General features: G+C 70.6%; 49 protein-coding genes (1 of these 49 cut by a window edge). 23 read left to right on the top strand and 26 right to left on the bottom strand.

The genetic code is table 11. The annotated features are described in order from the left end of the window. Window positions 1-233: 233 nt before the first annotated feature. The 13 genes from IH44_RS0118135 (at window position 234) to mobF (ending at window position 12717) form a co-directional block, all read left to right on the top strand. Window positions 234-866, top strand: coding sequence for a hypothetical protein (locus tag IH44_RS0118135; protein WP_030460639.1), 633 nt, complete (start codon window positions 234-236; stop codon window positions 864-866). A gap of 66 nt (window positions 867-932) precedes the next feature. Next, entirely contained in the window at window positions 933-1292 is a 360-nt protein-coding gene (locus IH44_RS0118130) for a hypothetical protein (RefSeq protein WP_030460638.1), read from the top strand. A gap of 126 nt (window positions 1293-1418) precedes the next feature. Beyond that, complete coding sequence (locus IH44_RS0118125) at window positions 1419-2282, top strand: hypothetical protein (RefSeq protein ID WP_030460637.1); 864 nt, start codon at window positions 1419-1421, stop codon at window positions 2280-2282. A 120-nt stretch (window positions 2283-2402) separates the two neighbouring features. Then, the gene (locus tag IH44_RS0118120) at window positions 2403-2804 is read left to right on the top strand and encodes a DUF6409 family protein (protein ID WP_030460636.1); all 402 of its coding nucleotides are present in this window, start codon (window positions 2403-2405) and stop codon (window positions 2802-2804) included. Window positions 2805-3133: 329 nt separating this feature from the next. Further along, a complete protein-coding gene (locus IH44_RS0118115) occupies window positions 3134-4147 on the top strand; it encodes a DUF3560 domain-containing protein (RefSeq protein ID WP_081966948.1) in 1014 nt (337 codons plus the stop codon). Between the two features lie 73 nt (window positions 4148-4220). Continuing rightward, entirely contained in the window at window positions 4221-4919 is a 699-nt protein-coding gene (locus IH44_RS0118110; RefSeq protein ID WP_081966947.1) for a hypothetical protein, read from the top strand. A gap of 59 nt (window positions 4920-4978) precedes the next feature. Then, on the top strand, window positions 4979-5407 hold the full coding sequence (locus tag IH44_RS0118105; protein ID WP_030460633.1) for a DUF6197 family protein: 429 nt from the start codon (window positions 4979-4981) through the stop codon (window positions 5405-5407). A gap of 41 nt (window positions 5408-5448) precedes the next feature. Next, complete coding sequence (locus IH44_RS0118100) at window positions 5449-5850, top strand: DUF6181 family protein (protein ID WP_030460632.1); 402 nt, start codon at window positions 5449-5451, stop codon at window positions 5848-5850. Continuing rightward, entirely contained in the window at window positions 5847-6452 is a 606-nt protein-coding gene (locus IH44_RS0118095; RefSeq protein WP_030460631.1) for a DUF6349 family protein, read from the top strand. Before IH44_RS0118100 ends, IH44_RS0118095 begins: the two co-directional genes overlap by 4 nt. Window positions 6453-6654: 202 nt before the next feature. Then, window positions 6655-6933: a DUF6211 family protein gene (locus IH44_RS0118090; RefSeq protein WP_030460630.1), complete on the top strand. Its 279-nt coding sequence runs from the start codon at window positions 6655-6657 to the stop codon at window positions 6931-6933. After that, a complete protein-coding gene (locus IH44_RS0118085) occupies window positions 6930-7628 on the top strand; it encodes a hypothetical protein (RefSeq protein WP_030460629.1) in 699 nt (232 codons plus the stop codon). Before IH44_RS0118090 ends, IH44_RS0118085 begins: the two co-directional genes overlap by 4 nt. Before the next feature lie 3 nt (window positions 7629-7631). Beyond that, window positions 7632-7805 (top strand): hypothetical protein, encoded by a 174-nt coding sequence (locus IH44_RS47305; protein ID WP_198545006.1) that lies wholly within the window; start codon window positions 7632-7634, stop codon window positions 7803-7805. Between the two features lie 457 nt (window positions 7806-8262). Continuing rightward, window positions 8263-12717: a MobF family relaxase gene (gene mobF / locus IH44_RS0118075; protein ID WP_232794994.1), complete on the top strand. Its 4455-nt coding sequence runs from the start codon at window positions 8263-8265 to the stop codon at window positions 12715-12717. Window positions 12718-12733: 16 nt separating this feature from the next. On the opposite strand, the gene IH44_RS0118070 is transcribed toward mobF, so the two are convergent. The 14 genes from IH44_RS0118070 to IH44_RS46565 form a co-directional block, all read right to left on the bottom strand. After that, window positions 12734-13111, bottom strand: a complete 378-nt coding sequence (locus IH44_RS0118070; RefSeq protein WP_030460627.1) for a hypothetical protein — start codon at window positions 13109-13111, stop codon at window positions 12734-12736. A 29-nt stretch (window positions 13112-13140) separates the two neighbouring features. Beyond that, complete coding sequence (locus IH44_RS0118065) at window positions 13141-13425, bottom strand: hypothetical protein (RefSeq protein ID WP_030460626.1); 285 nt, start codon at window positions 13423-13425, stop codon at window positions 13141-13143. Between the two features lie 110 nt (window positions 13426-13535). Continuing rightward, entirely contained in the window at window positions 13536-14483 is a 948-nt protein-coding gene (locus IH44_RS0118060; protein ID WP_030460625.1) for a thiopeptide-type bacteriocin biosynthesis protein, read from the bottom strand. 11 nt (window positions 14484-14494) lie between these two features. Further along, window positions 14495-15637, bottom strand: a complete 1143-nt coding sequence (locus IH44_RS0118055; protein ID WP_030460624.1) for a lanthionine synthetase C family protein — start codon at window positions 15635-15637, stop codon at window positions 14495-14497. Beyond that, a complete protein-coding gene (locus tag IH44_RS0118050) occupies window positions 15634-18666 on the bottom strand; it encodes a lantibiotic dehydratase (protein WP_035955499.1) in 3033 nt (1010 codons plus the stop codon). The genes IH44_RS0118055 and IH44_RS0118050 overlap by 4 nt, the downstream gene beginning before the upstream one ends. A 78-nt stretch (window positions 18667-18744) precedes the next feature. Then, window positions 18745-18936 carry an FxLD family lanthipeptide gene (locus tag IH44_RS41150; protein WP_035955497.1) on the bottom strand — a complete coding sequence of 64 codons (192 nt, stop codon included), beginning with the start codon at window positions 18934-18936 and terminating at the stop codon, window positions 18745-18747. Window positions 18937-19012: 76 nt separating this feature from the next. Further along, window positions 19013-20269, bottom strand: a complete 1257-nt coding sequence (gene fxlM, locus IH44_RS0118040) for a methyltransferase, FxLD system (RefSeq protein WP_232794993.1) — start codon at window positions 20267-20269, stop codon at window positions 19013-19015. Between the two features lie 170 nt (window positions 20270-20439). After that, window positions 20440-20643: a DUF5999 family protein gene (locus tag IH44_RS0118035; protein ID WP_030460621.1), complete on the bottom strand. Its 204-nt coding sequence runs from the start codon at window positions 20641-20643 to the stop codon at window positions 20440-20442. A 74-nt stretch (window positions 20644-20717) separates the two neighbouring features. Then, window positions 20718-21110 (bottom strand): hypothetical protein, encoded by a 393-nt coding sequence (locus IH44_RS0118030; protein WP_030460620.1) that lies wholly within the window; start codon window positions 21108-21110, stop codon window positions 20718-20720. 60 nt (window positions 21111-21170) lie between these two features. After that, on the bottom strand, window positions 21171-21635 hold the full coding sequence (locus tag IH44_RS0118025; protein ID WP_030460619.1) for a hypothetical protein: 465 nt from the start codon (window positions 21633-21635) through the stop codon (window positions 21171-21173). Between the two features lie 122 nt (window positions 21636-21757). Further along, window positions 21758-22396 carry an HAD-IA family hydrolase gene (locus IH44_RS0118020; protein WP_035955495.1) on the bottom strand — a complete coding sequence of 213 codons (639 nt, stop codon included), beginning with the start codon at window positions 22394-22396 and terminating at the stop codon, window positions 21758-21760. Between the two features lie 35 nt (window positions 22397-22431). Beyond that, window positions 22432-23634, bottom strand: a complete 1203-nt coding sequence (locus IH44_RS0118015) for a helix-turn-helix transcriptional regulator (RefSeq protein ID WP_030460617.1) — start codon at window positions 23632-23634, stop codon at window positions 22432-22434. A 124-nt stretch (window positions 23635-23758) separates the two neighbouring features. Beyond that, window positions 23759-24286, bottom strand: a complete 528-nt coding sequence (locus IH44_RS43680) for a DUF397 domain-containing protein (RefSeq protein ID WP_063759636.1) — start codon at window positions 24284-24286, stop codon at window positions 23759-23761. Continuing rightward, window positions 24283-25143 (bottom strand): helix-turn-helix transcriptional regulator, encoded by an 861-nt coding sequence (locus tag IH44_RS46565; RefSeq protein ID WP_030460615.1) that lies wholly within the window; start codon window positions 25141-25143, stop codon window positions 24283-24285. The genes IH44_RS43680 and IH44_RS46565 overlap by 4 nt, the downstream gene beginning before the upstream one ends. 219 nt (window positions 25144-25362) lie before the next feature. Here IH44_RS46565 and IH44_RS46560 point away from each other — a divergent pair, with 219 nt between their 5' ends. The 10 genes from IH44_RS46560 (at window position 25363) to IH44_RS0117955 (ending at window position 33480) form a co-directional block, all read left to right on the top strand. Next, entirely contained in the window at window positions 25363-25818 is a 456-nt protein-coding gene (locus tag IH44_RS46560) for an ATP-binding protein (protein ID WP_051817022.1), read from the top strand. A gap of 182 nt (window positions 25819-26000) precedes the next feature. After that, entirely contained in the window at window positions 26001-26435 is a 435-nt protein-coding gene (locus IH44_RS0117995; RefSeq protein ID WP_030460613.1) for an NUDIX domain-containing protein, read from the top strand. Between the two features lie 34 nt (window positions 26436-26469). Further along, window positions 26470-28353, top strand: coding sequence for a radical SAM protein (locus tag IH44_RS0117990; protein WP_063759635.1), 1884 nt, complete (start codon window positions 26470-26472; stop codon window positions 28351-28353). Next, window positions 28350-28982 (top strand): hypothetical protein, encoded by a 633-nt coding sequence (locus IH44_RS0117985; RefSeq protein ID WP_030460611.1) that lies wholly within the window; start codon window positions 28350-28352, stop codon window positions 28980-28982. Before IH44_RS0117990 ends, IH44_RS0117985 begins: the two co-directional genes overlap by 4 nt. Beyond that, on the top strand, window positions 28979-29713 hold the full coding sequence (locus tag IH44_RS0117980) for a hypothetical protein (RefSeq protein ID WP_232794992.1): 735 nt from the start codon (window positions 28979-28981) through the stop codon (window positions 29711-29713). Before IH44_RS0117985 ends, IH44_RS0117980 begins: the two co-directional genes overlap by 4 nt. A gap of 5 nt (window positions 29714-29718) precedes the next feature. Further along, window positions 29719-30351, top strand: a complete 633-nt coding sequence (locus IH44_RS0117975) for a hypothetical protein (RefSeq protein ID WP_157852372.1) — start codon at window positions 29719-29721, stop codon at window positions 30349-30351. A gap of 12 nt (window positions 30352-30363) precedes the next feature. After that, window positions 30364-31230 (top strand): protein kinase, encoded by an 867-nt coding sequence (locus IH44_RS0117970; protein ID WP_030460608.1) that lies wholly within the window; start codon window positions 30364-30366, stop codon window positions 31228-31230. A 107-nt stretch (window positions 31231-31337) separates the two neighbouring features. Then, the gene (locus tag IH44_RS47300) at window positions 31338-31475 is read left to right on the top strand and encodes a hypothetical protein (protein WP_167352958.1); all 138 of its coding nucleotides are present in this window, start codon (window positions 31338-31340) and stop codon (window positions 31473-31475) included. A gap of 114 nt (window positions 31476-31589) precedes the next feature. Next, a complete protein-coding gene (locus IH44_RS0117960) occupies window positions 31590-32498 on the top strand; it encodes an HEXXH motif-containing putative peptide modification protein (RefSeq protein ID WP_030460607.1) in 909 nt (302 codons plus the stop codon). Window positions 32499-32532: 34 nt separating this feature from the next. Then, window positions 32533-33480, top strand: coding sequence for a phosphotransferase family protein (locus tag IH44_RS0117955; protein WP_030460606.1), 948 nt, complete (start codon window positions 32533-32535; stop codon window positions 33478-33480). Window positions 33481-33626: 146 nt separating this feature from the next. Here IH44_RS0117955 and IH44_RS0117950 read toward each other — a convergent pair whose 3' ends face one another. From IH44_RS0117950 to IH44_RS45460, 12 genes are all read right to left on the bottom strand, one after another. Continuing rightward, a complete protein-coding gene (locus tag IH44_RS0117950; RefSeq protein WP_051817021.1) occupies window positions 33627-34058 on the bottom strand; it encodes a hypothetical protein in 432 nt (143 codons plus the stop codon). Beyond that, a complete protein-coding gene (locus IH44_RS0117945; RefSeq protein ID WP_030460604.1) occupies window positions 34052-34525 on the bottom strand; it encodes a hypothetical protein in 474 nt (157 codons plus the stop codon). The genes IH44_RS0117950 and IH44_RS0117945 overlap by 7 nt, the downstream gene beginning before the upstream one ends. Beyond that, window positions 34522-35964, bottom strand: a complete 1443-nt coding sequence (locus IH44_RS0117940) for a type IV secretory system conjugative DNA transfer family protein (protein WP_035955492.1) — start codon at window positions 35962-35964, stop codon at window positions 34522-34524. The genes IH44_RS0117945 and IH44_RS0117940 overlap by 4 nt, the downstream gene beginning before the upstream one ends. 31 nt (window positions 35965-35995) lie before the next feature. Then, window positions 35996-36247 (bottom strand): hypothetical protein, encoded by a 252-nt coding sequence (locus IH44_RS0117935; RefSeq protein WP_157852370.1) that lies wholly within the window; start codon window positions 36245-36247, stop codon window positions 35996-35998. Between the two features lie 8 nt (window positions 36248-36255). Further along, complete coding sequence (locus IH44_RS0117930) at window positions 36256-36570, bottom strand: DUF6238 family protein (protein ID WP_232794991.1); 315 nt, start codon at window positions 36568-36570, stop codon at window positions 36256-36258. A 65-nt stretch (window positions 36571-36635) separates the two neighbouring features. Then, complete coding sequence (locus tag IH44_RS0117925; protein ID WP_030460600.1) at window positions 36636-38072, bottom strand: ATP/GTP-binding protein; 1437 nt, start codon at window positions 38070-38072, stop codon at window positions 36636-36638. Continuing rightward, window positions 38069-39595, bottom strand: a complete 1527-nt coding sequence (locus IH44_RS0117920; RefSeq protein ID WP_030460599.1) for an SCO6880 family protein — start codon at window positions 39593-39595, stop codon at window positions 38069-38071. Before IH44_RS0117920 ends, IH44_RS0117925 begins: the two co-directional genes overlap by 4 nt. Before the next feature lie 3 nt (window positions 39596-39598). Further along, a complete protein-coding gene (locus IH44_RS49415; RefSeq protein WP_304414217.1) occupies window positions 39599-41494 on the bottom strand; it encodes a hypothetical protein in 1896 nt (631 codons plus the stop codon). Continuing rightward, a complete protein-coding gene (locus IH44_RS0117910; RefSeq protein ID WP_232794990.1) occupies window positions 41475-42668 on the bottom strand; it encodes a hypothetical protein in 1194 nt (397 codons plus the stop codon). The genes IH44_RS49415 and IH44_RS0117910 overlap by 20 nt, the downstream gene beginning before the upstream one ends. 120 nt (window positions 42669-42788) lie before the next feature. After that, window positions 42789-43127, bottom strand: coding sequence for a hypothetical protein (locus IH44_RS0117900; protein WP_030460595.1), 339 nt, complete (start codon window positions 43125-43127; stop codon window positions 42789-42791). A 49-nt stretch (window positions 43128-43176) separates the two neighbouring features. Next, complete coding sequence (locus IH44_RS0117895) at window positions 43177-44154, bottom strand: bifunctional lytic transglycosylase/C40 family peptidase (protein ID WP_030460594.1); 978 nt, start codon at window positions 44152-44154, stop codon at window positions 43177-43179. A 10-nt stretch (window positions 44155-44164) separates the two neighbouring features. Continuing rightward, on the bottom strand, window positions 44165-44207 hold the 3' end of the coding sequence (locus IH44_RS45460; RefSeq protein ID WP_232794989.1) for a hypothetical protein. It continues 359 nt past the right edge of the window; only the last 43 of its 402 coding nucleotides appear in the window; the start codon falls outside the window, past its right edge; the stop codon is at window positions 44165-44167.

The raw sequence follows: 44207 nt of genomic DNA, 5'->3' as shown, positions 1-44207 counted from the left end.
GAGACAGCTCCTGACCACTACTCAGCGTGACTCGACCGACCCCGGACCGTCGCTCGCAAACTAGAGCTCGGAATCGCAATCTATCGATCGGAGTCACAGTCAGATGGGTTGTTGGGCTTGACCCACCTCCAAGAACATGGTTTAATTAGTGATGTCGGAAGGGGAGGGCAACACCCCAGCCGGCCACCGGAGGCCGACCGGCCCCGGCACCCACTCTCACCAGGAGAACGCAGATGGCCCAGCCGCCCACCGTCGCCGAACTCACCCACCCGATCGCCCTCGCGCTCGGCGGGAACTGGCGACCGCAGCAGGCGCTGCACGGCGTCCAGGAGTTGGCCCACGCCGCCAACCTCACCCACCTTGACGGTCGACAGCTCCACCTCTCCGAGCGCTACGACGACCCCGGCCACCTCTACGTCCGGGGTGCGTTCCCCGCCACCGACTACCCGTTCCGTAGGGGCGAGCGCGACAGCGTCCGCGTCGCCATGGACGAGGACCCCGCGCGGATCGCGGCCCTGATCTCGGACCGCCTCATCCCCGCGCACCGCGCCGTTCACCAGCGCGTGAAGGACCACAACCGCGAACAGGCCGCGATGCGCCGCCAGACCGAGGAGGCCGCCCGCGAACTCGCCGCCCGGCTCCCCGGGGCCCGGACCCGGATCGACGGAACGAGCGCCTACGTCCACATGAGCCTTGAGCCCGGGGAGGTCCGAATCGGGCTGGAAGGGGGGTCAGTGAACATCGTTCTCCAGGACGCGCCGTTGATCATCGCCGACGCGGTCGTATTCGCGGTCAGCCGATTCCTGCCCGACATCCAGACGCCCGAGGACGAGCGCGGCCAGCACGCCGACGAATTCGACCTCTGATCTCCCCGAGAATTCCGGCGGCGCGCTCCCGGAGCGCGCCGCCCACCCCGCCCCAGAAAGGCCGCAATGAGCGCCGACCTGTTCGCCATCCGCCCGCAATGGACCGTCCAGGCCCCGCACCTTCGGTGCACCCTCAGAAGGGCTCTCGCCGTCCGGCCCGGACATAACGTGTGGTCCGGCACCGAGCACATCAACAATGCTCTGGCGATGGCCTACGGCGGAGAACTCCCCGACTCCGGCCCGTGGTACCTCACGCGCTCCCAGCTCCGCACGCTCAAAATCGCCATTGAATGGCGCAGGGCCAAGCGTGAGGCCCACCCCCAGAAAACCGCTCCGGACATCCTCGAACACTGGACGGAGATAGAGGACGAGGTCATAGCGGCCTATCGGAATTCCTGCCATGCGGAAGGGCTGCACTGGATCTGAGGGCTTGCCGAATACCTCAGAACATGGTTTAATTAATGATGTCGGAAGGGGGAGGGCAACGCCCCCGACCGACACTCACCGGCCAGCCGGCCGGGGACTGCGAAATCTCACCAGGGAGACTAGGACATGCCCAGCAAGCCGAAGATGACCGAGGACGAGCGTCGCGCCTACAGTGCCCGGATGCGTGGCGAACTCGAATCCGTGATGGACCGCGCGTACGGCGCGATGGTCACCGACGAGCAGTTCTGGATCACCGTCATGCGCACGGCCGCGACCCTGGACGACCGCAGCCCCGTCAACTGCATCGCCATCGCCGCCCAGTGCCCCCACGCGACCCGCGTCCTCAGCTCCGGCGACTGGCGCAAGGTTGGACGCTTCCCGGCCAAGGGCTCCACCTCCCTGCGCATCTGGACCCCGATTCGGCGGCGGACCGACGACGCCCAGGCCGCCGCCGAGGCCGCACCCCGGGAGGCCGCCGCCGACGCTGCCGAGGGGGAGGGGCGCAGGGTCTCCGGCTACAAGGCTGGTCCGGTGTTCGATATCAGCCAGACCGACGGCGACGCCTACGAGCAGCCTGCCGCCGCCCCGATCGCCGCCGAGATCGTCCGGGACGTCCTGCTCGCTCAGTACCGCGACTGGTACCACGAGGACCCGGAGCAGGTCGGAGGGTTCGACTTCACCCGTGAGGCCCCCGACAACGCCGTCCGCATCCTGCTGTACGGCCACGCCTGGCGACGCCTGCCCGAGGCGGACGCCGCACTCCCCGGCCAGCACGCGGCCGAGGTCGCCTCGGCCGCCCATGTCGCCGCCCTGATCCTCGGAATCGCCCCCGGCCCGGCTGTCATGCCCCCGCTCGCAGGCATCGTCACCCAGGACAAGAAGCCCCCCGTGCACGAGTCCGCCGTCCGGGCCATCGAAGCGGGCCGCCTCATCGCGCGCGCCGTCACCGAAGCCGCCGGGCGTCGCCGCGAACTCGCCCTGGCCGGTTGACCCGAACCCAGAAACATGGTTTAATTAATGGCGTCGGAAGGGGAGGGCAACACCCCGACCGGCACCCCCCGCCGGGGCCGACCGGCCCCGGCGGAACCTCTCACCAGAACAGGACACACCATGCTCACCACCGACCAGGCCGCCACCGTCCAGGACTTCCCGACCGCCACCCTCGTGTGCGCGGGACCGTGGTTCCGGGGCCACCAGCTCGACACCCGCCCGGCGATCGTCGTCGGCCCCTTCGGCGGCCCCGAGTTCGCCGACACGGCCGAAATGGTCGTCGTCTGGTTCCACACCATCGGGGCCCCGAAGCCCGGCGACAGCGTCCAGGCGATGTTCCCCCACGAGCTCACGCCGCTTGATGACACGCTGACCACCATGGACCAGGCCACGTTCTGTGACCTCGCCGCGAGCCTGCCGTTCGGCCGGTTCGCCTACGACGACGGGCGCGACCTCATCGCCGCCGTGAACCGCGCCGTCCGCGAGCGGATCGAAGCCGCCCCGGCTACCCACCGCAGCTGACCCAACGCCCCGCCGGTCCGGGGGAGGGCAACACCTCCGGACCGGCGGGCCACCACACCCGAGCGGACACCCCTTCGGGGTGGCAGCAGCACGGTCCGGTGCGTTCACCGCCGTCGGCCGACTCCGCCTAGCGGCTCCGCCGACCGACGGCGGGCACCGGACCGCGAAGGACGCGCCCCGCGGGGACGCGGCAGCCCCTGCCGTCGCGCAGGGCGCGACGGCGGCGGACCGCTCGTCCCTCACGGCCCGCCCCGGTGGTGCTCACCGCTTCCAGCACCCCGTCCGCCCTCCGGGCGGCCAAAAGACTCTCACCAGAAAAGACCAGTTCGATGACCATCCAGATCACCCACACCCGCCGGGAAGGAACGCTGGTCGACGGCACCAGCCGGGGCGACGGATCGGCCGAGATCCTCAAGCTCCGTGAATACGGCCGCACCCTGCGCCAGCCCTTCCGCTGGAGCCGGAACCTCGGCTGCTGGTACCTCCCGCACAGCCGCGACCACGCTGCCTACACCCCCTCCCTCGAACTCCTCGCGCAGCGGCTGCGGGGCGCCGGCCTCGACGCCACCCTCACCGTCGACAACGCCGACCGCCGCAGCTTCTCCGAGGCCGAACAGGACCGTGAAGAGCGCGCCGAGGCCCGCGCCGACCGCTTCGGCGGGTACGCCGACAACGCCGCCCACAACTCCCGGGCCGCGTGGCAGTCCGCCCACGCGATATCCGAGCGGTTCGAGTTCGGCCAGCCGATCCTCCGCGGACACCACTCCGAGGCCCGCGCCCTCCGCGACCGCGAGCGCATGGACACCTCGATGCGCAAGAGCATCAGCGAAGGCGACCGCGCCCAGCACTGGGCCGACCGGCAGAAGGCCGCCGCCAACTACGAGCAGTTCCGCACCAACCCCGGCCGCACCCTCCGGCGCCTGGAGAAGCTGCGCGCGGACCTGCGCGCCGTCGAGAAGTGGCAGCGCGGCGAGTCCGCCAAGGGCTACTCCCGAAACCCCGACGACCCGGAGCTGACCATCCGGCACGAGGAGTTGACCGAGGAGATCGCCCACTGGGAGCAGGTCATCAAGGACGCCGAGGCCAAGGGTTTCAAGGTCTGGTCGAAGGCCGACTTCAAACGAGGTGACTTCGCGCTCTACCGAGGCACCTGGTACGAGGTCCTGCGCGTCAACCCGAAGTCGCTCACCATCCCGCACATCTTCAACGGCACCGGCAAGACCATCGTCCGCGCCACCGACGACGGATACGACGGCTGGACCTCCACCGCCCCGTACGACGACGTGTCCGGCCGCAAGAGCGCCGCCGACATGCAGCCCGCCGCACCGGCCCAGGCCGCGTAAGACCGCCGTGCCCGCTCCCGGCGGCCGAGCGCCCCGGGGGTGGGCCCCTCTCTCACCAGAAAAGGGCACCATCATGACCACCCAGCTCCTCGAACGCCCCGCTGTCGTCTCCGGCCCCGCTGCCGAGCCGGACGACCAGAACCCCGCCAACTCCGGCCAGCCCGACCACCGGCCGGACACCCCCGAAGCCGCGGCGCCCGCCGCCCTCCAGGCCGCCATGCCCTACCGCGTCGGAACCCCGGACATCGCGGGCCGCTACCCCGTGATCATCGGCCAGGACCTGGTCATCGGCCGAGCCCACCGGTGGAACCGGGACTGGTGGGTCGAGACCAGCGCGGGGGAGACCAACCTCGGCCGCCCGGACAAGGGCGTTCCCGGCGTCGAGATGGCCGCCGCCCGCCTCGCCGAGAAGTACGCAGCCGGAGAGATCACCGCCATCCCGCTGAACCAGATTCGTGCCGAGGTGCTCCAGCCGGTGACCGGCCCCGTACCGCTGCTGCACCCGCGGATGCCCGTCAACGACCGCAACACCAAGAGCGCCGAGGCCGCGTTCGCCGGTCTGGCGAACCTCCGGTGGCGCGCGGTCCTCACCGGATTTCCCGGCTCTGACAACCACTGGTTCTTGCTCTGCGAGCTGTGCGGGTGGGTCGGCCCCAAGTTCTGGAGCCACCTGCGCGGGAGGAACGGCGGCTTGCCGAGCCTCCACCGCCACGAGGGCGGATGCGTGGGACCGGACCGTGTCCGCGAGCTGATCCCCGCCTACCAGCAGTAGAGCCGACCACCGGGGGGCGGCGGCCCGCCGCCCCCCGGCCATCCCGAGACGGAACCACCATGCAGATCCGCTACAGCCCCGAGAGCATCGTCATCGCCGACACCCCGGCCGCCATCCTGGAGTGGGCCGCCCACCACATCGAGCACGTCGGTATCCACCAGGGCCCGCACCTCTTCGGCGGCCCCGGCCGCACCGCACTCCTGCCGTGCTGGCCGCGCGGCGCCCTCGAAGTGGCAGCCGGCCGGGCGCGGGGAGCCGCCGGCCGCACCTACGACTGGCCCCGCATCAACCAGGCCCGCGACGAGGCGTTCGCCCTCCTTGCCGAGACCCTCGCCGGGAGCCCCGTCGACGCCCCCGATCCCGCCGCCGCGCACACCGTCCACCGCGACGTCATCGACCGGTGGAGCGCCGAACCGGGCCGCACGGCCGCTGACGCCGCTCGCGCGTTCCGCGAAGCCGCCGCCCGCGCGGACCACGCCCTGTTCTGATCACCCCCGCACCGCTACCCGACACCCCGAGAGCCGACACGATGGACCAGACGACCACCCACCGCAGCACCACCGGGGCCCCCGGCCGACGAGGAGCCGCCACCCCGAGCAAGGACGGCGTCCACCGGATCGGGATACCCCTCCAGCCCAGACTCAGCGCGACCGAACTGATCCGCGTACTCCTCGCGGCCCCCGCCGAGACCGACCTTCACGCCCTCGACCCCGTGCAGGTCCGCGCGCTCATCGCCGAGGTGCTCACCCGGCACGGCTATGAGGTACTCGACCGCTCGCCGTACGACCCCGGCCGCGACCGTCACCAGGACGCCCGCCGCGCGATCCGGCGCGCCTACGGCCCGCGCTTCCAGGACTCCCCGGCCGAGCAAGCTGTCCTCGCCGACCCCCTGCGCGAAGTGCTCGCCACCGAGACGGGCGAGCGGCCGTGAGCACGACCGCAGCCGAACCGACCGGCGCCCGGGCCCGGCAGACGTTCTACTGGCGGGTGCGCAACGGGCGGACGCCCCAACCCGTCGAGAGCGCCCCGCGGACGTGGCACATCCGGCCCGGCCACCCGGGCGGCGCGTACAGCGACCTCGGCCACGAACTCGACCCGCCCGAGCACCACGTCCCCACCCTGCTCGCCCGCAGCCGGACGACCGGCCGCCGGGAAGGAGAACAGTTCCGGGGTGGGTGCTTGGCCTGCGACTGGGAGGGCCCCGTCCACCACGGCGACGGGTACGGCGACGGCGACAACCGGGCTGTGGAAGACGCCCACGACCACGCCTTTCCGGGCTGGCGCACCCTGCCGCCCCTCACCACCGTCGAAGACCGGTCGGCACTCCCGCGCGACCGGCGCCGGTGGGCACAGCTGACCTCCGGCTACCCGCCCGGGTGGCTGGACCAGGGTGCCCCGCTGGTCGCGTGGAGCCGTCACCGCCGCGAAGCCCACGCACCCCCGCACTACGGGCGGCCCCGCTACGAACTCCGTGTACCCCGGCCGCCGGCCACCGCGCGCACCAGCCCCGCCGATCAGGAAGCCCTGTTCTGATGAACGCCGCACGCTGGGCCAGAGCCCCGCCACCCCGGCACAAAGATGGTTCAATTACACAGCCGTCGGCGAGGCGGGCAACCTTCGCCCCGGCGGGTGCCGAACCGGCATCCGCACCACCAGGACAACAAAGGACGGCCAGCACACAAGGGCAACAAGGTGCTGGCCGTCCGGGTGTTCTCTCACCAGAAAGAACCACACCATGCTATGCGATCGGCACGCCGACTGTCCCCAGCCCGGCGACACCGTGCAGCTCAAGAGCGGTAACAGCATCGGCGCCAAGGACAGCGACAGCTACGTCCTGGTCGAGGACTTCCCCCGCACCGGCCGGCACCTCGTGCTCAACCTTCCCGTCGGCCACCCCGCGCACGACGACTGGGCCGCCGCCGTCCCCCTGGAGGAGATCGCCACCCTCACCAGGCTCGAACCCACCGGCAGCCGCACCTGGACGCCCGTCCCCGACCCGGACGCACTCCAGTGACCCCACCCAACGACCACGACCCCGAACGGGAGGCGAACGTGCCCAGCGACACCGGCCGCACGCTCCACTCACGCGCGGACCTGCGCAAGGTCCACGGCATCAGCGAATCCACCCTCCAGAACCTCTGGACCGACCGGGAGAACAACGGGCACCCGGCCGCAGAGATCATCGACGGCGTCATGCACTGGGACGGCGACGAGTGGGCGAAGTGGCACCACGAGCTCCAGCGCCGCCGCGCCGCCGCGAACACGACCAACGCGCCCAAGCTCGACGGCGATCCGGAAGAGATGGTGTCACCAGCGGAAGCCGCGAAGATCTGTGGCTTCGCCGACTCCGCCACCGTCTCCCACTACGTCAAGAACCCGCCGGAAGGCTGGCCCGACCCCGACGACTGGGACGAGCTGCCGACCCGCCGGCGCCCGAAGTGGAAGCGCTGGCGGCTGTGGCAGTACCTCGCCGACCGCAAGGGCCGCGGCCACGCCGGCGGACGTCCCACCGGCCCCCGCGCCAGGGTCGCCTACCCCTACCAGGGAGACGAACGGCTCACACTCGCCCGGCAGGCCATCGCCGCCAACCCCACGGCCACGAACGCCGAGCTGATCCCGGACCTCCAGCAGCAGACGGAGAAGACCTACTCCCGGCCGACCTGGAACAACATCCTCAAGTCCGCCCGCGAGCACCCCGAGGAGGACTGAGCTGTGCCCGACGCCCAGTGCCCGCGCTGCGAAGGCCCGCTCGGTGAACGGCCCGCCCGCTCCCGGCTGACCACCAGCCGGGACATCCCGATCTGCACCACGTGCGGCACCGACGAGGCCGTGCGTGAAGCCCAGCGCCAGGCACCCGTACCGCCCGGCGAGTGGCCGCTGACGTAGGTCACCAGCACCCAGACGCCACCCGGTGGCACCCCGAAGGTCCCCCGCTCCAGTTGTTGGAGCGGGGGACCTTCCCGTATCCCGGGTGGGCCCCGCCCCGTGACCTCGGACCCGCCCACGGAGCCGCAGGCCCCGCCACGAGGAGCGGTGCCCCCGAGCACGAAGCCCGCGAAGCCTCGGACCGCCGTCAGGACCCACAGCCGCCTCCCGCTTCCTCACCTCTCCGAGCAGGCCGCCCCAGCCCCCGCGGACCCTGCTCCCGAGGTAACAGTCCGACAGAGCACCGGACCGGATCGAGCCCGATCCGCAGCACCGACCAGGCCCCCACGAGTGCCCGACTGCCCCCGAGCTGATCATGATCTTGAATTTTGAGGACCAAGGTATCGTCGCTCCGCGACGATACAATCAGCCAAGACGACCGGATCTGACCAGAAGAGAGCGGGGGGTGAGCGGGCCGATGGCGTGGGTGACCATGATCGGCCCCTCCGACGAGCAGATCGAATACCGCCTCACCGGCGGCCACGGCTGCGGGAAGTCCACCACCGTCGACGCCACACCCCTCATTGCCGCCATCGAGGCAAAGGCCGAGGAAGCCGGGATCACCGTCGCCGCCCTGCTCGGCACCACCGAGGCCAAAAAGGTCTTCTTCCGCAACCGCACCCAGCTGCGCAACGGCAAGCCCGCACGCCTCACCGGGTTCGACGCCGTCGAAGTCGCCGCCGCAGCCGGCCTCAACGCCCGCGACCTCTACGGCGAACAAGCCCTCCCGCGCCCGGCCGCCGACGGACAGGTGGACTACCACCTCGACGCCAGCGAACGCCCCCTCGTCTGGATCGGCAGCGGCCTCAACGAATTCGGCATCACCCCCGGCAGTATCCTCGACCCCGCGCAGTTCCAGGCCGCCCGCCGGCTCATGCACGGCGAGGACCCCAACAGCGGCAAGACCCTGGTAGAACCCAAACTCGCCATCGCTCCGGCCGCGAAGCTCTCCGCCGCCCCGCTGGTCCGCGCCATCCGCCGCACCGCCGCCGAGCGGAGCGTCACCCCGGAAAGCCTGCTGGACTCCAAGGCCAAGCGCGACGCCTTCCGCAGGATGGAGAACCAGCTCGCCCGGTTCGGTGAATCGCACCGCGTCCCGGTCTCCACCCTGCTCAAGCTCGCCGGTGCCGTCGGCGTCGACGCCGTCACCCTGTACGACGAAGACGCCTTGCAGAAGGCCATGGCCGCCGAAGCCGGTGGTCACCTCGACGCCCGCGCACTCCTGCGCGCCGTCGAAGCCCGCGCCACCGAAACCGGCCAGGACCCGACCGACCTGTTCACGACCGCGTCCATGAAGCGCCGGTACGGCCAGACCGCGGGCGAAGGCCGCCGCCGCCTCGCAGACCTCCCGATGGATGTCCGCGAGGCCGTCGCCATGGCCAAGGCCGCCGGACTCGCTCCGGAAGAGGTGTGGGACGCCGAAGAGATCAGGGCCGCTCTCCTCGAAGGGCGGGTGCAGGTCGGCCGGTTCGGCGCGGACGTGACCCTCGACCTCGCCAAGTCCAAGAGCGCGTTCCTCGCCTATGCACCCGAGGACATCGCCGCCCAGGTCGAGGGCATCTACACCGCCGCCGGCCGCGAGTCGATCAGTGCCCTTGAACGGTGGACCGCCTACGCCATGCGCGGGCGGCACGGTGACGGCGCCGAGGCCGAGACCGTGCCTACCAGCGGCTTCTCCGGCTGGATGATGGTGCACCGCGCCGCCCGGCCCGTCGGCGGCGCCCCGTACGGGGACCCCCACTTCCACCTGCACTTCACCCTGGCCAACATGGTCAAGGGGACCGACGGCCAGTGGTCCACCGTGGCCGGCGGGGGCCGCGACCTGCACCGCCACGCCCGCGCCACACAGGCCCTCATGAACGCCCGCATCCGCCGCGAGCTCACCGACACGTTCGGCATCACCTTCCGCCAGGAGGAACGGACCGGTGCGTGGGAGATCGCCGCGATCCCCGAAGCCACCATCCGCCTGTTCAGCAAGCGCGACAGCCAGGTGCGGGAGCTCCTGACCAAGCTCGGAATCGACTACGACAGCGCCACCACCCGCGAACGCACCGCCGCCTCCGCCGCGTCCAAGGCCGCGAAGAACGGCGAAGCCGCCGGAGTCGAGGACGACGTCCTGCGCGCCTACTGGCAGGCCGAAGGACGCGCCGCCGGTGACGACCCCGACGCCATCGCGGCCAGCGCCATGCAGCAGGACCGGGCGAACCAGAACCCCGACCTGGACCAGCTGTGCGCCCAGGTCTTCGACCCGAAGACCGGCCTGACCAGCCACTCCAAGGACTTCACCCACGCCGCCGCCATCGCGGCCGTCCTGGACGCCCTCCCGTACGGCGTCGCAGACGCCGCCGAAGCCGAACAGCTCACCACCGCCGTCCTGCAGCACGCCGGGTACGCGGTCAAGCTGAACCCGAAGGGGGCCCAGCACTTCGCCCACGCCGACCGCTACACCACGGCCGACGTGGTCGCAGCCGAAGCACTCATCGCCACCGAGACCGCCAACCGCCTCAACGAGCAGGCCGCCGTCGTTAGCCACGACACGGTCGCCATGACCCTGTCCGCGGTCGAAGCCCAGCACGGCGGCGGCTTCCAGTTCTCCGCCGAACAGCGCGCCGTCCTCGAACGGCTGCTGACCGCCGGCCACGGCATCGACGCCATCGAAGGCGTCGCCGGAGCGGGCAAGACCACGATCATGAACACCGCGCGGCAGGCATGGGAGGCCAACGGACTCGTCATCGCCGGTGCCAGCACCGCCGCCGTCGCCGCCGCGAACCTCAAGGCCGAAGCGGGGATCACCAGCCGCACTCTCGCCTCCTGGCTCACCGGCATCCGCACCGGAGGCCCCGGCTTGAGCGGCGTTGACGTCCTGGTCGTGGACGAGGCCGCGATGTGCGATGACCGCGACATCGCCGAACTGCTGGCCCACGCTGCAACGACCGGCACGAAGATCGTCGCCGTTGGTGACCCCAAGCAGTTGCACGCGCCGGGCATCGGCGGGTCCTTCGCCGCCATCCACAAGATCGTGGGCGGACTCAGCCTCACGGAGAACTTCCGGCAGCGGGACACGATCGAACGCCGGGCGCTCGCACTGTGGCGCGACGACAACCGCACGGACGCGCTCCGCACCTTCGCCAGGACCGGCCGCGTCCATGCCCTCGCGGACAAGGACGAGACCCTCGCCGCGATGCTTACCGTCTGGGCCGACAAGCGCGCCGCGCACACCGACGACCACACCGCCGTGCAGCAGCTCCTCATGCTCGCGTCCACCAACGAGGTCGTGGAGGAACTCAACCTGGGCGCTCGCGCGATCCGGAAGGCCAGTGGTGCCCTCACCGGCCCCGACCACCTCTTCGCCCTGGCCGGCGGCGGCGAACTGGCGCTGGCCGTCGGTGACCAGGTCCTCCTCCGCGCCAACGACTACCGGAGCAAGCGGTCCCGGGGCGAGCACGAAGACGTTCTGAACGGGTTCCGCGGACTCGTGGTCGCGGTGGACGAGGACCGCCGGGTCCTGGTCGAGTGGCGCACGAAGACCGAGGACGGCGGCCACCGAGACGTTGCCGAATGGGTCGACGCCGACTACATCGCACGCGGCGGACTCAGCCTCGGATACGCCATCACCGGCCATAAGAGCCAAGGGCTGAGCGTCGAGGAAGCCCTGGTCTACGGCCCCGGCGCGCAGGCCAACGCCCTCTACACAATGATGAGCCGCGACAAGAAGGAGACCCACCTCTTCCTTCCGCTGTCCGTCTACGAGACCGACACCGACCGCGCCCGCGCAGGCGAAGCGCTCACCGACCAGGAACAGCTAGACCGAGCTGTCGCGGGCCTCATCCGCGAGATCGAGACCGGCACCGAGGAACGCATGATCCTCACCGAACTGCCGACGGCTGCCGTCCCCGCCCACGTCCGGCACATCGTCCCCGACCTGCCTACCCCGCGTGCCCCCGGCACCGGCGAGTCCGCCGAACAGGACGACATCGAGACCGGACCGAAGCCAGGGCCGCGCCGCACCACCAGCGCGGCCGACCGCACCATGCCGCCCGCAGCAGCCACGGAACACCGGCCCGCGCCCGCCGCCCGCCCGTACGCCCACCTCAGCAACGAGGCCCTGCGCGACGCAGCGCGCAAGGCCGCCACCGCCGCACGCGCCACAGCCACGGCCGCGGAGAAGGCGGAGGCCACCGCGGAGCGCGCTGAGCAGAACGCGACCGCCGGAACCGGCCCCAACGTGCTCGCGCTCCGCCACCGGCACCAGGCACTCGCCGAGCGCGCCGGAGCGATCCGCAACGTGCGCGCTCTGGAAGAGACCATCGCTGGGCACTCGGCCCGGCTGGACGACACGCGGACCCGCATCAGCGGGGTCGAGACGAAGCTGGCCGCAACCGGACGGTTCGGTCGCCTGGCCCTGCGCGGAGACCAGCGGACCGCCGCCGAGGCTGAACTCCAGCAGCTCGTGCAGACCCACCAGACCGCCGAAGGGGAGCTGGAGCGCGCGAAGGAACAGCTTCGCGAAGTCGTACATCAGGCCGGGCCCGCCGAAGAGCACGAAGCCGTGCTGGCCGAGGCCGAACTGCCGCAGGAGAAGAAGGCCGCCCTGCTGCGCGGTGCCCAGGACAAGGACACCGCAGCGGCTAAGTCCCTCCGCACCGAGGCGACCAGGGCACGCCGTACCGCGCAGACCGCCGACGGTCGAGCAGCCGGCCTCCGCGCTGAACTGGCCCTCCGGGCCGACCGCAGCCGACAGCCTGCCGAACTGGCGGAAGCAGCAGCACCGACGCTGCCGCAGCCCGAATCCCCGTACAGCAACCGGACCACGACGGACTACCCGAACAACAGCATCCCGCCGGACACCGCGCAGGACGCACTGCCCGTGTAGACCGGTGGGCGCGAACTCACTCGGTCGAGACGAAGGCCGCGTTGTCGGGCATCTGTTCACGGAACCCTTCCGGGATTGTGCCCATCAGCCAGAGCCAAGGTGCCACGTGCACCGTCCCCGTCGGATCGTGCAGGAACCTGTACTGGAGCCCTGACTCCCCTGCGTAGCCGATCTCGGGTGGGAAGCCCTGTTCCTCGGTCCACGTCAGGTAGTGGCGGCCAGCGACACGCAGCACGCGACGGCCGTCAGGGTCCTGGTCCCCGAGCATCGCGTACCCCAGACACGTCAGCCACCAGTCGCACGAGCCGCACACCCGGTACGCGGCCATCCGCGTGCCGACACCGCGGATCTGTCGGTTGGTCCCCTTGTTCGGACAGAGCTTGCACTGGAACACCTTGTGCTCCTGGCGGGTGGGCGGCCGTCTCACGTGCTGGCCCCGCGCCGGACGTGCTTGCACTGCACGCCTCGCTCGACATCCTGAATCGTGGGCTTCCGAGAGGCCCCGCATTCGATGCAGGTACTCGGCCACGGCATCGAGCGGGCGCCGGGGTAAGGCCCCTCCGGCTCGTAGCCGGCGTCACGCATCATCTCCTCGTACTCGTGCTCCTCATCCTTGATCGGGGCAGGCGCACGGGGCAGCGTCGCCTCCTTCGGCTGAGCGTCGATGTAGCTGGGGGAGTGGCCTCCGAAGATCAGTCCGAGGCTCACCCATCGCCTCGGCTGCGGATAAGTGTTCACAGGGAATCCCGTTCCGTCGTTCTGATCAGATGACTTAGGCGAGCGCGCTGTGGGAGACAGGTGGGGTAAGGACCCTTGGATCAGCGCCCGAGAACCGCTTCCCGGGCTGCGCGGGACCAGATGGATTGCTGGCGGAGCGTGAAGCCCATCCGGTTCCAGTGGAAGAGGACGTGACGCGCGAGGATTCCGCGCATCCCAAGGCCGAGTTGCCCGGCTACCGCTGCTTGTTCCAGCGCTCGCCCGCTGGCCTCCAGGCTGCTGATCCACGGCTGGATGTGAGCGAGCGTTTCGGACGCGAGAAGGGGTTGAGCGTCCACGAGGAGGAGCCGACGCATGGGCTCAACCATTCCGCTGACCTGCTCAGAGGTGATGTCGTCGGCGAGCGGACGCCGTGCTTCGACTTGGCCCCAGACGTCGCCCTGTTCGCCGAATTCCAGGCCCGCAGAGCGCATCATCATCGACATGGCCAGGAGCGAAACAGCCTTCGAGTCCAGACCTGCTTGTTGGTCGCCCGCCGTAGTCTGGTAGTCGATCACGCCGACGCTGTCGACGTGGAACAGCTCGTGCGCCAGGACCATCCCGTCCGAGCCGCCGAAGGCGGTGGCCTCCGGTTCGTACGGAGCGGCGCTCCACTCCGCGGTCACGTTCCAAGAGACGGAGCTGTCGAGCGCCTCGGCGACGTGGCGGACGGCATCCTCGGCGGCGAAGCCCGGGGCAGGGCAGTAGCGCAGCCGCCAGTGCGGGTGCTTACGGACGAACCACCAGCTACCAACGGGCTCGGCGCGAAGGGCCGGCAGGAGGTAGGCGCGGAAGATCCGGTGACCGGTCGGGTAGTCGGTGAAGCGAATGTTCGCTTGGTGCCAACCGGACGGCTCGGCGTCGAGCGCCGCGCGACCGGCGTCCTGGTACCGCTCGACGGCCGCGGACAGGAGCTCGGGTTCCGTGTCGGCGGTTCGGGCGGCGTCTTCGACGGACGCCCCGCCGAGAACGGCCAGGACCGCGTCCTCCAGACGGTCTGTGCGGTGCACGTCCGGACTCCTCACGTCAGCAAGAGGCAGGCGTCCCACTGCCCCTCGGGGTTGGCGCCGACCTCGGCGTCCAGGAAGCCGAGGGCGGCCCCCGCCTTGCCGACCAGGAGGCCGTTCTCCTCGGGGGCCGGAGCCAGCGTGAACTGCCCGATGAGGAAGCTGAACCGGTGGCGGTAGTCGGCCGGGGTATCGGCGTCTTCCGCCACGCGCTGGACGACCCGAAGGACGCCCCCGAAGCCATGGCAGAGTCCGCGGTCGGCGAGCAGACCGATCTGGTGAGGGTCGGCGAGGCAGTACAGCAGAGCGCGCTCGGCCATGCGCTTCCGGTCCCCGTCCTCAAGCACGATGGCCGCGAGCTGTTGCGCACGAGCGATTCCGGGGGTGCCGTAGCACCAGCTGGGGGCCGCTGCGTGCCCAGAAGCGGCGCCGCGGTGGCTGATCCACCGGGGCCAGCGAAGTCCGTGGGCATCGGTCTGGCGGACTTCGTCGAGCCACCGGCAGATGCGCCGGATGGCTGCTTCGTGTCCGTCTACGGTGACACCCGCCCGCATCGCCAAGGAGAGAAGTGCGAGCGGTCCCGTGATGCCGTGTGCGAGCCCGGCGTTGGCATGGCCGCCCGGTGTAGCGGTCTTGTCGCTGGCAGGAGCGTGGCCGACCCACCAGCCGGGGAGCGGCCCGTTCGTCGCGTCGGTGAGCGGCTCGCTCAGGCGGACCAGGTACTCCAGGACGCCTCTCATCTCAGGGCCGTGGGGTTGTCGCCGCAGCAACAGGGCCCCGATGCCGGTCAGGCCGCGGAAGAGGTCGTACTCCGCGAATGACGGGCGACGGCCGGCGTCGATCCGGGCGTGCGCGCCGGACAGCCGCTGCCGGGTGTGCTCAGCCACGATGCCGTCGAGGGTGTGCAGGGCGCCCGCGTACCGGTCGGTGCCGTCGGCCGCGAGGTGCAAGACGAAGGCCATCGCCGGGGCTCCGAGGAACAGGTTCGCCTCCGGGCCGTCGGCCAGGGGGCCGATCCCGGCGAGGGTGCGGTGGACCTCGCGCCATTCCCCAGTGCCCCGCCGGGCCCGCTCGATCTGGACCAAGGCGATTCCGAGCGAACCGTGGGCGAGGGACTGGCGGGGGTACGTGTCGGTGGCCGGCAGCGTGGTCGTCACGCCACAGCTCCTTCCGGGCGGTGGATGGTGGCGAGGGCTGCTGCCCTGGCCATCCGGCGGCAGGTCGCCTCGGCGGCGTTGTCGATTCCGGCGACGCGGTTGTGGTGCATGTGCAGGAGAGAGGGCAGCACGCTCTCCGGGCTGCTGCCTGCCAGCGTGCGGCGGTAGCGGTGCAGGGCCTCGCCGCGCGCTTCCCAGGCAGCGATCACCGCGTCCCCGCCGTCCAAGGCGGCGAGGCCGTTGTGGCTGGTCGTGTCCGAAAGGCTCAGGGCGAGGGCTTGCAGGTCGTGCGGTACGGCCGCGCCGTCGCTGCGCAGAAGGTGCTGGAGCAGCCAGGTGCAGCCGGCCTCGCGGGAGTCGAGGAAGGCGGTGGCGATGTTCACGAAGGACGCGGCGGTGACGGCGGACTGGACTCCGGCCGGGACCGCCAAGGCCAGCTGCCTGATGGCTGCTGCCGAGTCGGCGACGAAGTAGTCCTCCGCCGCCTCCAGCGCCGGGCCGGTGCCGTAGCGGCCGGTCTCGGGATGGTCGGTGTCCCACTGAACCCGCTGGATCAGGCCCTCTCGGCGGAGGTCTGCCGCCCAGCTGGCGACGGTTTCCGCCGTGCGGCCGAAGGCTCCAGGTTCCGGGAGTCGCAGCCGCAGGCGCAGGTGCGCGTCAGGGTCGGCATAGCGGATGAACCAGGCTGCGGGAGGCGCATCCCACCCCTCATCCAGGAGACGAGACAGGTGTGTCGTCAGCACCTCGGGCAGACGCTTCGTGCTGCCGTAGAGCTTCACGTAAGCCCAGGGCGAGGCTCCAGGCGTTCGGGCCGACGCTTCGCGGGTGGAGGAGCGGACCACAGGTGCGGGGGTGGGCTTCTGGTCGGAGGCGAGCGTTATGGCGACCTCGTGGGCGCGTCCGATCCAGCCGTAGGCCCGCTCTTCTGGAGCTTCGCGCAGGACGACCGGGTTCTGCCGCCGGAGTTCGGCGCGAAGGAGTTCTTGGTGGACCGGCTCGTCAAGGTCGAGGCGGAGTCGCTGGTCGGTGGCGCCGACGAACACCGTGCGCGGTACACCGTAGGTGCAACGCCAGTTGATGAAGCGTTCCAGCCAGTCGTCCCCGTCGCCGAGGTCGCGTGGACGCAGGTGCCACTGGGCCTCGGCGAGGATGGTGCGGCCCACACGGATCTCAGGCAGGAAGGGCAGTCGGCTGGCGGCGCCCCAGAAGAACGGGATCAGGACGGCAGTGTGCGAGCGGGCCAGCTCGCAGACGAACCGGATCACCGGGTGGGTGCCGCTCGACAGCTCGACGGCGTTCATCACCGTCGGCTCGATGATGCGCCCGGTGGAGATCGACAGGAGGTAGAGGCGATTCGAGTCCGCGACGACGCCGAGGTCATCGAGGTCCAGGGTCGCAGCGGGGTTGTGCTCGCCCACGGCCAACAGGTGGGGTGCGACGACGGGCGAGCGGCTCACGTTGTTGACCGGCACCTTCAGCGGTGGGCCGGAGACCTGTCCGCGGACGGCACCTTCGGTCAAGGTGGGCAGTGCGGCGTGCACGGCTGCCACCCGGTCCAGGTCTGCTCGTTCGAGCATGGGCAGGAACCGCCCGGTCGTGATGCCGGCTGCGAGGGAGAGCCCGATGGTGGAGAGCGTGAAGCGGCCTGCGTCCAGTGCCTGCTGGGACTCCGAGAGCACGGTGAAGACGAACTCCGCGTGTGCGGGGACCTGAGTCGGCGTGCCGACGGTAAGCGCCTCGATGTCCTCCTCGGTGAGGACGATCTCTCGGCGGGAGGTCAGAGCAGCGTTCTGGGCCAGGGCCAGGAGGTGCTCGTCGCGCGGCGTCGTCGCCAGGACAGGCCGGGGCAGGACGGTGCCGCGGTAGCTCACGGGAAAGCCGAGCCCGGTGTCAGGGTCGGTGAGCTCCCGCACCGGGACGAGCGTGCCCATGCTGTAGCGCTCCAGGAACCGGGCGAGGTAGTCACGCCAAGCCGGGGACCCGTTCGGGTAAGGCGTGATGCGGGCGACGATGTCCAGGGCCCGGCTCGCCTCCTCGGCGACCTGCCGCGGGAGGACAACGTCGCAGTCCGGCCGCAGATTCACGGCCAGGTTGGCCTCGCCGACGCTGGTGAGGCGGTTCATCGCTGCGACCGCCCTTCCCCGGAGGCCGGGTTGCTCATCAGGGTGGGCACGGTCGTGCTGGTGGAGCATGCGGTGGACGCCGCGCAGTTCCTCCGCTTTCACCTGCAACGCGGGGCCCGAGGCCCCGGAGCGCTGGGCCGCGTCCAACTCGGCCACCAGATGACCAAGGGCGTCGTCGACGGTCATCGGGGCGTGAAGGTTGGTGAGCAGGACCCGGTGGGCAACCAGACTGCGCACCATGTCCTCGATCACGTGCACGGGGGTGCCGGAGTAGTCGGCGTGGAGCTTCGCCACGACCTCGCCGAAGGGAGTGGGCGACTGCGCCGACGAGAGTGCCAGCTCCGAAGCCCGGGTGCGGCGAAGGGTGGTCTCGGTCGGCCCCTGCGCGCCGGGCTGGTGGGCAACCGCGATGTGCCGACCGCGAACGGTGCACGTCGGATCGGTGACGACGTGCAGGTGCCGCAGCACGTCCAGGTCCTGCTCAAGGGAGGTGATCACGGCGTGAAGCCACATCGCATCGGGCCTGGCGAACGTGGTGTGCTCCGTTCCCCAGTTCACCGTGCTGGACTCGCCGAAGCGCAGGGGGGCGGGGCCGGCGAAGGTTCCGAACGGGGTCGCTCGGTACTGCATCCGCAGGAGGTACCGGTTGAGAGAGAGCGCGACTCGGCGGATGCGGGAAGGGCGGACGTCGCCGCCAAGGGTTCGGCGGATCGTGGCGGCCAGCTCCGGCGCGGCGAGCTCGACGGCGCTCGCGCGGGGCTTGTCGCTCCAGACCAGCTCGATCCACTGGCGGCAGTTCTCCGCATCCACGACGGGATCGGCGACGGCGGCCGGGCAGTGCGCCAGCGAAGCTGACAGCGGAAACGCCGATGCTCTAATCATGCTCGCGTCAACGACTTGGTACATGGCCGTTCCTCCTTCGCCGGTGTGGTGCCCGGCGTGGGCGGGCCACAGGAGGCCCGCCCACGCCTTGTGGGGACTGGGTCAGCCGATGCAGGTGCTGTTCGAGCACGCGGACTGGCAGGTCTGCCCGCAGCCGTCGCCGGTGTCGTTCAGCAGCGAGCTGGCCACGGGCAGGGCCGAGACGGTCTCGATGTTCAGATCGAAGTCGGACCCGGACTCCGCCGCGAACGGCGTCGCGATCTGCGGCAGGGCCTTGGTCGTCTGCTGTGCCATGGTTCGTCTCCTCTGTCGGGAGTGATCAGTGGACTGTGCGGACGTGCTGGTGGAACCACCTGGCTACGACGGAGGGTCACGGCCAGGAGATGATGACCCGCGTGTGCGGCCGGTCGATGACCCGGCCCGCGGGAAGCTGGTCTTCGGGCGTGCCCGCCGGGAAGACCTCGATGTGCGCGCGGTCGCTGCGGTGGCCGTCGTTCCACGCCTGGATCTCCTCGACCAGGCGCTCCGCGACCTTCTGGCCGTTCGGCCCGTGCCCGATGGCGCCCAGCTCGTAGCGGTCCTCCTCGTCGGTGGGCCGCGAGCGGCGGTAGGCGAAGCTGTCGCCGTTCACGAGCGTCGGCGTTCCGACGGGGGACGCGACGGCCACGACACCGCGCTGCCTGGCCCCGATCTTGGCCGCCATGAGGGGCAGGTTGTCGAGGTTGGTTGTCAGCCAGAAGTCGAGGTGCTCCATCGACTCCTCACCGCCGACGGTGACGCCGGACCACGCCTCCATCCGAGGTGACCGAAGCGCGGCACGCAGCGCCTCCGTGTCGGGCTCGGGGTGCCCGTCGAGACGGAGCGCGACCTCGGCGCCCTCCTCGTCGTGGAGGACGGCGAGACGCATCCGGTTCTCGCCGACGCCGCGCATCGGGACGAAGCCGCACTGCTCGAACCCGTCGCTGACGAGCCGGTCGCCGTCGCGGACGAACGCGACCGTGCGCGTCATGCTGCGCATCCGCAGCGGCACCACGAGCCGGCCGTTCTCCTTGAGCTGCGCGGTCCAAGCGGGCGGGATGTCCGCGGACTGCACGGTGACCACGATGCGATCGAAGGGTCCGTGCTCGGGCGCGCCGTGCTCGCCATCGCCGGTGACGACGGTGACGTTGCGGTAGCCGGTGGTCTTGAGGAACCGCTCCGCGCGAGCGGTGACATCTGCGTCGATGTCCATGGTGATCACCCGACCGCCATCACCGGTCATCTCCGCGAGGTAGGCGGCGTTGGGGCCGCCGGACCCGATCTCCAGCACCGTCATCCCGGGCTTGATGTCGGCCTGCTCGATCTGCATCGCCTGAATCCGAGGCGCCGACACGGAGCTGATGTCCACGCCGCTCTCGTCGGTCTTGGTGATCGTGGCGGTCTCGGTCTCGTACGTCTTGGCGACGTCCACTTCCGGGGTGGCCAGGTGCCGGGGAACGGCACGGAACGCGGCGACGACACGAGGGTCACGGGCGGCCCCGACCTCGATGAGCTTCTGGACCATGGTGTCGCGCAGCTGCTGGTCCGTGGGCGGGACGTCGTTCATGCGGATTCTCCTCTTCGGCGAGCTTGCGCCTGGCGTGGTCAAGCGGGGTGGTGGACCGGCACGGACCACGAGGACTCGCGAGTCAGGGACGAGGCATCCGTCCGCGCCGGGGTGATTAACCGCCCGACGATCCGACCGGTAACATCCGGGCCGCCGGGCGGTCGTCTATGTGGCGCGCGGCAGGTAGGCCAGTGCCGCGATCTCGGAGTAGGTCATGCGACACGTCCTGCCGGAGCCGCGAGCGGCCGGTGCGGCGGGATGATCGTTCCGTCCGGCAGCAGCTCACCGGTGTCGTCGAAGATCAGCACCTGGTTGCACAGCAGGCTCCAGCCCTGCTCAGGGTGGTGCGCGATCGGCCGCGCGGCGTCCCTGTCGGGGGCTTCGGCCGTCGGGCACGGCGGGTTGTGCCGGCACATGGTGCTGTCCTCTCAGGTGTAGTTCGGAAGGTGGCCGCCTTGGGGCTGCCGGCCGTCCTCTGGCTACGTGGCGATCAGACCGCGACCGGCGCGGGCAGGCCCTGGTCCGCGAGTTCGATCATCCGGCCCACGATCTCGCCCAGGTCCGCGTCCTTCGCGCCGACGACGGCGAGCATCGACTGATCGGGAGCGCCCACCAGAATGAGCGTCTGGCCGTACCGGTCCTCGACCACGCTGTGGCCCCAGGGGTATCCGCCGGAGGTGAGGTCGCCGGCGATGCCGACGCTTCTGCCGCTCACGGAGCCCAGCGCCGCCATCAGGGCCGCCCACTTGTCCGCTTCGTCACGGGCGATTCCGGGCGAGGTACCCGTAACGAGGCCCTCGGGGCTGACATGGATGGCCGCCACGGCGCCGGTGGTCTCGGTCACCAGATCGCTGAGGAAAGGCGGCTGCGGGTGGGGCTGCATGATTGCTCCTTGGCCGGATAGCGGAGTGGAAGAAGGAACGGCGGGACGCCGATGCGTCGGTCACGGGCCGGGGTCGCATCCCGACTGCGGGCGCGGGGCGCCCGTGCCTGTTGCACGCCGTGTCCCCAGGCGGCGACCGTTGGGCAGCTGTTCCGTCCGGGTCCGCCCGTACAGGGAGTGGCCGGGGGTGTCGAGTGCTCCGGCTACCAGGAACCAGCCCAGCTCACTGACGCCCACTGCAAGGCGCTCCCACCCCTCGGTGCTGTCGGCCACCATCGAGCGAGTCCACGTCACTACGCCCTGCGCGACGCCGTCGCCGAGGGCATCGCGCAGGGCCAGCCAGCCCGCCCGGTCTTCCAAAGGCACCTGCCCCTGGTCGGTGAAGACGGCGGACACCACCCACTCGCGGGACTCGGCAAACTGCCGGCAGTGGGTCTCCAGTACGGCGTCCGGGTCTCCACCCGGCGAGGCAATGTAGATCGCAACGGGGACACGGCCCGGCGATCGAGGTGCGTCCGAGGGCATGTCACCACTGTCACAGCAGTGTCGCCCTGAGTGAACCTGCGGCCTGTACGACTTCCGAAGATCGCTGGAGGGCGAAGTCGTATGGTCCGTACGACTTCATGCGCTCCAGCCGCCCGGCAACGTCAGTGGCAGACCGCCGTGTTCGGCTCCACCGGGTCGAGGTCCAGCAGCCTGGCGACCCTGGAGGCGGTTCCGGGGCCGTCGGCGAACACGGCCGTGATGCCCAGCGCCTCGGCAGGCGCAAGGTTCGGTCGGTGGTCGTCCACGAACACGCACTCGGAGCCGGCCAGCCCCATCCGTTCCAGCGTTCGCTGGTAGATCTCCAGGGAAGGCTTCGCCACGCCCTCGACCCCGCTGATGACCCGCACGTCGAACAGGTCCCAGACTCCCGTCTTCTCGTACGGGTTGTACGGCGCAAAGCCGTAGGAATTGGACAGGAGAGCGACGACGATCCCGGCGGAGCGGGCACGCCGCGTCAGCTCCATCATCTCGTCCACAGCCCGCACCTCGCCGTGGGCGCGTCCCATCAGGTTGTCGCTGGAGACGCCCATGAGTGCCGCCGTCCGTCGGTTCCACTCGGCCTGCTCCATGCGGCCCAGCTCCAGCTCGACGTACAGCGCACGGCCTTCGGGATCATCCTCCAGCGTGCGCCGCCAGGTGTCGGCCGGCAGTCCCTCGCTGGCGCACCACGCCCGCGAGGACTGCCCGATCGGAGTGGTCATCACGCCCGCGAAGTCGAGTATCAGGCCGCGGTAGGACAACGGGCTCTCCCAGACTGAGAATTCGGATCAGCGCCTCACCGGATGGTCGGCGAGGTCCCCAGGATCTCAGACAGTTTCCGAATCCGGGCGTTCCCGGCGCGACCGGCCCGCTGGATGATCACCCCAGGGATGGCCTGGTGCTTGGCCCACTCCGGGTGGGCCGAGCAGACCTCCAGGAGCGTATCGAGAGAGGTCTCCCACTGGCGCGCGTCGGCCTGCGCGAGCGCGATGTCGAGCTGCATCCTGCTGTGCGCGGCCTGAGTCAGCCCTGAGGGGTCGAACCGTCGGGAGAGGTCGATCGCCTTGCCGGTGTTCCCGAGGGTGACGTTGATGCCCACGGCTTGGGCCCCGGCGTAGGACGGCCCGAATTGCATCCCGTTCCCGAAGACATCCCGCCCGAGCCGCGCCGCCACCGCATGCGCTTGCGAGAGCAGGTCCGCCGATCGGTCGGCGTCCCCCAGCCTGGACGCCGCCACGGCCGCGAAGATGATGTTCTTCCCGTACGCGGCCAGCAGCCCGGTGCCTTGCTCCGAGAACCTCGGTTCAGCGCGGGCCGCCGCAGCCTCGGCCTCCCGCAACGCCTGCTCGACTCGCGCGTCCCGCAGGAGCACTCGCGCCCGCGCGGACCCCAACATCGACACCCTCACCGGATCGGCCGCCAGCTCCGCGTACCGGAGAGCATGGCCGACTGAGGCATAGGCCAGATCCCTCGCACCAAGGAAGTTGGCGATCAAGCCTGCCGCGCGGTAGGCGTCCGACAACAGGCCGTTGGCAACCGCTTCTTGCCCGGTGGGTGCAGCCTGGGCGAAGAGGGCCACCGAGCGCAGGAACGGGGCAACCAGCGAGCCGGCCTCGGCGTACGCGCCCCGCCAGTAGACCCGCCACATCCGGTCGGCTGCCTCAGCGAGATCTGCTTGTCCGGGCGCCGCTCCCTCTGCGGGATCGGCCACCACGCCCGCCGCCGTGTCGTGGACCGTCCGTGAAAGCTCCCGAAGCATCGAGCGATCGTCGCGCCCCATCCCACGCCGTGGCGCCTGCTGTCCGAGGATCACCGACACGTCGGAGTGCAGCGCCTCCGCAAGACGAAGCAGCGTCGGTAACGACACGTTCTTGTCTTGCTCGGCCTTTTGGATCGTGTGCTTCGACAGGCCGGACCGCTCAGCCAGGTCTGTCTGGGTCTCCTTGCCCCTGAGCATTTTGATCCGCTCGCCAGTGGTGAAGTCTTGCCATTGACTCACTGGGTTTCCCCTCCCTGAGTTCCGTTCCTGGACGATACTCGCGCGAGCACTCCGCCGGTCGAACTTTCGACGGCATGAAGTTATTGACGAGGCCGAGATGTGTGTCGTAGGCCCGGGTGAGCCTCTAGTGAACGAGCTCCAGATGGCTTGCAGGGCTCAGCGTCAAGTCTTCTTGGCGGCGAAAAATTCCGCACCGAACGCCTTCGTAGAAGTCGCTGATCTCCGAGTCTGCGAAGATCAGGACTTGTGAGTCGGGGCCGCTGTTGGGCCCGCGAAATGCGGTGATGGCCCGAGGTAGGAAGGCCACCTCGATGCTCTCAGGTCCTGTGAAATGCCACCGAGCATCGGCGAGTTGAGCCGCCAGCCAATCGGGCGCGACGTCATTCTTTGTGGTTGCCGTGACCGGGTCGGCATCAAGCGGCGTGGGCCTCCGCAATGCGCCTCGCATAATCGCTACAGTGAAGGCGGAAAACCCTTCGTCGGTGATAAGCAGTGGTGGCTGCTCGGGGTTGAGCGAGTCGCGGAATGCGACCATGCCATTCCTTAGGAAGGTGACCTCTACGCAGTTGGTACCGCCGCTGCTGGCGGTCTGCCACGCGGCTTCAGCGAGTTCGCTGTCGAGCCGGGCGGCGTCGAGGTCGGTCGTGTTCATGGCGCAAGTTCCTTGGCGATCGTCTTGAGTAGGGAGAGGGACTGCTTCTGGCCGAGGGCATCGGATTTCAGGTGACCGCTGGTGGTGCGGTATACCTCGACCGACTCGGGGTCGGTGAGGTGGAGCCGTGCGCGGGTCGCCTCGATGGTGACCGTGTCGTTGCCGGTGGCGAACGACATCAGCATGAACGGTCCGTCCATGCCTGCGTGTGCGCCGGCGCTCAGCGGTAGGACCTGGATGGTCGTGTTCGGGTCACTCTTGAGCAGGTCAATGAGATGTTCCACTTGGGCCCTGGCGACGGCCCGGCCGCCGACCTCTTGGCGGAGGAGCCCTTCGGGGATCACGGACCATATCTTCAGGGGCGGTTGGCGTTCGGCCATGGCCTGGCGGTGCTCGGTGCGCATGGCGAGGAAGCGTTCGATGTCCTCGGCGGTGGTCCAGGCCCGGCTCCCTTCGACGATCGCCCGTTCGTACTCGGGGATCTGGAGCAGGCCGTGCAGGGCGCCCGAGTTCCAGTGGAAGAGGTCGAGGGCTTCTTCGATCTCAGTGAGGTAGTCGCTGAGAGGGTCCTCCACGACGCCCTGGTAGCGCTGGTGCCAGTCCGGCTCGCTGGCGCGTCGGACCAGCTCGCGCCACTGCTCGCGCCGGGCCTGGTCGTGAATCTGTAGAACCTCGAAGAAGTGGGGCAGGACCTGGAGCTTGACTCCCTGCGTCCCGTTCTCGATCTTGCTGACGGTCGACGGCGCCTTGTAGCCGAGGTGCTGGGCGGCCTCTTCCAGGCTCCACCCCAGCGCCTCGCGGGCGCGCCGGATCTCTGTCCCCAGGCGCCTTCGGCGCGGGGTCGGCTCGACGGGCATCGCACCTCCTGACTCCGGAACCGCAGCCTTTTCAGGGAAGGGTAGCGCCCGTGCCAGGTAGTGCATATGACAGATCGCCAAAAGGAAAGGGTTTCCTCTCTGGAGGACTTGCCCTTCCGCTACGGCAGGTCCATCATCGAAGCTCGACCAAGCGCAGAGTGCCGCTATGGGTACGCAGCGCAACGGTCGGCCCTGCATCCGAAGCCACCCGGAGGGCCCATGTCTGCCGCGACTGTCGACCAGCTTGGTGAGTTCCGTTTGGTCCTTCCCACGCTGCGGCCCGAGGCGATGCGGCACGTGCGCGAAATCGTGCGAGCCCAGCTGCGGATGTGGTGCAAGAGCGAGTTCAGCGACATGGCGGAGCTGGGGGTGAGCGAACTGCTGACCAATGTCCTCCTGCATACCGGTGGCGGGGGAGAACTGCTGCTGCGGGAGACCGCGGACGGCATCCGTGTCGGCGTCACCGACTTCGACGTCCGGCTGCCGCTGGTCCGGGAGTCGAAGCAGGACGCGACCGGCGGGCGAGGGCTCCTCCTGCTCAGCCGCCTCGTGGGCAACCTGGAGACCGAACTCCTTCCGCACGGCAAGGAGGTCCGGTTCAGCCTCCACTCCGCGGCTCACGAGGGCGCCAGCGCTTCCGAGGGGGCGCCAGCAGAGGCCGCGGCGTCCGGCTGATCTTCCCATCGCGCAACGGTTCGAGTCCGCCGGTTCGGCCTGGAAGTAGGGGAGTTGACGGTTACTCAGGAGACCTAGACTCGTGGACTCCCCGTCCCAACTTCATCGGGCCGGGCCGAGTTCTGGAGCCACGCCCCCGCAAGCTCCAGACGATCATTCCTGACCCCGTGGAGGTTGTTCCGATGCCCGAGAAGGTCACCAAGGAGAAGGTGCTCGTCTACGTCGTGCGCGATGGGCGGCTGCTGGTGTTCCGGCACACCGACTACAGCTACGAGGAGGTCGGCATCCAGGTCCCGGCCGGCAGCATCCGCCCCGGGGAGACCCCCGAGGCCGCCGCGCTGCGGGAGGCCCGCGAGGAGACCGGCCTGAATGACTTCAAGATCGTCCGCAAGCTCGGCGAGACCGAGTACGACATCAGCCCGTACCGGTTCGAGGTCCAGCACCGGCACGTCTTCCACCTGGAGCTCACCGAGCCCACCCCGGAGCGATGGACGAGCCAGGAGGACCACGACGGCCAGGGCGAGCCCACCCACTTCGAGTGCTTCTGGATTCCGCTGGAGGCCGCGCACATCCTTCAGTCCGGCCAGGGCGCCCTACTGGGACGCCTGTCCGACTAACACCGACCGGTCACGGCAGCAAGGGAGGCAGCCGATGCGCCGCACCACCGAACAGCACCACCCGATCGACCGGCTCTACCGGAGCCTGGAGCCCGAAGACACCAGCACCGCGGTGTCGGTGATCGTCAAGCTGCGCGGGGAGACCTGTGACATCGACTGCCCCCACTGCTACGAGAAGCGCAAGGAGGTGCCCGGCGGAGCCCGGATCGGCGCCGACCAGATCGGACAGCTGGCCCGGCTCTTCCGGCACCGCCCGCTCGCCGTCGAGCTCCACGGCGGCGAGCCGTTGACCGCCGGCCGCGAGGCGATCGCCGAGGTCCTGCGCGAACTTGCCGCCCAGCCGCAGGTGGTGCGGGTGTCGATGCAGACCAACGGCGTCCAGCTCGACGGGCAGTGGCTCGACCTGTTCGACGAGCTCTACCCGCAGTTGCAGATCGGCGTCTCCCTCGACGGCGACGCCCAGGGCAACGTCTGGCGCATCGGCTACGACGGTGAACCCGTCTACCCGCGCGTCGCGGCGGCCCTGGAGCTGCTGGCCGAGCGGGGCCGCAAGGTCGGTGTCATCACCACCGTGACCCCGGCCGTGTTAGGCCGGGCCGAGCAGGTGCTGGACCACCTCGCACGCTTCGCGTCCGTCAACGCGGTCAGCTTCGTGCCCGCCTTCGACAGCGCTATCCGCCGCTCCACCACCGTGCGGGCCCGGCGCATCCCGGCGAGCCGCCTGCTCCAGCAGGCCGCCCTTGCCGGGGAGGGCGGTCCGGCCTGGGCGATCCACCCGGACGAGTACACCGAGTTCGTGCTCGCTGCCACCGCCCACTGGATCAGCGCCGGGCACTTCACCCGGATCAAGCTGGAGCCGGCCGTCTCCACGATCCGGCGCCTGCGCGGCTTGGGCAGCGGCTTCTGCCACTTCTCCGATCTCAAGTGCGACCACGTCTTCACCCTCTACCCCGACAACCGGTTCGGCTCGTGCGACGAATTGCCCTGGCCCCAGGCCCGCCTGGGCCAGCTCGACGAGATCACCGGCCAGGACGAGGTGGCCCGCCTCCAGCAGGGCAACCTGCTGCTGAATCAGGGCAAGTCGCTGATGGCCAAGTGCACCAGTTGCGACTACCGCAGCACCTGCGGCGGCGGCTGCATCGCCACCCGCTGGCGCCAGGACCCGGCCGTGGACGGCGACGCCTACTGCGACTACCGGATGCGCATGGTCGACGGCATCGCCGCCCTCCTAGCTCAGCCCGCCCACCCCGAGGGCGCTTGGTGTCAGACGCTTCGCTGGCGGCCCCGCACCCCGAACAGCATGCGTGACGTGAACGTCTTCACCGCCCGCTGGGACAATCCCGCCACGGTCCGCGCCGAGGTGAGGCTGTACGCCAGCGAACACGGCAACATCAACACCGTCGGCCTGCCCGGTGTCCACGAGGCCGACGACCTGGACCCTGCCCACCCGAAGTGGCGCGAGGCGATCGAACCCCGCGTCTGGCCGCTGGTGGACATTCTCACCACCGGCTGGGGCCTGATCACCTACGACAGCTGCCAGGGCCACCAGTACGACGGGCTGGATCTGGTCCCGGCCGAACTGCGGATCGGCCTGCTGCCACGTGACCGCGCCGAGTACGCCCGCACCGCTGCGGCCCTGTGCCGCGCCGCCGACGCCGTCGCCTCCGAGCTGCCCGCCGGCATCGAGGTCCGCGTCGCTCGCTCCGAGCTGAACTGCGAGACCTCCGGCACCACCGTCGCGGTGCTCGACCTCAGCCTCCACCCGGACCACCGCCAGAACTGGGACGCCTACTTTGCCGACCTCGAAGCCGCCGCCCGTGCCCTGGCCACGGTGTTGGCGGCCGAGCACCCGGCGGGCACCGCGTGCCCCTGCCCGCTGCCGGCCCCGGCCGCCGCGGAACAGACGGTGGCGGGATGAAGCCCGGCGACGAGGGGACCGTCCACCAGCTCCTCGGGCGGCTCTCCTACTTCCACGCGCTGTTCATCGAACCGGCCCTCGCCCCGGCCGCGGCCGACGCCAGCGGTGAGCTGTGCTGCAACCACCGCACCCCGCCCGGACCTATGCGACCGGACGCGGGCGGGCTGCTGGCCGACACCGCGTGGGCAGTCCTGGACGAGGTCGCCGCCGCCCTTGGCGCCAGTGCCGGGAGGTGCCCGTCGCACGGGCCCGGCTGCTGTGCGACGTGCCGCGTCGCGGACTCGGCCGCCGCCGTCGCCGAGGCGTGGCTGGCCACCGAGCACCGCGCCTACCAGCGGCGTGAGCCCCACGGCCCGATGCGGCAGGCGTGCCGGGAGGCCGCCGCCGCCCGGCTGACCCGCGTCTTCGTCCACCAGCATCACGCCCCCTGCCCCGCGGCCCAGGCCGGCGAGAAGGCCGGTTCCTGGTTGCTGCCCGGCACCGACGAGCTGCCGCTGACCGGCGAACTCCTCGCCCTGTGGCGCGACCCGCTGACCGGCGACGGCAGCCCGGTCGTCAGCTGGCTCAACCACTGCACCGACCTCGACGACATCCGCCGCGTCCTCGACACCAGGAGGCCCACCCCGTGACGATCCACATCGCCGAGACCACCGGCGTCGGCAGCATCGAGAACTTCCTCGGCTCCACCGAGCGGCTCCAGCTCGCCACCCTGATGCACGACGTCCTGGCCGATGCCGACGCCGACCGCTTCGGCGACGAGCGCCGCACCTCCATCCACGAGATCCCCGGCCACAGCCACGAGCAGGCGATGGCCGTCTACGAGCCCGCCGGCCGCGTCGAGATCCCCGATATCCCGCAGGCGGCGGAGAAGATCCTCCAGGCTGCCTTCGACCGGGCCCGCCCGGCCCTGGCCCGGATCATGCCCTCCGCCACGGTGTGCCGACCGTGGACGTACGTCGAGTACGGGGAGGGCCAGCACATCACCAGCCACCTCGACGGCATCGCCCCCGACCCGCTCGCCTGGCCCCGCCAGATCGCCGGCATCAGCGTCGTCATCGCCCAGGCCGACGCCGGCGGCGACTTCTACGTCGAGACCGCCTCCAGCGACCGTCTCTGGCACCGTCCGGCCCCCGCCCCGGCCGTCAACGGCTACGCGGACGGCATGTGGCTGGCCCACGACGGCGCCGACAACTCCGCGGCCTGGTTCCAGCAGATGCCCCGCACCCGCTGGTCCGTCGACCCGGCACCGGGCACCGCGCTGCTGTACGGCTCCCAGCTCGCCCACGGCACCCTGCCGGTCACCGCCGGGCGGTGCGCGAAGTTCATCAGCTGGCTCGCCGCCGACGAACCGGCGAGGTGACCGCCGTGCTCATGGCCCTGGAAGGCTTACCCGGCGCCGGCAAGAGCACCCTGCGAGACCGGCTCCTCGCCGACGCCCGCACCGCCGGCGTCCCGCTCGACCACACCGGCCAGTTCTCCTGGCTCTCCCTGGCCGCCACCCGCACCCTGGTGCGGCTGCGGGCCGGACACAGCTCCGACGATCACGAGGAAGCCGCCGAAGCGGCCTGCTGGGACCTCGCGCTCCACGCCCGCTTCAACCTCACCCCCGCGCTCGCCCGCGGCCCCGTGGTCGCCGACCGGCTCAGCCTGTCCACCGCCTGCCTCCTCGCCCTGGTCCACCAGCGCCCGGTCGCCGAGTACGTTGAGCGCCTCGCCGAGCAGGAGCGGGCCCGCCCGCAGCTAACCGTCCTGCTGACCACCGAGCCCGGCCTGTGCCAGTCCCGCCTCGCCGGCCGCGAGAGCGCCCCGCGCTTCACCGACCGCCCCGAGGCCGCCGCCCGCCTCGCCGACCTCTACTCGCAGGCCGCCAGTGCCTGGACCCGCCGCACCGGCCTGGAGGTCTGGCAGCGGCCCTGTACGACCAAGGCCGACCTCGACCAGCTGGCCGCCGACTGCCTCGCACACCTGAACGGCTCCACCCGCCCGTCCGCGACCTGAGGAAGCGAGCTGATGAACCTCCACCCCCTCCACCCCGCCGCCTGGGTCCTCGACCAGCTCCGCACCGACGGCTGGCAGGTGAGCGACCTGCTCGCCTTCACCCGCGCCAGCACCCTGGTCACCGCCCGCCGCGACGGCCAGCAGCCCGTCGTGCTGAAGGCCGGCTTCGGCTCCAACCACGTCCTGGCCGAACTCCCCGCCGACCAGCGAAGCGCCGCCTACGGCTTCTACTGGTACGCGCAGATGACGGACGTCGAACGCGCTCTGGCTCGTGAGGACTTCCGCCACGAGGCCGACCTCACCCGGGCCGCCTGTGGCGCCGACAACGTCGTCCCCCTGCTCGACCGGGGCAGTGGCGAGCGATTCGACTGGTACACCATGCCGCTGTGCGACGGCGGCAACTTCCGCACCTTCATGGCCTCGGGCAAGGACACCGCCGAGGGCCTGGACATCCTCGCCGACGTAGCCGAGGGCCTGACCGCCCTGCACCAGCGCGGCATCGTCCACCGCGACGTCTACCAGGAGAACATCCTCATCCACGGAGGCCGCGGGTTGATCACCGACCTCGGTGCCGCCCGCCGCCTGGCCACCGAGCGCGGCCCCGAGCACCGCGGACCCGAGGTCCACTGGCCGCCCGAGTACCTCACCGGCTACCACCAGGCCGGCCCGGCCGCCGACGTGTTCAGCCTCGCTGTCCTGATCTACCGCTACCTGTGCGCGGATATCCCCCGCCTCGGCGGCCACGCCAACCTCACCCTCATCCCCGCGGTACTGCGGACCCTGATCGTCGCCGCGCTCTCCGGCGAGGGCGGCGACCGCCCCGCCATGAGCGACCTCGCCGCCGCTCTCCGCACCGCAGCCCGCACCGCCTCGCACTGACCGGGAGGCCGCCGTGACCCGGGCGCGATCACCGCCCGGTGCCCGAGCACGCACCACCGCAAAGGGCACGCACAACCATCCGATTCGCTCAGAAGGAGAAGGACCCCATGGACAACGACCGCATCTCCGAGTTCCTGGCCGACGTCGAGGGCCTGCGCGGCGAGGACGAGACCGTCCGCGCCACCGCCCACACCTCCAGCGTCTCCGCCGAGGGCTGGCTGACCGCCGAGGGCGACGTCGCCTGATCACCCCTGACCGCCCGGCGCGCTGAACGCCAGCGGTAACCAACCTGGGGCCGGACCCGACCGCGGCGGGCCCGGCCCCAGGCCACCCCTTCCGTCCCGGACAGGAGCCCGCACGTGGACTACCCCGGCCTCTTCGACTTCCCGCCGACCAGCCGCCTGCACGACGAGCGCACCGCCAAGATCCACACCATCCTCAACCCCGGCACCCTGCCCCGGCCCACGGGTCTGGGTCCGGCTGCCGACTACTGCCTGGCCCACCACGCCCTCGAAGGTGCCGAAGCCGCCGCCCGCTCCGGCGAGCGGGCCGCCTTCGACTGGTACACCGCCAACCCGCACGCCGACACCACCGCCAGCTCTACCCCCACCGTGCTCGGCCCGCGCGTCGTCGTCGCCCCCGACCCCGCCGGCCTGCCCTGTTCCCCGATCTCAGAGACCCCGTACTACGTACTCGGACCCGGAACCGAACCCGCCCCGCTCGGCCTGCGGGCGCTGGTGGCCGGCGCGTTCACCACCGCGGACCAGACCGGCTTCGGCCCCCTGCTGGCCGCGCACGCCGTCGTGGTCGTCCTGCTGCGGACCAAGCAAATCGGCCAGACCCTGATCAGTTGGACCATCACCCGCCTGCCCGGCACGGTGTTCCTCGACCACACCGGCGACCCCACCGTGCTCGCCCGCGACCTCATCCATGAGGCTGGCCACAACTGGCTCAACGACGCACTCACCGCCGCCAGGTGCACGTTCGACGACCAGGCCGTCTTCCACTCCCCCTGGAGGGAGAGCATGCGGCCCGCCTTCGGCTTCCTCCACGCCTGCTGGGCCTTCCCTCTCACCATGCTCTACACCGCCCGCGTCCTGGAGCACACCGAAGGCGACGTGCGCGCCTTCCTGAGCGCCTACCTCGACCAGCAGCGCGGACTCCTCGCCGCCAGCGCCGCCGATCACCCGCGCGCCCTCGAACTCATCCGCGACGAGGGCCTGCGCGAACGGCTGGCCGCCGTCCACCGCCAGGCGCTCGCCCTGTAACCGCCGACCGCCCCACCTCCACCCGGAGCACGCCGTGATCACACGCCGAGACGCCAGCAGCATCACTGCCGACGCGGAGAACGCCCTCCTTGAAGCCTGCGGACTCACCCCCGCCGACCTGATCGCCGCCGGCACCGAGGCCCGCGTCTACGCCCTCGGCCACGACCAGGTCCTCAAGGTCTACGCCGACCCCGACCAGCGCCCCGCGCTGGAGACCATCGCCGACCTCTACCAGCGCTTCGCCCGCAACAGCGTTCCCTACGCCCTGCCCGAAATCCAGGCCATCGAGCAGCACGGCTCCCTGCTCGCCGTCACCGAGACCCGCCTGTCCGGCACGCCGATGGGCGACGCCCTCGACCTCACCGACCCGGCCACCGAACACACCTACCTCGGCGCCGTCCGCGACCTCACCGGCCTGTGCCTGACCACCCCGCTCGACCGGCGCATGCTCCTCGACCCCGACCCGGCCCACCGGGGCGAGCCCTGGCACGCCTTCCTCCTCCGCCTCCTCGCGCAGAAGCTCCCCAAGGTCCTCCCTGACCTGCGCGGCGACGTCCCGGCCGTCGACCACATCACCGACCGGCTCACTGCGCGGCTCACCCGCCCCTACACCGGCCCCGAAGGCGTCATCCACGGCGACCTCTATCCGGACAACATCCTGGTCGCCGACGACAAGGTCTCCGCCGTCATCGACTTCGGCACCTTCACCCTGCTCGGAGACCCGCTCTACGACCTCGCCGGGGCCTGTGCCTACTACCGGATGTACGACCCGGACCGTGTCGAGGTCCGAAACCGTCTGCTGGCCGCCGCCGCCCAGGACCTCCCCGCCGACCGGCGCGACGACCTCGCCGACTACCTGCACATGATCGCCCTGCTCAGTTGCGACCTCTACCCCGAGCAGGACAAGGACATCCGCGACACCGGCCACTACCAGTGGGCCTCCGACGTCCTCAACACCCCCACCGACTGGAGAGGCCGGTGACCAGCTTCCTGCCGGACCCGGACCGGAGGCCGACAGCTGGCTCCCGCCGGAGGAGTTCATCGCCATCCTTCCCCGCGCGACCGCGGTGACCAAACAGCCCGGCGGGCAGCACTCGGTTGAGTGCTGCCCGCCGGGCTGACGTACGCCTAGAACGCAGGTGCGCCTGGACGTTCAGGCTCGATTCGCTCCGCCGCCAGAGCCGCTTCGCCGTACGCCGCGTACGGGCGCCGTGCCGGTTCCGAGGTGGGCGTGGGGTCGGCGTGCGGTTCAAGAGCCCCCTGCGTGGTGACGGTCGTGAGCACCTGTTCGGCGCGATCCAGGGTCAGCCGGACTGCGCCGAACCGCCCCACTGCGAATCCCGCCCGGTAGCCGTGCAGGTGGAGCTGTTCCACCGCCTGGACTCCGGCGTCGACATCCGAGGTGTCTGCGGGCGAGACGAGCGCGTGCAGTTCTTCCTGCCACTCCCATCCCAGATCACGAAGCACGGCGCGGGCCTCTGCCTGCTCCCATCCGCTTCGTGCGAGCAGGCCGTGCTGCGGGTCGGTGTCGAAGACGACATGGGGGTTCGAGGTCACCATGTGGCGGCTCCGGTGTTCTCATCGGTCCAGGCGGCGAGCTGGAATCGTGCGGGTCGGTCTTCGTGTCGTCCAAGGCGGCATTCGTCGCCGGCCTTGCCGAGCACCTTGTTCATGCGGCTGACGAACCGGTCGTACTGCTCGTGCCAGACGACGGTTGAGCCCGCGTCGGCGTAGGCGTCGTCCCGGGCGAAGGCCAGGGCGGCGATCTCGTACCCCAGACCCTCGTGCTTCTTCCAGCAGGGCGGGATCACGTCCTGCGGCTGCCAGGCGTACGTCTCGTTCAACCAGCGGCACACCGCGTCGAGCCACGCTGGCATCGGCTCGATCAGCTCGGCCGACAGAGCGCCGAGGTCCCACGGCGGGGGGCCGTCGACCACGGACTCCTCCGCGCTCCGCTCCGCGATGTATTCCAAGATCAACGCGGGTGCCTCGGGGAAGGGCTGGAACTGCGCGAGGGGATTCGTCACGCGGCGGCCCCCCGGGCGGCCCAGGCCGCGGCGTGAGCCGCCGCCTGCTTCTTCTTTGCCGCGGACCGCCGACGGCGCTCCGTCTCGTTCGCTTCACGCAGCTGGCGGACGTGGGACTCGATCTCCGGCCAGGAGTCCCAGGTCCACATGCCATCGAGGCGGGTGATGACGGGCGGCAGGTTGTCGGCGAGTACGAGCGCGTGGCCCTCCGGCAGCGACCGGATCTCGTCGCTCCGCAGGACCGGCTCCAGGGCCATGTGGGTGGCGGTCGAGTGGCTGCCGCGGTCCCCGCCGCTGCTGGTCTTCGTGGTGCGCTCGCGCTCAACCTGCCCGCACAAGTCCGACAGGTCCTTGAGGAAGCCCGGGTCCTTCGCCCCGCCGAAGACGAGGACGTTGTTGGTGAAGCTCGCCAGCTCGTTCGCGGTGTCCTCGCCGAACCGGGCGCGGGCCGACGCCCAGCCCTGGAGGCCGATGATCACGGTGATCCCGCGACCGCGCCCGTCGGCGACGCGCTGTCGCAGGCTGGGGATGGGAGCGATGTTGGGGGCTTCGTCCAGCCCGCCGAGGAGCGGCGGGTCGAGTCGGCCGGCGGGCGAGGCGACGGCGTGAGCCTCGGCGATGTCGAGCAGGTCTTCCGTGATCGCGGTGGTCAGCGGAGCCACGCTGTTCACCTCGGAGTCCTTCCCGAGCAGGTAGACGGTGCCGCCCGCGTCGAGGAGTTCGGCGAAGTCGGTCGGGTCTTCGCCGTCTCCCAGCAGGGCCCGAACGACCGACTCGTGCATGAGGGGGGCGAGCGCGGCGTCCAAGGTCGAGGCCGTGTTGCCGACAGTTCGACTGTCGCCGCTGGTGGCCGTTCGGAGCATGTCCGCCCAGCCGGGCCCGGCCCCGGGGTGCGCGTCGAGGATGCCGACCGGCGCGGGATCGGTCAGCTTGCGCGCCCACTTCAACACCCACTCCAGGCTCGCCCCGTCGAGCGCGGCGGCGTGGAAGTACGCGGCCAGGATCTTCGCGGCCTGGCCCTTGTAGAAGGCGGCGCCCTCGCTGGACTGCGCTGCCGCCCCCGGGGTGCGCGAGCCAGCGACGAACGCCTTGGCCCGCATCATCGCGGTCTCGGTATCGGCAGCGCCCGTGATCGGCGTCCACCGGAACCTCGGCACAGAGGGGGCGATGTCCTGCGGGTCGAAGGCCAGGACGGGCCTGCCGCCTGCCCGCCGGGCGTCGAGGGTCAGTTCGACCAGGTCCGCCTTCGTGGAGGTGGCGAGCACCGGTCCGGGCCACCGGCGGATGGTCGGGGCGAAGAAGCGGAGCGTCTTGCCCGAGCCCATGGGGCCGATGACCCGGCACGCCTTGTCGGCGCGGGACCAGAGGTCTACGCCCTTCGGACGCTGGGAGGTGCCCAGCGAGTAGCCGAAGTCCTGCGGGGAGAGAGGGTGTTGCATGACGTGCTCCGAGATGAGGGAGGGAGAAGGGTCAGCGGGTGGCGGATCGCTTCTTCGCCAGATTCGCCGCCGGGCGGCGCGGGTCGTCGTCACCGCGGGTGAGAGAGGGCCGGATCTCCGTGGCCTTGAGGACGGCCGTGGCCGACAGCTGCCGCTTGAGGAGGCCCTTGTCCGCGAACCCGGCGTTTCGGGCGGAGCGCTTCATCACCAGCCAGACGGCGACCATGGCCACCGCACACACCGCCGCGATGGCGTACAGGGCCACAGAGATCCCGCTGGGCATGACGTCCACTACGCGGCCCGTCCGGCACGGGCAGCGAGGTAGCGCATGCGCCGGCCGCAGAGCTGGGAGATCGCCGCATCGGGCCCGGCACATCGCGGAGGGGCCGTGTGGAAAGCCGCGTGCAGGTCCTCGGCCGCTCGCCACAGGTGGGCGGCGGCGGTGCGGACACGGCCTCCGGCCGCGGAGTAGTCCCCGTGGTCGAGGGCGGTGGCCAGGGCCTTCGTGCGCCGGGCCAGTTCGAGGGCGTCTGAGTGCAGCTGGTCGATGTCCCCGCGCGCCGCGTTGTGATCAGTCGGGAGCGCGGTCCCGGTGGCGGTGGTCATGGAGTTCGTCCCTTCCGGATCTGCCTGGATGCGGCCGGTGGCCAGTTGGAGGTGACGGAAGCCGTTCATGCGGCGTCCGGGTAGCTGGTGGAGACGTCGGTCATCGAGCCGGAGGAGAAGCACAGGTGCTGTTCCGCCACGACCAGCAGGTGCTGCACGGCGGGGTAGATCACCTCTCCCACCACCCACAGGGCGATTCCCCGACGCAGCCGCACGATGTGGTCCGCCGTCCACCCCGGCAGCCCCAACCTGGCCACGGTGGCTTCCGCTTCGGCCTTCTTCATCGAGTAAATGACAACGGTATCGGCCATTTTCAGTGCCGCCTGCGTCTCCGGCGAGTCATCAATATCTGACAGGTGGTGGACGATGAAAATGCACGACAATCCCAGGCCGCGCGCGAATTTCAGAAACTTTTCGAGCAGGGCGGCCAGCTGAGGAGTGCCGAGAATGTGCCACGCTTCTTCGGCGATGAGGATGCGCTTGCGCTGGCTGTAGCGGCGGCAGCCCGTCGCTGGGTTCGGTCCCACCTCCCAGGCGCCGGAGTCCGCGTCGACCACCACACGCTCGTGCTGGCTCGGTTCCGTCCCGCACTCGCACAAGGGCCGCAGCCAGACCTCTTCGAGGAAGACGCTGATCACCGCGACGAGGATGGTCATGGCGACACCGCCGGACGGGACCTTGGTGAGGTCGAACACGACCATGTCGGTGTCGAGACCAACGCCGAGGCTGGTCGGCCCGTCCAGCATGCCGACCAGGTCGCCCGTCGAATCCTGCTCACTGCCGCACAGCCGGTCGAGAACGTAGCTCGCTTCGAGCCCGTCGGCGAGCAGTTCGTCCCGCGTCCGCTGCTTCGCTTCGGCATCGGACTCCTCCGGGGCCCGGAGCGCTTCGGCAACGTCCGCCAGCACCGGTGTGCGGCCGAGGGCGTCCGCCCGGCGATGGGCCCTGCGGATGGCGATCCGCAGGGCGGAGCCGGCGAACTCGTCCAAGGGCTTGCCGAGGCCGAGCTCAACGATCGTCCTGACCAGTTCGACCTGCCGCTTGCCTGCGATGGACGGGTCCATCGGGTTGATGCAGGAGGCGCCGGACCCGCCGCCGGGAGCGAACTTCACCGGGGCCTTGCCGGTGAGAGAACGGCCTAGAGCCGCCCATTCGCCCTCCTCACGTTCCTTCTGCTCCTTCGTGTCCAGAACCACGACTTTCCTACCGAGGCGAATTTGCCGCGCGGCATAGGTCTTGGTGAGGGAACTCTTTCCGCGCCCGGTATCCCCCATGACGATCATGTTCCCGCCCGGAAGTCCGTCACCGAACGCGCTGAAAGGGCAGTAGATGAAAGCCTTTCCGGAATACAGTTCGCGGCCGATGATCGCGCCCGCGCTGCCCAGAGTCGGCGGCGCCACCGGTAGGTACAGGGCCTGGCTGGTGGTCGTCTCCGTGTAGAGCGGACGGCGCACGGTCTGGTGCATCGGGGACAGCGGGGCGAGGTTCAGCAGGTCACTCACTTGATGCCTCCGGCGAGGGGCAGGGTGTTGGCGAAGGCGCGGGCGTGTTCGAGGTCGAGCCACTCGATCCGCAGGTTCGAGTTGCGGGCGCGGCTGGCGGTCGTGCGCTTGGTGCGCTCCAGTTCCTCGACGCTGCGGGCCGAGATCGTGATGTAGCCGACGACCGCGGCGCCGGCCGCCCCAGAGGCGGCCAGGGCCATGCCGCGGGAACCGGTGGCGTTCGCGGCGATCTGGTCGCGGGGGTCGATGTTCTTGCCGCGCTGGCGGTCGCGGTGCATCTCCGCCTGGTTGTTCGTGTCCTCGGCGAGCATGCGTTCCACGGCCTTGTCGTTCGGCTCCAGCTGCTGCGTGATGGAGAAGGTCCGGATGACGTCGGGCATCCCGATCAGGAGAGGCGACAGGAAACCGGGGCCGACGGGGGTGGTGGGCCAGCTGGCGACGTGGGCCGTGGCGTGGAACCAGCTCTCGGTGCTTCCTGCCGCGCGGGTCGCCAGGTGGGTGCCCTGCCGGACGTCGACGTTGCGCGGGAAGGCGTGGGCCCGGGGAAGATCGGTGTCCCAGATGGCATGGTCAGGGTCGTACGAGTTGCGGATGAGGGCCGTCATCCTGCCCTCGTCCAGCGGGGCGACCACCGAGAGGTCGGCGTCCTCGGCGCGGGACCACAGCTCGTCCAGGTAGATGGCCATCGCGGCGGCGATCCCGTCGTCACCCCTTCCCCGGGCTGAGCCCTCGGCCGCCAGGTCCCGGGTGAACTTCGCGTGGATGGTGATGTAGTACCGGTGCTCTTCGGCGCTGGTCGACACCGCGTTGGCCAGCTGGTCGTACGAGTCCTTGAGCCACTGCGGGGCGTTGGCCGTCGCCGCAGATTCGTCCCGCTGCGCGATGAACCGCTGGTGGGCGTACGGGTCGGACTTCATCTGGCGGGCGAGGACCTGGATGCGCTTGACCGGGTGTTCCTCCACGTTGCCGAAGGCGTCGAGGACCTCCCCCCAGCGCTCCAGCGCGACGACCTGTTCGCCGACATCCTTGCCGCCCAGGCCCGGAGAGGTGACCTCCAGCGCGGCGGTGACGCAGCCGGCCTCCGGCTGGAGGACGACGACGGCCTGCTGCCCTCGGACCGTGACCGGCACCCAGGTCATGCCCGCGATGCCTTCGGGCTCCGTCAGAGCGGCGTCCGGAGGAGTTCCGTCCCTGCGTACACCGGCCTCGACGGCGGGCGACACCCAGACACCGCCAGTACGGCGGAGCGCCTTGCGGTGGTAGCGGTTGATCCGCCACCAGCGGTAGAGCGAGCGCCGCTGGGACGTGCCCTTCGGCCGGTACGGGGCATACACGATCACCAGGGCGAGCAGGATCGGCATCGCGAGGCCAGCAGCCGCGAGGGCGGTCGCGCCGTTGAAGGCGAAGCCGAGCATCAGGCCGATTACGGCGCCGCTGCCGAGAACGACCTGTTCGCCGAGGTCGCGGCGGCCGACCAGCCCCGTCGGGCGGTGCTTTCCGAACTGATACGTACGAGTTGACATGGGTCATCGGTCCTTGCTGGGGTCCGGCCGGCCGAGCGTCTGTCCGCCAGCCGGCCGCGAGGGCGGCGCGGGCGAGACGGAGGGCCCGGGGCCCGAAGCGGTTCGTGGTGCGGGGGAGGGAGAGGGTGCCGGGGGCACCGGTGCCGGGGCGGGCGCGGCCGGGGGCGGAGCCTGCGGCGGGAGCGACCGCACGGGAGCCGGTGTTCCGCCGGTGCTGGTCGGGCGCGGCGCTGCGGCGCTGCCGCCCGCCGCTGACGGGGCCGGAGCGACTACCGAGCCCGAGCCAGTTCCCTGCGAGCGGGCGGTGGCTGGTGCGTCGGACGCCGCGCCGCCACCGGACGGCGCCGGGACGGCGCCGACTACCGGGCCAGAGGCCGTTCCGCCCTGTGAGCGAGCGGTGGCCGGAGCCTCCGATGCCGCGTGGCTGCTGGCCGCGGACCAGTCCGGGGCCGAGCCGACGACCGGGCCGGACGTCGTGCCCCCGGACCCGGCCGTCGCCGGCGCCTCGGAACCCGCGTGGCCGTTAGCCGCGGACCAGTCCGGGGCCGAGCCGACAACCGGACTGGAGGAGGTGCCCGTCGGGGCGCCCGGTGCTCCGGTGTGGCCGCTGTCCTCAGCCTGGCCGAGTCCACCGTTGGCGGCATCGGCACCCTGTGCGCCGGGGGAGCTCGCGGCCTTGTTCTTTGCCATGTCGAGCCCGGCCTTGGCCACGGCCGCCCCGGCGGTGACCACGCCGCCTGCGGCGGCGGTTCCGCCGCCCATCTTGGCTCCGGCCGCCTTGGCGCCGGCGGACTTCCCGCCGCCGCCCACCAGGGCATCCTGGACCCGGGAGTTGATCGCCCGGTTCGCGTGCTGTCCGGGGCCGTCGATCGCGGCGGCCGGGCCGGAGGACTGGGCTGCCTTCCGGTCGTGGTGCAGCTGAGCCATGTGGTCGCCGAACTCGGGCAGCCACTTGTACAGCGTGGCCGAGGCGAAGACCGCGAGCAGGAGGATCAACGCGCCCACCAGCGTCTTGGAGACCTGGTCGGACATGGAGCCCGAGCTGTCGCTCAGCACCGCGCCGCCCAGGCCCAGCAGGGCGAACAGGACTGGCTTCGACAGGGCGATGGCGAAGATGGCGCCGAACCACTTCTTGCTCTTGCCCCACAGATCCCTGTCGACCAGTCCGGCGTTCACGATGGGCCCGAGCGCGACAGCCGTGTAGATCGCGGCGCTGCGGATCAGCAGCTCGATCCACATCAGCAACGCGCCGGCCATCATGATCAGGTTGACGACCAGCAGCTGCCCCACGCCCTCGCTGGGGTTCGCCGCCATGACCGTGAGGACGTTCTCCAGGAAGGGCTTGAAGTTCTCCGTCGCATAGGGCTCGAAGACGGCCGTGACCTCGTCGATCGCCGTGAGCAGGAGCGCGAGGGCCGCCGGGGTCAGGGCGTTGACGGTGAACTGGAGGAGCAGGAAGCCGATCGCCTCGCCCATGGCGGTGGTGATGCTGACCCCGCGCACCGCTCGTTTGGCGACGGCGATGAACCAGAGCGCCACGGTGAGCAGGCAGGAGGCCGCGAAGATGATCGCGTACTGCTTGAGGAAGCCGGGCGACGTGAGGTCGATCTTGGTGGTGGACTGGATCAGCTCCAGCATCTTGCGCAGGAACCAGATGTTGGCTTCCGTCAGCTTCTGGAGCAGGAAGCCGAGCGGGTCCTTGACGAAGTCGATCGCGGCCTTCGCCTCGCACACCATCGGGATGTAGCAGAACGGATTCGCCACCGCGGACGGGACGAGGAAGAACCCGACGACGACGTTGACCACGGCGATGGTCTGGAGCCTGCGCCGCCAACGGCTCGGAGCCGTCCGCTCGACCCGCAGCAGGCCGGGGGCGTCGTCACGCAGTCGCAGGCGCATTGCCGACACCCCCCACCTCGGCGAAGGCGTCCGCCGAGTCCGCCTGCTGCATCGCGGGCGGCGACGGAACGAGCGGTGCGGACGGCGTGACAGCGGTCGTCTTCCAGGTGCCATCGGCCCAGACGAGATCCACGGTCATCCGCAGGAAGGCGACCTGCGGGCGGCGGGTCTCCTCCTTGCCCGCCACCCCGCCGGCCGACGCCGTCCACAGCTCGATGCTCGCGGCCTGGTCTGAGCACGAGATGGTGCGCGTCGCCAGGACTGCCGTCCGGGTGATCAGTTCGCTGCCGTCCGCCGACGTGCCGTCCGTGCCGACCCCGCGGTTCTCCGCGACGAGGCGGGCGGTCGCGTCGGAGTCCGACGTGACCGACTTGAGCACGCTCGGTGCTGCGGTGGCCGCCAGCATCCGGTGCCGCCACTGCTCATCGGTGAAGAAGCGCGTGTCGCCGTAGAGCATGACGGCGCTGACCGCAGCTGCACGGGCGCCCTGCTCGTTCTGCTCGTAGGGCGCGGGGAAGCCGTCCGGGCGGATCGCACCGGTCACGACCGGGTCGTCCGCAGCGGCTGGCACGTAGCCAGCGAAGTCCCCGGCGACGTTGGATGTCTGCCGCGCGTCGATCGGTGCGACCAGCCCGGCGGTGCTCGAACTGTCCTTGAGCTTCCAGTCGCCGGCCTCCCAGACGAGGGTGACCGTCACCGACCGGTACCCCGCCTTCGGGGTCGCGTGTCCGGCCGCGCTGCCGCGGACGGTCGCCGTCCACAGGCGAACCATGGCCCCCTTCTCGTCGTAGCCCAGGACACGGGCGGAGAGGACGCCGGTGCGGGCGATGGCCTGTCCGGCGGAGAGGTCCGTGGTGTCGCCCCGGAGAGAGGCGACCGCCTGAGTGGCTGCCAGGTCGGCCTTCTTGCCGATCGCGTCGGCGGCTTCCCGGGCGGCCATGGCCGTCACGGCGCGGTGGCGGCGCTCGCTGTTGGTGAGGAAGGCGGCGCTGCCGCTGACCACGGTGTAGTTGGCCGCTGCCGCCTTCGCGCCATCTTGCGTGTGCGGGTAGCCCACGGCGACGCCGTCGACCGTGCGGGCGCGCTCCACGTTCACCTGCGGGGCCGCCTGGGCGGGTGTGGACGCCGAGGGGGCGGACGTGGAAGGGGAACCGGTGGCGAGGCTGACGATCACCCCCGCTGCGGTGACGACCGCGACCCCGCCGGCGGCGATACCCGTGAGCTTCGCAGCGGGCCGGGGCGGTCGGCCCGCCTTTGAGGAATCGTTTCTCCTGTGGAGTCGTGAGCTCATGGGTCACACACCCATGCCGTAGGTGATGCCGAAGATCGTGCCGAAGCTGGCCACCAGGAAGACCACGGTCAAGCCGCCGACCATGAGCCCCTTACCCCGGCTGCTCTCCATGGTGCTGTGGCCCTCGCCGAACCAGCCCTTGCTCTTGCCGACACCGGCGAGGAATGCGCCGGCGCCGATGACGAGCGTTACGGCGGCGATGACGCCGAGGATGACCTTCGCGGTCCCGCCGAGCTTCCCGAAGGGGCCCCAGTCCGGCTTGACGCCGGAGACGACGTCGGCGCCCGCGGCGAGGGTGGTGTGGAGGGAGGGGTCGGCGGCGACAGACAGCAGGTTGTACATGTTCAGGCCCTTTGATACGTGTGAGGTGAAATGAGGGAGTTTGTAGCGATTAGCCGACGTGCCGCATGGCGATGATCTGCGGCGTCCAGTAACTGAGCGGCTTGATGCGGACCTGAGCGCCCGTGTGCGGGGCGTCGATCACTTCGTTGTTGCCGATGTACATGCCGACGTGCTCCGGGCCGGACGCTCCGGGAACGGTGAACAGCAGGTCGCCGGGGGCCAGTTGGGAGACGCTGGGAACAGCCGTTCCGGCCTTGACCTGGTCATAGGTCACCCTCGGCAAGTTCACGCCCGCCGCGGCCCAGGCCATCTTGGTGAGCGACGAGCAGTCGCAGCCGCCCATGCCGGTGTACGGCGACTCGCAGGAGCCACCCCACTGGTACCAAGTCCCCAGCGCAGTCTTCGCGGCGGAGATCGCGCGGGCCGCTCCCTTGCCGGCCGGGAGGTCCGGCTGGACGGCGTCCGCCCACTGGGCCGCCAGGTCGCGGATGATGCGGACGTAGTTCCGGGTTTCTTCGTACGGTGGGATGCCGCCGTACTTGATCACGGCCCCGCCGCCCGCGTTGTACGCGGCGAGCATGTTCTCGGTGGAGTCGCCCGGTACGTCCTTGACTTCCTTGGCCAGGGTGCAGTCGTACTTCGCCTGTGCCGCGATGGCGTCGGCGGGGTTGCGGACGTCCTTGATCCCGTCGCCGTTGCCGTCCACGCCGTGCTCGGCCCATGTGCCGGGCATGAACTGAGCGATGCCAACAGCGCCGACGGGGGACACGGCGTCCGGGTTGAACTTCGACTCCGTGTACAGCTGGGCGGCCAGCAGACTGGCCGTCACCTGCGGGCACAGGCCCGCGTGCTTGTTGATGAGGTCGCGGACCCAGCCGGGAACGGGTGCGTCCGTCTTGATTCCGCCGCCGGGGCCAGCCTCCTTGGCGGAGGCACTGTCGGCCCCGCCGAACGTGGTCAGCAGTGCGACGCCGCTGACCAGCATGGCGGAGACGAGGCTCAGGCCGAACTTCGAGCCCTTGTTCATCGAGGCCCCGTCACGCCCAGGGCAAGGCGGTGACCCGCCAGCCCTGGGAGGTG

Origin of the sequence: Kitasatospora sp. NRRL B-11411 (genome assembly GCF_000721345.1) — a bacterium.
In the GTDB taxonomy this organism is placed as follows: domain Bacteria; phylum Actinomycetota; class Actinomycetes; order Streptomycetales; family Streptomycetaceae; genus Kitasatospora; species Kitasatospora cineracea.
Note: the sequence above shows the minus strand (reverse complement) of the source record. Positions and strands in the feature narration are given on the sequence as shown.

Excerpts from the sequence above, each read along its gene's own strand:
- IH44_RS0118125 (WP_030460637.1), top strand. The coding sequence starts at position 1,419 with ATGCCCAGCAAGCCGAAGATGACCGAGGACGAGCGTCGCGCCTACAGT.
- IH44_RS0118035 (WP_030460621.1), bottom strand. The coding sequence starts at position 20,643 with ATGTGCCGGCACAACCCGCCGTGCCCGACGGCCGAAGCCCCCGACAGG.
- IH44_RS0117985 (WP_030460611.1), top strand. The coding sequence starts at position 28,350 with ATGAAGCCCGGCGACGAGGGGACCGTCCACCAGCTCCTCGGGCGGCTC.
- IH44_RS0118120 (WP_030460636.1), top strand. The coding sequence starts at position 2,403 with ATGCTCACCACCGACCAGGCCGCCACCGTCCAGGACTTCCCGACCGCC.
- IH44_RS0118115 (WP_081966948.1), top strand. The coding sequence starts at position 3,134 with ATGACCATCCAGATCACCCACACCCGCCGGGAAGGAACGCTGGTCGAC.
- IH44_RS0118090 (WP_030460630.1), top strand. The coding sequence starts at position 6,655 with ATGCTATGCGATCGGCACGCCGACTGTCCCCAGCCCGGCGACACCGTG.
- IH44_RS0117930 (WP_232794991.1), bottom strand. The coding sequence starts at position 36,570 with ATGACCACCGCCACCGGGACCGCGCTCCCGACTGATCACAACGCGGCG.
- IH44_RS0118050 (WP_035955499.1), bottom strand. The coding sequence starts at position 18,666 with ATGTACCAAGTCGTTGACGCGAGCATGATTAGAGCATCGGCGTTTCCG.
- IH44_RS0118100 (WP_030460632.1), top strand. The coding sequence starts at position 5,449 with ATGGACCAGACGACCACCCACCGCAGCACCACCGGGGCCCCCGGCCGA.
- IH44_RS0118105 (WP_030460633.1), top strand. The coding sequence starts at position 4,979 with ATGCAGATCCGCTACAGCCCCGAGAGCATCGTCATCGCCGACACCCCG.
- IH44_RS0117970 (WP_030460608.1), top strand. The coding sequence starts at position 30,364 with ATGAACCTCCACCCCCTCCACCCCGCCGCCTGGGTCCTCGACCAGCTC.
- IH44_RS0117995 (WP_030460613.1), top strand. The coding sequence starts at position 26,001 with ATGCCCGAGAAGGTCACCAAGGAGAAGGTGCTCGTCTACGTCGTGCGC.
- IH44_RS0118135 (WP_030460639.1), top strand. The coding sequence starts at position 234 with ATGGCCCAGCCGCCCACCGTCGCCGAACTCACCCACCCGATCGCCCTC.
- IH44_RS0118030 (WP_030460620.1), bottom strand. The coding sequence starts at position 21,110 with ATGCAGCCCCACCCGCAGCCGCCTTTCCTCAGCGATCTGGTGACCGAG.
- IH44_RS41150 (WP_035955497.1), bottom strand. The coding sequence starts at position 18,936 with ATGGCACAGCAGACGACCAAGGCCCTGCCGCAGATCGCGACGCCGTTC.
- IH44_RS43680 (WP_063759636.1), bottom strand. The coding sequence starts at position 24,286 with ATGAACACGACCGACCTCGACGCCGCCCGGCTCGACAGCGAACTCGCT.
- IH44_RS0117950 (WP_051817021.1), bottom strand. The coding sequence starts at position 34,058 with ATGGTGACCTCGAACCCCCATGTCGTCTTCGACACCGACCCGCAGCAC.
- IH44_RS0118110 (WP_081966947.1), top strand. The coding sequence starts at position 4,221 with ATGACCACCCAGCTCCTCGAACGCCCCGCTGTCGTCTCCGGCCCCGCT.
- IH44_RS0117990 (WP_063759635.1), top strand. The coding sequence starts at position 26,470 with ATGCGCCGCACCACCGAACAGCACCACCCGATCGACCGGCTCTACCGG.
- IH44_RS0117895 (WP_030460594.1), bottom strand. The coding sequence starts at position 44,154 with ATGAACAAGGGCTCGAAGTTCGGCCTGAGCCTCGTCTCCGCCATGCTG.
- IH44_RS0117920 (WP_030460599.1), bottom strand. The coding sequence starts at position 39,595 with ATGTCAACTCGTACGTATCAGTTCGGAAAGCACCGCCCGACGGGGCTG.
- IH44_RS47300 (WP_167352958.1), top strand. The coding sequence starts at position 31,338 with ATGGACAACGACCGCATCTCCGAGTTCCTGGCCGACGTCGAGGGCCTG.
- IH44_RS0118130 (WP_030460638.1), top strand. The coding sequence starts at position 933 with ATGAGCGCCGACCTGTTCGCCATCCGCCCGCAATGGACCGTCCAGGCC.
- IH44_RS0117940 (WP_035955492.1), bottom strand. The coding sequence starts at position 35,964 with ATGCAACACCCTCTCTCCCCGCAGGACTTCGGCTACTCGCTGGGCACC.
- IH44_RS49415 (WP_304414217.1), bottom strand. The coding sequence starts at position 41,494 with ATGCGCCTGCGACTGCGTGACGACGCCCCCGGCCTGCTGCGGGTCGAG.
- IH44_RS46560 (WP_051817022.1), top strand. The coding sequence starts at position 25,363 with ATGTCTGCCGCGACTGTCGACCAGCTTGGTGAGTTCCGTTTGGTCCTT.
- IH44_RS0117935 (WP_157852370.1), bottom strand. The coding sequence starts at position 36,247 with ATGCCCAGCGGGATCTCTGTGGCCCTGTACGCCATCGCGGCGGTGTGT.
- IH44_RS0118025 (WP_030460619.1), bottom strand. The coding sequence starts at position 21,635 with ATGCCCTCGGACGCACCTCGATCGCCGGGCCGTGTCCCCGTTGCGATC.
- mobF (WP_232794994.1), top strand. The coding sequence starts at position 8,263 with ATGGCGTGGGTGACCATGATCGGCCCCTCCGACGAGCAGATCGAATAC.
- IH44_RS46565 (WP_030460615.1), bottom strand. The coding sequence starts at position 25,143 with ATGCCCGTCGAGCCGACCCCGCGCCGAAGGCGCCTGGGGACAGAGATC.
- IH44_RS0117900 (WP_030460595.1), bottom strand. The coding sequence starts at position 43,127 with ATGTACAACCTGCTGTCTGTCGCCGCCGACCCCTCCCTCCACACCACC.